This window comes from Microbacterium sp., from assembly GCF_044508325.1.
Classification (GTDB): Bacteria; Actinomycetota; Actinomycetes; order Actinomycetales; family Microbacteriaceae; genus Microbacterium.
Window position 1 is genome coordinate 168,113 of sequence record NZ_JBIQHX010000004.1, and the last position, 57,110, is coordinate 225,222.

53 protein-coding genes and 1 pseudogene are annotated in these 57,110 nt (G+C 71.4%); 20 read left to right on the forward strand and 34 right to left on the reverse strand.

Annotated elements, in window-relative coordinates; translation table 11 throughout:
- Positions 1-1,516, forward strand: a 1,516-nt coding sequence (locus tag ACIWQI_RS05190) for a DEAD/DEAH box helicase (RefSeq protein WP_396656055.1), incomplete at its 5' end; no start/stop codon positions are given.
- 39 nt (positions 1,517-1,555) lie between these two features.
- On the opposite strand, the gene ACIWQI_RS05195 is transcribed toward ACIWQI_RS05190, so the two are convergent.
- From ACIWQI_RS05195 to ACIWQI_RS05245, 11 genes and pseudogenes are all read right to left on the reverse strand, one after another.
- Complete coding sequence (locus ACIWQI_RS05195; RefSeq protein ID WP_396656056.1) at positions 1,556-2,416, reverse strand: glycosyltransferase; 861 nt, start codon at positions 2,414-2,416, stop codon at positions 1,556-1,558.
- A 169-nt stretch (positions 2,417-2,585) separates the two neighbouring features.
- Positions 2,586-2,819: pseudogene (locus ACIWQI_RS05200) on the reverse strand (glycosyltransferase); the annotation flags it as partial.
- Positions 2,820-2,873: 54 nt separating this feature from the next.
- Positions 2,874-3,944 (reverse strand): Rv2578c family radical SAM protein, encoded by a 1,071-nt coding sequence (locus ACIWQI_RS05205; protein ID WP_396656057.1) that lies wholly within the window; start codon positions 3,942-3,944, stop codon positions 2,874-2,876.
- 85 nt (positions 3,945-4,029) lie between these two features.
- Positions 4,030-5,046, reverse strand: coding sequence for an ABC transporter permease (locus ACIWQI_RS05210; RefSeq protein WP_396656058.1), 1,017 nt, complete (start codon positions 5,044-5,046; stop codon positions 4,030-4,032).
- Positions 5,043-6,716: a sugar ABC transporter ATP-binding protein gene (locus ACIWQI_RS05215; RefSeq protein WP_396656059.1), complete on the reverse strand. Its 1,674-nt coding sequence runs from the start codon at positions 6,714-6,716 to the stop codon at positions 5,043-5,045. Before ACIWQI_RS05215 ends, ACIWQI_RS05210 begins: the two co-directional genes overlap by 4 nt.
- Positions 6,704-7,858, reverse strand: coding sequence for a substrate-binding domain-containing protein (locus ACIWQI_RS05220; RefSeq protein WP_396656060.1), 1,155 nt, complete (start codon positions 7,856-7,858; stop codon positions 6,704-6,706). The genes ACIWQI_RS05215 and ACIWQI_RS05220 overlap by 13 nt, the downstream gene beginning before the upstream one ends.
- A gap of 162 nt (positions 7,859-8,020) precedes the next feature.
- A complete protein-coding gene (locus ACIWQI_RS05225) occupies positions 8,021-8,803 on the reverse strand; it encodes an SDR family NAD(P)-dependent oxidoreductase (protein ID WP_396656061.1) in 783 nt (260 codons plus the stop codon).
- On the reverse strand, positions 8,796-10,202 hold the full coding sequence (locus ACIWQI_RS05230) for an FAD-binding oxidoreductase (RefSeq protein WP_396656062.1): 1,407 nt from the start codon (positions 10,200-10,202) through the stop codon (positions 8,796-8,798). The genes ACIWQI_RS05225 and ACIWQI_RS05230 overlap by 8 nt, the downstream gene beginning before the upstream one ends.
- Before the next feature lie 76 nt (positions 10,203-10,278).
- Positions 10,279-11,415, reverse strand: coding sequence for a hypothetical protein (locus ACIWQI_RS05235; RefSeq protein WP_396656063.1), 1,137 nt, complete (start codon positions 11,413-11,415; stop codon positions 10,279-10,281).
- On the reverse strand, positions 11,412-13,058 hold the full coding sequence (locus tag ACIWQI_RS05240; RefSeq protein WP_396656064.1) for a sensor histidine kinase: 1,647 nt from the start codon (positions 13,056-13,058) through the stop codon (positions 11,412-11,414). The genes ACIWQI_RS05235 and ACIWQI_RS05240 overlap by 4 nt, the downstream gene beginning before the upstream one ends.
- Before the next feature lie 23 nt (positions 13,059-13,081).
- Complete coding sequence (locus ACIWQI_RS05245; protein WP_396656065.1) at positions 13,082-13,849, reverse strand: response regulator transcription factor; 768 nt, start codon at positions 13,847-13,849, stop codon at positions 13,082-13,084.
- 105 nt (positions 13,850-13,954) lie between these two features.
- Between ACIWQI_RS05245 and ACIWQI_RS05250 the strand changes: the two genes are divergently transcribed.
- The gene (locus tag ACIWQI_RS05250) at positions 13,955-14,350 is read left to right on the forward strand and encodes a RidA family protein (protein WP_396656066.1); all 396 of its coding nucleotides are present in this window, start codon (positions 13,955-13,957) and stop codon (positions 14,348-14,350) included.
- Between the two features lie 19 nt (positions 14,351-14,369).
- On the forward strand, positions 14,370-14,828 hold the full coding sequence (locus tag ACIWQI_RS05255) for a MarR family winged helix-turn-helix transcriptional regulator (RefSeq protein ID WP_396656067.1): 459 nt from the start codon (positions 14,370-14,372) through the stop codon (positions 14,826-14,828).
- On the opposite strand, the gene ACIWQI_RS05260 is transcribed toward ACIWQI_RS05255, so the two are convergent.
- Together ACIWQI_RS05260 and ACIWQI_RS05265 are read right to left on the reverse strand one after the other, a co-directional pair.
- Positions 14,807-16,171: an FAD-binding oxidoreductase gene (locus ACIWQI_RS05260; RefSeq protein ID WP_396656068.1), complete on the reverse strand. Its 1,365-nt coding sequence runs from the start codon at positions 16,169-16,171 to the stop codon at positions 14,807-14,809. The genes ACIWQI_RS05255 and ACIWQI_RS05260 overlap by 22 nt on opposite strands.
- 38 nt (positions 16,172-16,209) lie before the next feature.
- Entirely contained in the window at positions 16,210-16,977 is a 768-nt protein-coding gene (locus ACIWQI_RS05265; protein WP_396656069.1) for an SDR family NAD(P)-dependent oxidoreductase, read from the reverse strand.
- Positions 16,978-17,230: 253 nt separating this feature from the next.
- On the opposite strand from ACIWQI_RS05265, the gene ACIWQI_RS05270 reads away from it, so the two are divergent.
- Positions 17,231-17,674 carry an FAD-dependent oxidoreductase gene (locus ACIWQI_RS05270; protein WP_396656070.1) on the forward strand — a complete coding sequence of 148 codons (444 nt, stop codon included), beginning with the start codon at positions 17,231-17,233 and terminating at the stop codon, positions 17,672-17,674.
- Between the two features lie 6 nt (positions 17,675-17,680).
- On the opposite strand, the gene ACIWQI_RS05275 is transcribed toward ACIWQI_RS05270, so the two are convergent.
- The 4 genes from ACIWQI_RS05275 to ACIWQI_RS05290 form a co-directional block, all read right to left on the reverse strand.
- The gene (locus ACIWQI_RS05275) at positions 17,681-18,610 is read right to left on the reverse strand and encodes a LysR family transcriptional regulator (RefSeq protein ID WP_396656071.1); all 930 of its coding nucleotides are present in this window, start codon (positions 18,608-18,610) and stop codon (positions 17,681-17,683) included.
- Positions 18,611-18,665: 55 nt separating this feature from the next.
- Positions 18,666-19,628: a fumarylacetoacetate hydrolase family protein gene (locus tag ACIWQI_RS05280; RefSeq protein WP_396656072.1), complete on the reverse strand. Its 963-nt coding sequence runs from the start codon at positions 19,626-19,628 to the stop codon at positions 18,666-18,668.
- 1 nt (position 19,629) lies between these two features.
- Positions 19,630-19,923 carry a putative quinol monooxygenase gene (locus ACIWQI_RS05285; RefSeq protein ID WP_396656073.1) on the reverse strand — a complete coding sequence of 98 codons (294 nt, stop codon included), beginning with the start codon at positions 19,921-19,923 and terminating at the stop codon, positions 19,630-19,632.
- Positions 19,924-20,028: 105 nt separating this feature from the next.
- A complete protein-coding gene (locus ACIWQI_RS05290) occupies positions 20,029-21,438 on the reverse strand; it encodes an aminomethyl transferase family protein (protein ID WP_396656074.1) in 1,410 nt (469 codons plus the stop codon).
- A gap of 118 nt (positions 21,439-21,556) precedes the next feature.
- Here ACIWQI_RS05290 and ACIWQI_RS05295 point away from each other — a divergent pair, with 118 nt between their 5' ends.
- Positions 21,557-22,198 carry a TetR/AcrR family transcriptional regulator gene (locus tag ACIWQI_RS05295; RefSeq protein WP_396656075.1) on the forward strand — a complete coding sequence of 214 codons (642 nt, stop codon included), beginning with the start codon at positions 21,557-21,559 and terminating at the stop codon, positions 22,196-22,198.
- Here the strand turns inward: ACIWQI_RS05295 and ACIWQI_RS05300 are convergent, their stop codons facing one another.
- From ACIWQI_RS05300 to ACIWQI_RS05325, 6 genes are all read right to left on the reverse strand, one after another.
- Positions 22,199-23,218 (reverse strand): dihydrodipicolinate synthase family protein, encoded by a 1,020-nt coding sequence (locus ACIWQI_RS05300; RefSeq protein ID WP_396656076.1) that lies wholly within the window; start codon positions 23,216-23,218, stop codon positions 22,199-22,201. It abuts the gene before it with no gap.
- A gap of 8 nt (positions 23,219-23,226) precedes the next feature.
- The gene (locus ACIWQI_RS05305) at positions 23,227-24,234 is read right to left on the reverse strand and encodes an ornithine cyclodeaminase family protein (protein WP_396656077.1); all 1,008 of its coding nucleotides are present in this window, start codon (positions 24,232-24,234) and stop codon (positions 23,227-23,229) included.
- A complete protein-coding gene (locus tag ACIWQI_RS05310) occupies positions 24,231-24,935 on the reverse strand; it encodes a GntR family transcriptional regulator (RefSeq protein WP_396656078.1) in 705 nt (234 codons plus the stop codon). The genes ACIWQI_RS05305 and ACIWQI_RS05310 overlap by 4 nt, the downstream gene beginning before the upstream one ends.
- A 217-nt stretch (positions 24,936-25,152) precedes the next feature.
- The gene (locus ACIWQI_RS05315) at positions 25,153-26,067 is read right to left on the reverse strand and encodes an NADP-dependent oxidoreductase (protein ID WP_396656080.1); all 915 of its coding nucleotides are present in this window, start codon (positions 26,065-26,067) and stop codon (positions 25,153-25,155) included.
- A 19-nt stretch (positions 26,068-26,086) separates the two neighbouring features.
- A complete protein-coding gene (locus ACIWQI_RS05320) occupies positions 26,087-26,605 on the reverse strand; it encodes an RpiB/LacA/LacB family sugar-phosphate isomerase (protein ID WP_396656081.1) in 519 nt (172 codons plus the stop codon).
- A gap of 28 nt (positions 26,606-26,633) precedes the next feature.
- Entirely contained in the window at positions 26,634-27,569 is a 936-nt protein-coding gene (locus ACIWQI_RS05325) for a VOC family protein (protein ID WP_396656082.1), read from the reverse strand.
- Positions 27,570-27,671: 102 nt separating this feature from the next.
- Here ACIWQI_RS05325 and ACIWQI_RS05330 point away from each other — a divergent pair, with 102 nt between their 5' ends.
- The 8 genes from ACIWQI_RS05330 (at position 27,672) to ACIWQI_RS05365 (ending at position 35,181) form a co-directional block, all read left to right on the forward strand.
- Positions 27,672-28,586: a LysR family transcriptional regulator gene (locus ACIWQI_RS05330; protein ID WP_396656083.1), complete on the forward strand. Its 915-nt coding sequence runs from the start codon at positions 27,672-27,674 to the stop codon at positions 28,584-28,586.
- 54 nt (positions 28,587-28,640) lie between these two features.
- Positions 28,641-29,825, forward strand: coding sequence for an FAD-dependent oxidoreductase (locus tag ACIWQI_RS05335; RefSeq protein WP_396656126.1), 1,185 nt, complete (start codon positions 28,641-28,643; stop codon positions 29,823-29,825).
- Positions 29,822-30,421 carry a cupin domain-containing protein gene (locus tag ACIWQI_RS05340; protein WP_396656084.1) on the forward strand — a complete coding sequence of 200 codons (600 nt, stop codon included), beginning with the start codon at positions 29,822-29,824 and terminating at the stop codon, positions 30,419-30,421. The genes ACIWQI_RS05335 and ACIWQI_RS05340 overlap by 4 nt, the downstream gene beginning before the upstream one ends.
- On the forward strand, positions 30,418-30,855 hold the full coding sequence (locus ACIWQI_RS05345; protein WP_396656085.1) for a VOC family protein: 438 nt from the start codon (positions 30,418-30,420) through the stop codon (positions 30,853-30,855). Before ACIWQI_RS05340 ends, ACIWQI_RS05345 begins: the two co-directional genes overlap by 4 nt.
- Positions 30,852-31,658: an SDR family NAD(P)-dependent oxidoreductase gene (locus ACIWQI_RS05350; protein WP_396656086.1), complete on the forward strand. Its 807-nt coding sequence runs from the start codon at positions 30,852-30,854 to the stop codon at positions 31,656-31,658. The genes ACIWQI_RS05345 and ACIWQI_RS05350 overlap by 4 nt, the downstream gene beginning before the upstream one ends.
- Before the next feature lie 8 nt (positions 31,659-31,666).
- Entirely contained in the window at positions 31,667-32,845 is a 1,179-nt protein-coding gene (locus tag ACIWQI_RS05355; protein WP_396656088.1) for an alpha/beta fold hydrolase, read from the forward strand.
- Positions 32,846-32,916: 71 nt separating this feature from the next.
- Positions 32,917-33,939: a D-alanyl-D-alanine carboxypeptidase family protein gene (locus tag ACIWQI_RS05360; protein WP_396656089.1), complete on the forward strand. Its 1,023-nt coding sequence runs from the start codon at positions 32,917-32,919 to the stop codon at positions 33,937-33,939.
- 78 nt (positions 33,940-34,017) lie between these two features.
- Positions 34,018-35,181, forward strand: a complete 1,164-nt coding sequence (locus ACIWQI_RS05365) for an acyl-CoA dehydrogenase family protein (protein WP_396656090.1) — start codon at positions 34,018-34,020, stop codon at positions 35,179-35,181.
- A gap of 36 nt (positions 35,182-35,217) precedes the next feature.
- Here the strand turns inward: ACIWQI_RS05365 and ACIWQI_RS05370 are convergent, their stop codons facing one another.
- From ACIWQI_RS05370 to ACIWQI_RS05395, 6 genes are all read right to left on the reverse strand, one after another.
- On the reverse strand, positions 35,218-37,971 hold the full coding sequence (locus tag ACIWQI_RS05370) for an AAA family ATPase (protein WP_396656091.1): 2,754 nt from the start codon (positions 37,969-37,971) through the stop codon (positions 35,218-35,220).
- A gap of 55 nt (positions 37,972-38,026) precedes the next feature.
- Positions 38,027-38,869, reverse strand: coding sequence for an energy-coupling factor transporter transmembrane component T family protein (locus ACIWQI_RS05375; protein ID WP_396656092.1), 843 nt, complete (start codon positions 38,867-38,869; stop codon positions 38,027-38,029).
- Complete coding sequence (locus tag ACIWQI_RS05380; RefSeq protein ID WP_396656093.1) at positions 38,866-40,698, reverse strand: ABC transporter ATP-binding protein; 1,833 nt, start codon at positions 40,696-40,698, stop codon at positions 38,866-38,868. Before ACIWQI_RS05380 ends, ACIWQI_RS05375 begins: the two co-directional genes overlap by 4 nt.
- A 69-nt stretch (positions 40,699-40,767) precedes the next feature.
- Positions 40,768-41,331, reverse strand: a complete 564-nt coding sequence (locus ACIWQI_RS05385; RefSeq protein WP_396656094.1) for an ECF transporter S component — start codon at positions 41,329-41,331, stop codon at positions 40,768-40,770.
- A gap of 29 nt (positions 41,332-41,360) precedes the next feature.
- On the reverse strand, positions 41,361-42,350 hold the full coding sequence (locus ACIWQI_RS05390; protein ID WP_396656095.1) for a pirin family protein: 990 nt from the start codon (positions 42,348-42,350) through the stop codon (positions 41,361-41,363).
- Positions 42,347-42,667: a GNAT family N-acetyltransferase gene (locus ACIWQI_RS05395; RefSeq protein ID WP_396656096.1), complete on the reverse strand. Its 321-nt coding sequence runs from the start codon at positions 42,665-42,667 to the stop codon at positions 42,347-42,349. Before ACIWQI_RS05395 ends, ACIWQI_RS05390 begins: the two co-directional genes overlap by 4 nt.
- Before the next feature lie 5 nt (positions 42,668-42,672).
- Between ACIWQI_RS05395 and recQ the strand changes: the two genes are divergently transcribed.
- The 4 genes from recQ to ACIWQI_RS05415 all read left to right on the forward strand — a co-directional run bounded on the left by recQ (position 42,673) and on the right by ACIWQI_RS05415 (position 49,348).
- Positions 42,673-44,640, forward strand: coding sequence for a DNA helicase RecQ (gene recQ / locus ACIWQI_RS05400; RefSeq protein ID WP_396656127.1), 1,968 nt, complete (start codon positions 42,673-42,675; stop codon positions 44,638-44,640).
- 46 nt (positions 44,641-44,686) lie between these two features.
- Positions 44,687-46,381, forward strand: a complete 1,695-nt coding sequence (locus tag ACIWQI_RS05405; RefSeq protein ID WP_396656097.1) for a formate--tetrahydrofolate ligase — start codon at positions 44,687-44,689, stop codon at positions 46,379-46,381.
- A gap of 165 nt (positions 46,382-46,546) precedes the next feature.
- The gene (locus ACIWQI_RS05410; protein ID WP_396656098.1) at positions 46,547-48,652 is read left to right on the forward strand and encodes an acyl-CoA dehydrogenase; all 2,106 of its coding nucleotides are present in this window, start codon (positions 46,547-46,549) and stop codon (positions 48,650-48,652) included.
- Positions 48,653-48,772: 120 nt separating this feature from the next.
- Positions 48,773-49,348 carry a DNA-3-methyladenine glycosylase I gene (locus tag ACIWQI_RS05415; RefSeq protein WP_396656099.1) on the forward strand — a complete coding sequence of 192 codons (576 nt, stop codon included), beginning with the start codon at positions 48,773-48,775 and terminating at the stop codon, positions 49,346-49,348.
- 13 nt (positions 49,349-49,361) lie between these two features.
- Here ACIWQI_RS05415 and ACIWQI_RS05420 read toward each other — a convergent pair whose 3' ends face one another.
- Positions 49,362-50,018, reverse strand: a complete 657-nt coding sequence (locus tag ACIWQI_RS05420; protein WP_396656100.1) for a histidine phosphatase family protein — start codon at positions 50,016-50,018, stop codon at positions 49,362-49,364.
- Positions 50,019-50,077: 59 nt separating this feature from the next.
- On the opposite strand from ACIWQI_RS05420, the gene ACIWQI_RS05425 reads away from it, so the two are divergent.
- On the forward strand, positions 50,078-50,974 hold the full coding sequence (locus ACIWQI_RS05425) for an alpha/beta fold hydrolase (protein WP_396656101.1): 897 nt from the start codon (positions 50,078-50,080) through the stop codon (positions 50,972-50,974).
- Between the two features lie 6 nt (positions 50,975-50,980).
- Here the strand turns inward: ACIWQI_RS05425 and ACIWQI_RS05430 are convergent, their stop codons facing one another.
- Genes ACIWQI_RS05430 through ACIWQI_RS05445 form a run of 4 tightly spaced genes read right to left on the reverse strand, consistent with a single transcriptional unit; the run spans position 50,981 to position 55,109 of the window.
- Positions 50,981-51,754 (reverse strand): glycosyltransferase family 2 protein, encoded by a 774-nt coding sequence (locus tag ACIWQI_RS05430; RefSeq protein ID WP_396656102.1) that lies wholly within the window; start codon positions 51,752-51,754, stop codon positions 50,981-50,983.
- Between the two features lie 55 nt (positions 51,755-51,809).
- Complete coding sequence (locus ACIWQI_RS05435) at positions 51,810-52,298, reverse strand: recombinase family protein (RefSeq protein WP_396656103.1); 489 nt, start codon at positions 52,296-52,298, stop codon at positions 51,810-51,812.
- A gap of 44 nt (positions 52,299-52,342) precedes the next feature.
- On the reverse strand, positions 52,343-54,076 hold the full coding sequence (locus ACIWQI_RS05440) for a cation:proton antiporter (protein WP_396656105.1): 1,734 nt from the start codon (positions 54,074-54,076) through the stop codon (positions 52,343-52,345).
- Between the two features lie 16 nt (positions 54,077-54,092).
- The gene (locus ACIWQI_RS05445; RefSeq protein WP_396656106.1) at positions 54,093-55,109 is read right to left on the reverse strand and encodes a malate dehydrogenase; all 1,017 of its coding nucleotides are present in this window, start codon (positions 55,107-55,109) and stop codon (positions 54,093-54,095) included.
- Positions 55,110-55,249: 140 nt separating this feature from the next.
- On the opposite strand from ACIWQI_RS05445, the gene ACIWQI_RS05450 reads away from it, so the two are divergent.
- Positions 55,250-56,131 (forward strand): neutral zinc metallopeptidase, encoded by an 882-nt coding sequence (locus ACIWQI_RS05450; protein WP_396656107.1) that lies wholly within the window; start codon positions 55,250-55,252, stop codon positions 56,129-56,131.
- Positions 56,128-57,110, forward strand: a 983-nt coding sequence (gene pip / locus ACIWQI_RS05455; RefSeq protein WP_396656108.1) for a prolyl aminopeptidase, incomplete at its 3' end; no start/stop codon positions are given. The genes ACIWQI_RS05450 and pip, both read left to right, overlap by 4 nt.

Consider the following 57,110-nt stretch of genomic DNA (forward strand, 5'->3'; position numbering starts at 1 on the left):
GCGCCGCAGCTTCCAGGATCGGCCGCTCCGGGACTACGACGACCGGCCGCGCCGCAGCTTCCAGGATCGGCCGCTCCGGGACTACGACGACCGGCCGCGCCGCAGCTTCCAGGATCGGCCGCGCCGGGACTATGACGACCGGCCGCGCCGCAGCTTCGAGGATCGGCCGCGCCGGGACTACAACGACCGGCCGCGCCGCAGCTTCGAGGATCGGCCGCGCCGGGACTATGACGACCGGCCGCGCCGTTCGTTCGACGACCGGCCGCGTCGCGACCAGGCGCCGGCTCCGCACATCGACCGTGTTCACGAGAAGCTGCAGGCCGAGGCCGTGCAGGCTGAAGAGGTCGCCGATGTGACGTTCGAGAGCCTCGGGCTGGGTGACAACATCGTGCGCACGCTGGCGGGCCTGGGTGCGCAGACGCCGTTCCCGATCCAGGCGGCGACCATCCCCCCGATCCTCGCCGGCCGGGACGTCCTGGCGCGAGGACGAACGGGCTCAGGCAAGACGATCGCCTTCGGGGCCCCTCTGGTCGAGTCGATCCTGCGGGCCCAGGCCGGCCAGAAGCGCGCGTTCGGCCGCGCGCCGCGGGCACTGATCCTCGCGCCCACGCGCGAGCTCGCGCTGCAGCTGGACCGCACCGTGCAGCCCATCGCCCGCAGCGTCGGGCTCTTCACGACCCAGATCTACGGCGGTGTGCCGCAGGCGCGTCAGGTGGGCGCCCTGAAGAAGGGCGTCGACATCGTCATCGGCACGCCGGGACGGATCGAGGATCTGCACGAGCAGGGAAGGCTCGACCTCTCCGAGGTGGGCATCGTCGTCCTGGACGAGGCCGACCACATGTCGGAGCTCGGGTTCCTCGAGCCGATGCAGCGGATCCTGCGCCTGGTCTCGGAGGGCGCCCAGAAGCTCCTGTTCTCGGCGACGCTCGACCGCGAGGTCGCCGCGCTCGTCGACGAGTTCCTCGTCGACCCGGCCGTGTACGAGGTCGCCGGCGAGGACCAGGACTCCGGCACGATCGATCACCGCGTGCTGGTCATCGATCATCGCGACAAGGCCGAGATCCTGACATCCCTCGTCGCCCGCGAGGGCAAGACGCTCGTCTTCTCACGCACCCGCGCCTACGCCGAGATGCTCGCCGAGCAGTTCGACGACGCGGGCATCCGCGCCGTCGCCCTGCACGGCGACCTCAACCAGGCCAAGCGCACGCGGAATCTGCAGCGGCTCACCTCGGGCCGGGTCGATGTGCTCGTCGCGACCGATGTCGCCGCCCGCGGCATCCATGTCGACGACATCGACCTCGTGATCCAGGCGGATGCGCCGGACGAGTACAAGACCTATCTGCACCGCGCCGGCCGCACCGGCCGGGCGGGGCGCGCCGGCACCGTCGTGTCGCTCGTGACCCGCCAACGCCGTCGCCGCATGGCCGAGCTGCTCGACCGCGCCGAGATCGACGCACCGTTTCAGGAGGTCCGCCCCGGCGACGGCCTGCTCGACGATCTCCGACAGGCCCGGTAGCCGCCTGCGCAGTCCAGGTCGACGCCGCGTCGCCTGGGCTCAGACGAGAGCCTCGAGTAGTTCCGCCGCATGGGGCGCTCCGCCGAGCGATCGCAGCTGCGCGCCGATGCGGGCGGCTGCGGCGCGGTAGGACGGGTCCGCCGTCACCCGCCGATACCCGTCGAGCACGCGCGCGGCGGACGGGGTGCCGGTGCGCAGGTTCACCGCCGCTCCCGCCCAGGCGACCCGCGCGGCGATCTCGGGCTTGTCGAGGTCCCCTCCGCCGATCACGAGCGGGATGTCATGGGACAGCGCGCCGAGGGTGCCGCCCCAGCCGCCGTTGGTCACCATGACATCCACGCGCGGCAGCAGCCGCGCATGGGGGATGAAGCCTGCCACGCGGGCGTTGTCCGGCACGGGGAAGGGGAGCTCGTCGCTGCCTGCGATCCCGGTGGTGGCCACGACGAGGACGTCTTCACCCGCGAGGGCCTCCAGCGTGGTCCGGATCAGGTCCTCCGGGTCGATGTTCTGCGTCCCCTGCGTGACGTACACGACCCGCCGCCCGTCGAGATCACCCCACCACGCCGGGTCCGGCGACGGCGCCGGCGCAGCACGGGTCAGTTCGCCGACGTATCGCAGGTGCGCGGGTCGGTCTGGTCGCTCGAAGTCCAGCCGGGGGCACCCGTTCGAGAGCACCAGCTGGGGGGAGAAGACCGCCTCGTCGAAGGTCAGCGTCGAAGGCGGCAGGCCCGATGCAGCACGTGCGCGCGCGAGCGGCGCGGCGAGAGGTCGGGACAGCACCGGCACGAGCGCGCGCAGCAGGGCGTCCCGCGCCCTGGTGAGCGGATTCCTCCCGGGGACCAGTCCCAGTCCCGCCGGAGGGCCGGAGGTGCCCGCCATGTGCAGCGGGAGGACGGCCACGGTGGCCCCAGGGGCATCCCGTCTTCGCTGCGAAGAACGCGGTGCCGATCGACATCTCATCACCGGCGATCGCGTCCCACGGCTCGTCGGCATACGCCGCCTCCAGGTCCACGACCTGCGCGGGCGCGGTGCCGATCATGCAGTCCTCGAGGTTGATGAACACCTGCCGCAGGCCCTTCTTCCCCACCAGGCGCGGAAAGGTGGCCGGCAGGTTCGTCTCATCGAAGTCGGGTGCCGTCTGCCACGGGATGTGTCGCGCCCCGACGGCTTCGACCGCCGCACGGAAGGCACTGCCGGTGTAGAGCCGCACCTCGTGCCCGCGGGCGGTGAGTGCCTCCGCCACGGCGAGGAAGGGCGTCACATGTCCTGTGAAGGGCATCACCCCCAGCATGAATCGAGCCATGCCCCATCGTGGCGCAGACTCCGGGCACGGTGCCACACCGGCGACGATCGGTGCTCAGAAGAGGCGCTCGGCCGCCGCGACACCGCGCGAGGTCGTCACGACCCGTGACCGCACCCCGGCCGCCGTTTCGGCGGCCCCTGCGGCCACCGCCCGCGGCCGGTCGTCCTCCAGTCGGCCGTCGAGGCCGTACCCGCGCAGCAGCGGACGCACGCGCTTGGCCAGCCACGACCGATACGCCTTCGGCGCATAGGCCGCGGCGCCGGGATACAGCCCGAGGTACGACGAGACGAGTTCGGGATGCCTCTCCCGCAGCCACTGCATGAACCACTGCTTCGCGCCCGGGCGCAGGTGCAGGGCGCCGAACACCACGCGTGCTGCGCCGGCGGCCCGGATGCGGGCCAGTGCGTCGTCCAGCGCCGGGATCGAATCGGTCAGGTGCGGCAGGATCGGCATCAGGAACACGCTGACCGCGAAGCCCGCATCCGTGGCGGCGCGCACGGTCTCCAGCCGCGCCGCGGTCGAGGGCGTGCCCGGCTCGACGAGCTTCTGCAGCGCGTCGTCGAAGACGGCGATCGACATGGCGATCGACACGGGCACCTGCTGCTCGGCATCCCTCAGCAGCGGCAGATCCCGCCGCAGCAGCGTTCCCTTCGTCAGGACCGAGAACGGGGTGCCGGACTCGGCGAGCGCGGAGACGATGCCCGGCATGAGCCGGTAGCGGCCTTCGGCGCGCTGGTACGGGTCGGTGTTGGTGCCGAGCGCGACCGGCTCACGCCGCCACGTGCCCCGGGCCAGTTCGCGGCGCAGCACCTCCGCGACGTTGATCTTGACGACGATCTGCGAGTCGAAGTCGTGGCCGGAATCGAGGTCGAGGTACTCGTGGGTGCTGCGCGCGAAGCAGTACACGCACGAGTGACTGCATCCGCGATACGGATTGATCGTCCAGTCGAAGGGCATCGACGAGGCGCCGGGCACATGGTTCAGCGCGCTGCGCGCCATCACCTCGTGGAACGTGATCCCGGCGAACTCCGGTGTGGTCACCGAACGCACGAGACCGTCGATCCGCTCCATGCCGGGCAGGGCCGCGGCATCCGCCACGCCGAGTTCCTGCCCCTGCCACCGCATGGCGTCCAGTAGAACAAAACATCGATACTCTGTCAAGAAGGATGCCGCGGAGCACCGAACGAGCAGTCGGCGACGTGTCTGCGGCTCAGCCTTGCCGCTTGGTGCGCCCCAGGTAGGTCGACAGGGCGACGGCGGCCAGCAGCGCGGCCCCGTTGAACACGTTGGACGCCCAGCCGCTGGCACCCGAGAGGGCGAGACCGCTGACCGATACCGAGACGAAGACCGCGCCGATGATCGTTCCCCAGACGTTGAAGAAGCCGGGACGGATCGCGGTGGCGCCCAGGAACACCGCCGCGAGCGCCGGGAACAGCAGACTTCCGCCGTCGGAGGCCGCAGCGCTGCCCACGCGCGACAGCTGCAGCACGCCGGCGCCGCCGGCGATGAAGCCGGCGACGATGAAGCTCCACCAGACGTTCCTGCGCACGGGGAGGCCGACGAGCTTGGCCGCGGTCGCATTCGATCCGATCGCATAGAGCGAGCGGCCGAACGGCGTGTGCGAGAAGAAGTACCACGCGATCAGGCCGACGAGCAGCGTGATGAAGAAGACGAGCGGGATGCCGGCGATGCGGGTCGATCCGAACGTGATGAGGGCCGGGTCGATGCCGCTGACCAGCGTCGCTCCGCCCGTGAACCACGACAGCAGCCCGGCGAGCAGCATCGACATGCCGAGGGTCGTGACGAAGGGGTTCATCCCCAGTCGGGTGACGAAGAACCCGTTGGCGACGCCCACAAGCGTGCCCAGGCACAGCGCGATGACGATCGACAGCCACAGCGGCAGCCCGAACACCGACATCATCCCCGCGGTCATCACCTGGGTCATCACGGCGTTGGCGCCGAGTGAGAAGTCGAAGTAGTTGCACACGAGCGGGAAGATCGCGGCGATCGCGATCAGCGCGATGACGGCATTGCTCCCGAGGATGACATTGAGGTTGTTCATCGTCGGGAACGACGCGGCCGACAGCGGGAAGAAGCAGAAGAAGACGTAGACCAGGATCGTCAGCAGCGGCAGCGCGTAGTTCTCGAGCAGCCTCACGACCGGCGGGGTGCGCTTGACCGCGATGGAGACGGTCGACGTCGTCGGCGGGTTCTGGATGTCGGTCATGGGGTGGTCTCCGGGGCGGAATCGGGCATGGACTTCTCGCGAAGGACGAGGCTGGTGAGGGCGTCGACGTCCAGGTCGCCTGCGGCGACCTCGTCGGAGATCTTGCCGCGGCTGAGCACGAGCGTGCGATCGCAGAGCGCATGGATCTCAGCCAGGTCGCTCGAGGCGACGAGGACGGCGCATCCGTCCTCGGCGATGCGCCGGATGCTGTCGTAGATGTCGGCGCGGCTCATGACGTCCACGCCCTGGGTGGGCTCGTCCAGGAGCAGGAGTCGCGGGTGGCGCTGCATCCAGCGTGCCAGCACCACCTTCTGCTGATTGCCGCCGGACATCGACGAGTAGAGCGCGTCGGGGCCGGCCACTTTGATCCCGAACTCACCGATCAGCTCCCTCGCCGCCGCGCGCTCGCGGCTGCGCGGCATGAAGCCCGCCGTCCAGTTCTCGCTGAGGGTCGCGAACGCGAGGTTCTCGGTGACCGTCTGATCCATGAAGGATGCCTCGAGCGCCCGGTCTTCGGGCACCATCGCCACACCCGCCTCCATCGCCGCCCCGACATCGCGGGGTGCGTACGGCTCACTGTCCAGCGTCATCGTGCCGCCCGTGGGCGCATGCTCGCCGAAGAGCATCTTCAGGACGCTCGAGCGGCCGGATCCGACCAGCCCCGTCAGCCCGAGGATCTCACCGCGGTGGACGGTGAAGTCGATGCCGCGGACCGGCCCGCCCCGCAGACCCTCCACGGTGAGGACCGGGGTGCGGTCGGCGTGGGCTGCGCTCCCGGTCGGGCGCAGCGCGCGCACGGCCTTGCCGGCCATGATCTCCACGAGCTCCTCCTCGGTCGGCGAGCCGCCCACGATCTCGCCGGCGACGCGGCCGTCGCGATAGATCGTGAAATCGTCCGACACCGCGAGCACTTCGCGCAGCCGGTGGCTGACGATGAGCACCGTCTGGCCGGCGTCGGCGCGCCGCCGCACCCGCTCGAGCAGCAGCTCGGACTCATGCGCGGCCAGTCGCGCGGTCGGCTCGTCGAGGACGAGGATCTGCCGGTATCGGTCGTCGAGCCCGTCGGAGCGGCTCCGCGTCTGGTCGGATCGGTTCCCGGACTCGTCGACGGACTGGCCCTGCAGCGCACGTGCGATCGCGACCATCGTCTGGTCGGACGGTCGCAGTGCGCGCACGGGCGTGGTGGGTGCGACGTCCAGCTCGTACTCCGCGAGCAGGCTGGAGACCTTCCTGCGCAGTCCCCGCCAGTCGATGCCCGGACCGCGCCGCGGGTATCCCGAGTCCAGCGCGAAGTTCTCCTCGATCGAGAGGTCGAGGAAGAGTCCGAGATCCTGGTGGACGAAGCGGAGCCCGGCCTGCTGCGCCGTCGCGGGTGTGAAGTCCCTGAGGTTGTACGGCTCGCCGAAGATCCTGAGGTCGCCGGCGTCGGCCTGGTAGACGCCCGCGAGGATTTTGATCGTCGTCGACTTGCCAGAGCCGTTGCCGCCCAGGAGTGCATGCACGGTGCCACGGCGGACCACGAGCGACGCGTCGTTGAGCGCCCTCGTGCCGGCGAAGTCCTTGTCGAGGTGCCGGACCTCGAGTGCGATCTCGGATGTCGACGCGCCGAGAGCGGCGGAGGTGACCTCCGCCGCTCCCGCGTTCGTCCCGTCGTGGGTCACTTGCCCCACGCCGCGAGGAACTTGCTCTTCCAGTCGATCGAGCCGTCGTACGGGCCGGCCTCGGGCATGTTGTGGTCCTTGTCGACCACCTGCACCGACTGGCCGATGTATACCGGGTCCTGACCGTTCAGCACGCGGATCGCGGTGTCGATCGAGCCCCACGACTCCCAGATCATCGCCTGGCCGACGGTCGCGGTGATCCCGGGCTGGCCCTCGCGGATCATGTCGATCGCGGCGGCCGAGCCGAAGCCGCCCACCGAGACGATCTGCTCGGCAAGGCCGGCCTGTGCGATCGCGGCGGCGAGGCCGTTCACCAGGAACGCGTCGGTGGGCATGACCAGCGAGTTCACCTCGGGGTTGGCCAGCAGCGCGCTGGTGACCTTCTGGATGAAGGATCCGTCGGCCGTCTCGGGGTCGGACACGTCGACGACCTCGAGGATCTCGCCGCCGCCGAGGGCCTCGAGCTCGGCCTCGTACGCGGAGGTCACCAGACCGCCCCACGGGTTGCTCGTCATGTTCACGACGACCGCCTTGACGTCGCCGTCGTTCTTGCCGAACGTGTAGTCCGCCTGCAGCTTGCCGATCGCCTGGAACGCCGTCGGCACGGGCGGGTTCTCGAGCCAGAGGCGCTCGGCATCCCAGCCCTTGGGGTCGCAGTCGTCCACGCCGCCGCCGCCGACGATCGTGACGCCGGCCGCCTTCGCCTCGGCGAACGCGGCTGCCGCCGCCGAGCAGCTGATGCCGACGGGCACGAGCACGTCGGCCCCGCCGGCGACCGCCTGGCGGATCGCGGTGGCGAAGCCCTCGGGGCTCAGCTTGCCGTCGACGAGGTTGCCGTCCCAGCCGGCCGCCTCTGCGGCCTCGACCATGGCCGCCGCCGGAGCTGCGCAGGTGGCGGCGACCTCACCGCACGACATGACGTAGAACGTGAGACCGGCCTCGGGCTCAGCCGGCTCGAGGTCGTCGAGTGTGGAGCCGATGCCTTCGTAGGCGACGTCGAGCGCCGCCTGCGCTTCGGCGCTCAGCGCCGAGGTCTCGGTGGGCGCCGTGGTGGGGGTTCCACCGCCGTTGTCACCGGTGCTGCATGCGCTCACGGTGAGGGCGAGCGCGGCGATGGCCGCCGCCATCGCGAACTTGCGTGTGGTTTTCACGGACACTCCTGCTGTGTGTCGGGGAGGGAGGCTGCGAGGCATCCTCATCTCGGTCGGGTCTGGCAGCTTTGCCAGCAGAGCCATCACACCAGCGCGCGCGAGGTTGCGGAACGCCGCGGGGCCGATGCCAGTCATCGCGCACGGCGATACGACGCGCGGGCCTCAGTCGGCGGCGAGGGTGCCTCCGTCGATCACGATCGTCTGCCCGCTCACGAACGCGCCGCCCGGCGAGGCCAGCCAGACCACAGCGCCGGCCACCTCGTCGGGCGTGCCGAAGCGGCCGAGCGGGGTCTTGGCCAGACGCGTGCGCGCGGCATCCGGGTCCGCCGTGATCGGCGCCGCGAAGCCGGTCGCGATGACCCCGGGGGCCAGCGCGTTGGCGCGGATGCCGCGCGGACCCCACTGCACCGCGAGGTTGCGCGCGAGCTGGGCGTTCGCGGCCTTGGTGATGCCGTATCCGCCGATGACCTTGTTCCCGCGCAGCCCTGAGAGGCTCGACATCACGAGGAACAGTCCGCCGCCCCCGTCGGCCATGACCGGCAGCGCCGCGTCGGCGAGCCGCATCACGGAGCGCACGTGCAGGTCGAACATGGCGTCGAGCGCGTCGAGACCGTCGCCGCCGCCGCGATCCTCGAGTCCGACCCCGGCGTTCGCGAACACGGTGTCGATCCGGCCCCAGCGGTCGACTGCGGCGCCCACGAGGGATGCCGGTGCCGCCGCGTCGCGCAGGTCGCATTCCGTGCCCACGACGTCGTGGCCGCGCTCGCGCAGGCGGGCGGCCGCGCTCTCCGCGTCGCCGAGGCCGGCGATCAGCACGCGTGCGCCGTGCGCGGCGAGCGCCGTCGCCGACGCGAGGCCGATGCCGCTGGTCGCGCCGGTGACGACGGCGACCTGGCCGGCGAGGCTGAACAGTCCGGCGACCGGCGCGGGAACGGGCTCATCCATGAAGCTCCCAGTGGTTGACGTTGATGGTGGCCGGATCGGCGGCGAGGTGCCGGTGGAACCGTCCCTCGGGATCGCGCGCCGCGATGATGCGCTGCAGCTTCTCCCAGTTCTCCGGCGCCATGAACTTCAGCTGCCGGTTGGTCATGTCCGAGTCGCCCAGGTACTGGCCCGCGGTGACCGGCTGGGCGTGGGCGAACACCTCGTCGACCCAGGCGCGGTTGCGGGCGAAGTCGGCCGGATCCTCATAGACGGTGTAGGCGGCGACGTAGGCGTCGGTCTGCAGTGAGAAGGCCATGTCCGGGAGCGCGCGCCGCGGCGCGTTGCTCATCCAGATCGCGAAGCCGCGTTCGGTGGGGTTGGTGGTGAACAGCGGCCGGATGCCCTCGACCATCGCCGCGATGCCCTCGGGGGTGCCGTCGCCGTCGATCCAGGCGTTGTCGCAGATGTACTGCCAGTGCTCGGGATTCTGCTCCACCTGCTGTGCGCGCTGCTCGGCGAGGCCTGAGGGTGCTGCGTCCTTGACGAAGACCGCTCGGTCGATGACCGGGCACTCGTTGAAGCGGGCAAGGGATGCGCGTGCGTGATCCAGGTCGTCGCCGAACGCGAGGCCGGTCACCAGGAAGAGGCGTCGCTCGGTGCCGTCGGGCAGTTCGGCGGGCGTCGACACGCACACGATCTCGACGTTGTCGGGCACGAGGCTGTGCGTCGCGTAGAGCCAGGTCATCACCTCGGCGAAATCGGCGAGCTCATAGCCGTGCACGGTGTGGGCGATCGCGCGGGACAGCGGACGGGTCTGCAGGTGGAACCGCACGACCACGCCGGGGAACGTCGGGCCGGCGCCGCGCGCCGCCCAGTAGAGATCGGTGTTCTGCGAGGCATCCGCCCGTACGAGCTCGCCGTCCGCGGTGACGACGTCGACGGCGACGACCGACTCTGCGGCCCAGCCCCAGCCGCGCTGGTTCCAGCCCTGCCCGCCCTGCAGCAGGAAGCCGCCGATCCCGACGGTGGGGCAGTGGCCGCCGTTGAAGAACCGGCCGCGCTCCTCGAGGTAGGGCGACAGCACCTCGCCGCCCTTGACGGCCGGGCCGGCTTCGACGATGTGCGTGGTCTCGTCGTACTCGATGTCGTCGAGGGCCCCGAGGTCGATCAGCAGGCCGCCGTCGCGCACGCTCCACGCCGCCCACGCGTGTCCGCCGGAGCGGACCGCGACCGTCCAGCCTCTCTGCGCGGCCAGCCGCACCCCGCGCTGCACGTCCGCCACGCTGCCCGCGATGAGCACCGCGTCGGGCTGGCGATCGGGGCGGCGGCCGTTGAACACGCGGCCGACGCGGGCCTGCTCCCAGTCGGCGTCGGCGGGCAGCACCAGGCGGCCGTCGAAGGCTGTCGCGTCACCGGTCACATCGAGCTCCCTCGGTCTGATGAGACCAACGTAGGAGCGGGATGCCCCGCCCTGAAGGGCGTGAGGGGGATACCTGCTATCGCGGCTTCGAGCCGGTCTGCGCGACCGGTTCTGCACGATCCCAGCGGTGACCGCCCGCGGCGCGGGCGCGCTCCATCGCCGCGTGCGCGGCATCCCTCAGCGCGCCCAGCTCGTATCCGCTCGTGCGCACGTCCGTCCAGCCCACGCTCGCGGAGAACTCGACGGCGAGCGGCTGGTCGTCCGTCACGGTCGACACGCGCTCGAGCAGGTTCCGGATGCAGTCGCGCACGACGGCGTCCGGTCGTGACAGCAGCACCAGGAACCCATCGGCGCCGTCGGCTCCGATGTCGGCCTCGACGGGGAACGCGGCGTACACGTCGGCCTCGAAGCGCGCGAAGATGCTGCGGAACGCGGAGTCGCCGCCGGCGATGCGCAGCGCTTCGGGGTCGTCCAGCGAGACCGCCACGAGCGACCACCCGGTCTCGTCCGCCTCCTCCGCGCGACGGAGCCGCTCGACGGCCGTCAGCGTGAACACGTCGCGCCGCTCGGCCACGCCGACCGCCCACGGCATCCGCGCGAGCGAGAGCAGCGTCACGATCGCGCATGTGAGGTAGAGGATCTGGCCGAGCGCCTTCAGGTCGGGCAGCACCGGCGAGGCGGGGGTCATGTACCAGGTGACCGACGACACGACCAGGCTCGCGATGCCGATCGTCGGCAGCAGCGCGGAGGCGAGGGTCAGCGGCAGAAGGCGGCCGCCGCCCCGCTCGGGGCGCAGCATCAGCTCGCGCACCGAGAGCGCGGCCCAGATCGTCGAGGCGAAGTAGACGAGCGAGAAGACGAGGGAGTGGATGCCGGTGCTGTCGGTGCCGACGTACACCGCGGCCGAGATCGCCCCCTGCACGGGGCCGACCCAGGCATACGACCGGACCCCGCGATCGGCGCGCAGGCCCGACCAGACCAGCGCGGGGGCCCCCATGGCGGCGCCGGCCGCGGCGTCGCCGAGCAGGTGGATGGAGGCGGCACCGGCGATGACGGTCGCGTAGGCGGACAGTGTCACGAGCACGAACATGGACGACCAGAGGAGGGTCGCAGGTCCCGGCCGGTAGAGGAACCCGAGGCCGATCATGATCATCGACGTCAGTGTCGCGAGGGCGGACAGGACGACCGCGTCGTCGAGTGTGGAGAAGGTCATGCTGCCTCCGTGGGGATTCGTACGGTCACCGTCGTGCCCATGCCGACCTCGCTGTCGATGTCGATGGTGCCTCCGTGCGACGTCACGATGTCGTGCACGATGCGCAGGCCGAGCCCGGTTCCGGGGATTCCGCTGTCGACCACCTGCGACGAGCGGAAGGAGTGCTCGAAGATTCGGGGGAGATCGTCGGCGGGGATGCCGATGCCGGTGTCCGTGACGGCGATCTCGACGTCGGGGCCGGCGCGGCGGACCGACACGGTGACCGCGCCGCCGGCGGGCGTGTACTTGACGGCGTTGCCGATGAGGTTGTCGAGCATCTGACGCAGCCGGAACGCGTCCGCCCACGCCTGGACGGGCGGACCTGGAGCCAGCGAGATCGTGACCACGTGCTCGTGCGCGCTCGCGGCGAACGAGTCGACCGATGCCTCGGCGATGCCGCGCACCTCGGTCAGGGCGCGCGCATCGCGCTCCAGCGAGGCGGGACCGTGCTGCGGCGTCGACAGGATCGAGGTGATCAGGTGCATCATCCGCTCGCCGGCGCTCTCGATCACGCGCAGGCGATCGCGGGCGTCGTCGTCGAGGTCGTCGCGCTCGAGCAGTCGGTCGGTGTTGCCGAGGATGCCGGTGAGGGGATTGCGCAGCTCGTGCGAGACGATCGCGGCGAGGTCGTCGCGGCGCCGGTGGGCGGCGAGCACCTCGGTGATGTCCTCGACGAGCAGGACGGTGCTGGGCTCCTCGCCGCTGCGGGGCGTCTGACGGCGGCTGGTCACCGACAGCGCGTGCCACGAGCCGTCCGGGCCGAACAGCCACACCTGCTCGGCGTCGAACTCCTCGCCGCGCGCGGCCCGGGCGTACGTGCGGTCGTCGGCGCGCAGGGCGGTGCCGCGGAAGCCGTCGTACTCGACGGCGCGACCCGGGGGCGCGGAATCGAACTCGTTGAGCGCGTACAGGCTCCGGTAGGCGGAGTTCGCCGAGATCAGCGTGCCCGTGCGGCTGATGCGCGCGATCCCGATGTGCACGCCGTCGAGCGTCTCGCTGACGCGGCGCTGCTCGATCGACACCGTGTCGAGGGTGTGATGGATGCGGCGCACCTGCCGCCGCAGCAGCGTGCGGTAGGCGCGGCCCTGCCGGGCGGTCAGATGCACCGTGCTGCCGACGAAGGCGAGGGCGAGCACCGCGATGAGCACACGCAGGGCGGCTTCGACCGGCGAGTCGTTGACGACCACCTCGATCAGCGCGATGAGGCCGACCAAGCCGAGCCCGAGGACCAGCCGGCCCAGGCTGAACAGCGCCGCCAGCCAGGTGATCGGGAACACCCACAGGTGCGACAGGCGAAGATCGGTGCTGAAGGTGAGCAAGCCCACCCACACGATGTCGAGGTAGGGCAGCACCGCGACAGCATCCATCGGCATCCGCCGCCACGGCAGGGCGAGCGCGGCGATCGTCGTGGCGAAGAGCCCGATGGAGCCCGCCAGCAGCGCCGGGATCACGAGAACCTGGGGGGCGATGACCGAGGTGAACACGGTGACGATCGCGACGACCGCCGCCAGCGACAGCTGCCAGATCCAGGCGTTCCGGATGCCGCCCTCGCGCTCGCGGGGGTCGGCGAACGGCTCGCCGACGCGGATCAGTCCCGTCGACATATGCCGCGCCCCATGCCCGCAGTCTACTGAGGCGCCTCGGCGGCGGTCAGGCGATATCCGACCCCGCGGACGGTCTCGATGTAGCGGGGCGAAGCCGGGTCTTCGCCGAGCTTGCGGCGCAGTTTGGCGATGTGCGCCTCGATCGACCGCGCCTCCACGTCCGAGACTTCTTCGGAGGCATCCTGTCCGCGCTCGCCGCGCGTGATCCGGACCAGCTCCTCGCGCGTGCGCACGCGGCGGCCGGATTCAAGCAGCGCCGTGAGCAGGTCGAACTCGGTGCGCGTCAGTCCCGCGTCCACCCCGCTGATCTCCGCGGTGCGTGTCGATCGGTCGACGACGAGGTCGCCGTGGACGAGCCGGCCGTCGTCATCGGGCGGGCTGGCCGCCGACTGCACGCCGGGGATGGTGGAGTCCGCGGCGCGTCGCAGCACCGCGTCGATGCGCGCGCGGAACTCCCGTGCGCGGAAGGGCTTGGCCACGAAGTCGTCGGCACCGGCGGAGAGGGCGAGGACGGCGTCGGCTTCGTCCGTGAGCGCGGAGACCACGATGATGTGCGTGCCGCTGCGATCGCGGACGCGTCGGGTGGTCTCCAGCCCGTCGATGCCGGGCATGTTGATGTCCACCGTCGTGATCAGCGGATCGTGGGCGACGACCGCGTCGATGCCTTCCGCTCCCGACTCCGCCCCGAAGGCCCGGAAACCGGCCGATTCGAACAGGTCGACCAGCAGATTCCGCACGATCTCGTCGTCTTCGATGACGACGGCCGTCCGGGGCGCCCGCTCGTCCTGCATCGTCAACCTCCCACGTCCTGCCCGAATTGTTCCACATACCTGGCATCGGCCCACTCGATCCGGGTTCGCTGATTGGATGATGTCTCCGCTTCGAAGGGAGCCCCGATGCCGCGTCCGGTCTTCACCAACCCCGAGACCCTGCTCGCCCCGCCCGGGCCGTACTCGCAGGTCGCTCAGGTCGGCGACCTCGTGTTCGTCGCCGGGCAGGTCGGCGCCGACCGCGACGACGTCCTCGCCGGTCCCGGGGTCGCCGAGCAGTGCGACCAGGCCCTGCGCAACATCCGCACCGCCCTGGAGTCCGTCGGCCTGGGGCTTGCCAACGTCGTCAAGGTGACGATCTTCGTGCCGTATGCCGACGACCTCGACGAGCTGGTGGCGCACATGGACCGCGTCTTCCCGGACTTCTTCCCGGAAGGGTTCCCCGCCAGCACGCTGGTGCTGGTGCAGCGGCTGTTCGACCCGGCGCTGAAGATCGAGATCGAAGCAGTGGCGCACGCGTGACGACGCATAGACTGCGCACGTGATCGACGGATCGGATGCGCGCGCGGAGCTGATCACCGAGCTGGCGATCCTCATCCACTACGTGGGGCGCAAGCTCTCGCTGCACATGCCCGAGCATCCCGACATCGTCCCGCTCAGCGCACTCGAGGGCATCTTCCTCGAGCACATCAGCCGGCATCCCGGCATCCGTCCCTCCGAGCTGTCGGCCGACCTGGGAGTCAAGAGCAGCAACACCAGCACCGTGCTGCGCGCCATGGAAGACAAGGGCATGGTGCGCCGCACTGTCGACGCCGGCGACGCCCGCGGGGTGCAGGTGTTCCTGACCGCGCGGGCCGAGGCCGCGATCGCGCGGATCCACGAGGACTGGGTCCGGATACTCGCCGGACTGATCCGGGAGGACGACGGTCTGCGTGCAGCCACCCGCCTGCTCGCGGCCATCGACGACGGCTGGCCCGGTCAGAGCACCTCTCCGAGATAGCCGGCGAAGCGACCGTTCGGATCGCGGGCGGCGATGATGCGCTCGAGCCTCTCTCGCTTCTCGGGGAGGAGGAATCTGCGTGGGCTGTGCTCGAGGTCGGCCTCGCCCACGTACTGACCCACGGCGACGTCCGCCGCTTCCGCCATCGCTTCGTCGAGCCACGCGCGGAGACGATCGTGATCGGCGGGATCCTCGGAGAGCACGTAGGTGTTGACGAGCGCGTCCGACAGCGGCGAGAACGCCATGTCCGCCACAGGCCGCGTGGTCGCGGTGCTGATCCAGATCGTCCACGAGGCGGCGTCGTCCGGCCCGTCGAACAGCGGGCGCAGCGGGCGGGCGCTGTGCGCGCCGCGCGCTCCGACGTCCTCCGACAGCCAGATGTTGTCCGAGAGGTAGTGCAGGCCCGGAGGGTTCTCGTGATCCTGCATCGCGTAGTGCTCATCGAGCGACGACGCCGCGCAGTGCTGCACCGTCACCGCACGGTCGAGCACGGGGGAGGCGGCGAAGGGCGCGAGCGCCTCCTCGGCCTGCGCCCGGTCATCGGTGAAGGCGAGCGCGCTGAGCAGAAGACGCCGCACCGGGGTGGACTCGGCCGTGTCGGTGAACGATTGAACGACCAGTTCGACGGGACGCGCGATCGACCGGTGGATGGAGGTGACCCAGGCCATCAGCTCGTCGAAGACATCCATCTCGTACACGTGAAAGGTGTGTCCGAGGTGGCCGAACATCGGCTGCGTGCGCAGGTGGAAGCGGACGACGATGCCCGGAAAGCCCGGTCCGGCTCCGCGCGCGGCCCAGAAGAGGTCGGCATTCTCGTGCTGGTCGGCGCGGATCAGCTCGCCGTCCGCGGTGACGACATCCACGGCCACGACGGACTCGGCGCCCCAGCCCCATTCGCGCTGCGCCCAGCCGTGGCCGCCCTGCAGGAGGAACCCGCCCAGCCCGACGGTGGGGTGGTGGCCGCCGTTGAAGAATCGTCCGCGCGCGGCGAGGAAGGGGTACAGGTCGCGGCCGCCGAGCACGGCAGGACCGGCGGTGACGATGTGCGTCGCCTCGTCGTACTCGATGTCGTCGAGGGCGCCGAGGTCGATGAGCAGTCCTCCGTCGCGGATGCTCCACACCGGGAGGGAGTGCCCGCCGGAGCGGACCGCCACCTGCCAGCCGCGTTCCCCGGCGAGTCTGACACCGCGCTGCACGTCGGCGACGGATGCGGCGACGAGGACCGCGTCCGGCCGGCGGTCGGGGCGGCGGCCGTTGAAGACCCGCGCGTACAGCGCCTCCTCCCAGCCTGCGTCGTCGGGGAAGACCAGCCGACCGTCGAAGAGCTCCGTCACGCCGCTCACGCCCTCCAATATACCTATGTAAACATAGGTATAGCAGATCAGCCCAGGGTCGAGCCGCCGCCGTCCACGACGAGGTTGATCCCCGTGATCCATGACGCCTCGTCCGATGCGAGGAACACGGCTGCGTTGACGACGTCCTCGGGCTGCCCGATGCGGCGCAGCGGGATGCGGTTCCACGTCTCCTCGAGGGCGGGCGGCGGGTCCTCGACGAGGAAGGTCGTGGCAGCCGTCTGGATGAAGCCGGGAGAGATGCAGACGGCGCGGATGCCGTGCGGCCCGCCCTCGACGGCGAGCTGCTGCGTGAGGTTGATGACCCCGGCCTTGGCGGCACCGTGCGCGTTCTGCGGCATGAACTCGACCCCGCGGATGCCGGCGATCGATCCGATGTTGACGATCACGCCGCCGCCGCGCGCTTTGAGATGCCGCCAGACGGCGCGCACCGCATAGAAGACGATGTTCAGCTCCATGTCGATCGCGAAGTCCCAGTCCTCGACGCTGATCTCGTCGATCGCGCCGAAGCGCTGGATGGACGCGTTGTTGTAGAGGATGTCGATGCCGCCGTGCGCGGCGGCCGCCTCGTCGATCCACCGCTCCACGGCATCCGGGTCGCCGGCGTCGACAGGTGAGGTGCCCGAGATCCGACCGCCCTCGGCCTTCACGATCCGCACCGTCTCGGCGAGCCCGGCGGCATCGAGGTCGCAGCCGACGACGGTCGCCCCCTCTGCGGCGAACCGGCGGGCTGCCTCTCGCCCCATGCCGGCGCCGATGCCGGTGATCAGCGCGACCTTCTGCTCAAGACGTCCCATGGTGTGTCCTTCCGGGGAGGATGCCCGCCGCTGCGCAACGGGCGACGCTCCCTCACGCTAGGGCGTCGGGTGCCCGCTCTGAACGCCGCCCGGCGGATACGTGTCATCGGGTCGCGGAGGCGAGCGACGGTGCCGTCGATAGGTGGCATCGCCATGACGCCGTTCCGGGGGCGCGGTGCCCGGCATACGTTCGGTGGAGCACTCGGCCGACGGGAGCACTCGGCTCGACATCGAAACAGGGAGAGCAGCAGTGGTGGTCTCGTCCGTCCTCGTCGCCGGCGGCGGTGTGAGCGGCTGCGTCTCGGCGGCGACCTTGGCTCAGCGCGGGTTCGAGGTCGCATTGGTCGATCGCGCGCCGGACTGGAGCCACGAAGGCCCGACGATCACGCTGGACACCGACCCCGGGGTGCTGCTGCGGGAGCTCGGCGTCGGCGAAGCGGCGCACTCCGCCCTTGTTCCCGCCCTGGCGATGCGGCTGCAGGAGCTCGCCATCGAGGTTCGCTCGGGCACGCAGCTGCTCGGCTGCGTCGCGGTCGACCGTCACGTCGAGGCGGAGCTCTCGGACGGCAGGATCGAGAACTACGATCTCATCGTCGTCGCGGCCGGCGACCGCCGGCTGCGCCTGGTGGCCAGCGACGACATCCTGCGATCCCGCGCCGTGGATGCCATCCGCCGTACGCTCGACGCGACGAGCTGAGGGGGCTCAGTCGTCGAAGGCATCCTCGCCGGCGAACTCGACCCGCTCCGCGACGCGGACCAGGATGTCGACGAGCCAGCGAACGGCCGGGTCGTCGCTGCGCGAGGGATGCCAGAAGGCGGCCTCGACGAGCACCGGCAGCGGCACGGGGATCTTCGCGACGACCAGCCCGAGCTCCTCGGCGTACAGCTCTGCCAGGCGTGCCGGCACGAACCCGTAGCGGTCGGACTCGGCGACCGCGAACGGCACCGGAAGGAATCCCGGCACCGTGCGGGCGACATCGGGGACCACGCCCGCCGCCGAGAGCACGTCGTCGGCGTACATGACGATCCCCTCGGCGATCGCCACCTGGACGTATCGAAGGGTGCTGAGCTGCTCGAGCGAGAGCGCCCCGTCCTTGAGCGCCGGATGGTCGCGGCGCACGATGCACACCATGGAGTCGGAGAACAGCGACTGCCGCTTGCCCGGCACGCTGCGCGATGACTGCGTGACGACGATGTCGTCGCGCAGCAGGTCGACGGGGCCGATGGCGGCGAGGGGGCTGAAGTCGATGGAGACGCGCGGCGCCTCCTGCTCGAGCAGGTCGAGCAGGGGAGCCGTCATGACCGAGAGGGCATAGTCCGAGGCAGCCAGCCGGAACTGCCGATCGCTTGTCTGCGGGTCGAACATGGGGCGCACATTGAGCGTCCGCTCGACCTCGGTCATCGCGGCGCGCACGACAGGCTGCAGCTGCCGCGCCTTCTCGGTGAGCTCGGACACGCGCCCCGAGCGCACCAGCAGCGGGTCGTCGAGGATGACGCGCAGCTTCGCCATGGCGCCGCTCACCGTCGGCTGGGATGTGCCCAGCGACTCGGCGGCCCGGGTCAGATTGCGTTCGGTGAGGATCGCGTCGAGCATGACGAGGAGGTTGATGTCGACATCGCGCAGGTCGCCCACTGTCGCCCCTCTCCGGTCGATGCCAGCATACGGTCGGGAAGCAGTCGACCCGCCGTCAGAGGCGATCGGGGCCGTACGTGCGGCGTGCCGGCGGCACGCGGTGACCCGGGCTCGCGGTCTCGACGATGCGGTTCTCTATCGTGCCGAGGCCTTCGACGGTCATGGTGACCACGTCGCCGACCTGCAGCGGCGGTGGGGTGAGGCTTCCGCTGCGCGCCCAGCGCTCCGACAGAGCGCCCTGCGACGCGGTTCCCGTGGCCAGCACATCACCCGCACCGACCCAGGCGTCGCGGGAGGCATGGACGAGCATCTCCTCGAACGACCACGACATGTTGCGCAGGTTGTCTGTGCCGACCACCTCGCCGTTGACCGCCACGCTCATCTCCAGCGCGTACCGGTCGCCTTCGCGGTACCGCTCGAGCTCGTCGGGCGTGGTGATCCACGGTCCCAGGGTATTGGCGAAGTCCTTGCCCTTCGAGGGCCCCAGTCCGATCCGCATCTCGCTGCCCTGGATGTCGCGCGCGCTCCAGTCGTTGAGCAGGCAGAAGCCCGCGATGTGCTCGTGCGCCTCCTCCAGCGGGACATCGCGAACGGTGTTCTTCACGATCATCGCCACCTCGAGCTCGAAGTCGAGCTTCTGCGTGAACGGCGGCATCGGGACGTCGGCGCCGGTCGGCACCACCGACCAGGGGTTCATGAACAGGAACGCAGGCGCCTCGTACCACTGCGCGGGCACCGAGCCGTCGCCCGGCTCGTTCTTCTTCATGCCGGCGATGTGCGCCTCGAAGACGAGGAAGTCGCGCATCGCCCGCGGCTGGACCGGCACCTCGAACGTCGCCTCCTCGACGGGCCGGCGCTGCTGACGTCCGGCGGCCACCAGGACGTCGCGGCGCTGACGGTCCGGCGCCTGGAGCAGGGTCAGGATGTCGGGGTCGCCGGGAAGGCTCTGCACCAGGTCGTGGAAGACCACTCCCGTGTGCACGACGCCGTTCTCGACGTAGCGTGCATAGCGGGGCACGTCAGAAGTCCAGGGTCTGGTAGAAGTCCCGCTGCCGGGTCTCGAGGGCCGGGATCGCCTGACCCAGCGCCCACTGCTCGAAGTGGGGGTAGGTGCCGTGGGCCTTGAACGCATCCTCGTCGGTGTACACCTCGAAGATGCGGAACACGTTCGGCTCCGCCGGGTCCTGGTAGGCCTGGTAGTAGAGGTTGCCCGGCTCGGCGCGCGACGCGGGCGACAGCTTCGCGAGCGCGTCGCGCACGGTCTCGGCTTCGCCGTCCTTGGCGATCCAGGTGGCTGCACATACGAAGGCCATGGTGTTCCTCTCTCGACGACGGGTGGGGCGCATGCCCCCTGGCTTCACGGTACGTGCGGGGGATGCCGCGGGACACCGCGCGCCGACGATGCCAGGCATCGGCGGTCAGCGGCGGTAGTCCTCGCGCGCAACGCGCGCATACGGCGCGGGGCTCACCGTCGCGCGGATCTCGACGACATCGGTGGCGGGGACGACGTTCGCGCCGTAGCCTCCGCCGGCCTCGCCCCAGTGGATGACGACCTCGTCGCCGACCCGCACTGTCTCGTCGACGAGGGCGATCGACAGGATCGAGCGCTCGTTGGCGGTGTACGCGGTGTAGGCGGAGTTGCCCACCTCGCGTCCGTCGAGGGTGAGCATGTCGTAGTGCTTGTCCATCTTGTCGCACATCGCCGGAAGGTGGAGGAAGCGGACGTCGCGTCCGCCCGGGGTGAGCATCTCGGCGAACAGGGATGCCGCATCCTCGACGTTCCACTGCAGCGTGACCTTCTGCAGAGCCGGCTCCTCGCGACGGCGCTGCAGCGCATCCCTGCCGATGAACTCGTGGTCGAAGCGGATGAGCTTGCCGTAGTCGAGGTCGAACGGGGTCCGGTAGTAGTCGGCGACGTCGGCGCGCTCCTGGCTGCCGCTGAGGCGGATCATCCCCTCGCCGAGGTTCGCGGGAAGCCACTCGCGGTAGTCGCGCAGGGACTCCGAGGTGTAGATCGCGGGCACCACCGCCTGATACCAGCCGGACTCGATGGCGCCGATGAGATACGCCATGCCGCCGACCGGCTGGAGCCCGAACTCGCGACCGGCCTCGATGATGGCGTCGCGGATGGCCTCGCGATGCTCGTATGGCCCCCACACCTCCAGGCCCGGGGCGCCGGCCATGCCGTGCCGCAGGGCATGGCAGCGGTTCCCACCGATGGTCATCTCGGTCATGTGGAAGAACTTCACGTCGCCCAGAGGGCCGCCGTTGAGCTTCTCGATGAGCGCACCGGCCAGCGGCCCCTGGATCTGGTAGCGGCAGTCGGGGCGCGTGTTCGCGTGGCCGTTCGGATACACCGGGGCCTTGGTGTCGTACACCGCCTCGACGTTGTAGTCGCCGGTCTGTGCGTGGAACATGATCCAGTTCTGCACGAAGCCTGCGCCGTATGCCGAGAAGCGCTGGTCCTCGAGGTGGAAGACGATGCCGTCGCCGATGAGGTCGCCGTCGGCGTTGACACAGACGATCTGCCGGGCGGCACCCGGCCGCGACGTCGAGAAGTCGTTGATCGCGATCTCGGCCAGCAGACGCTGGGCATCCGGGCCCTCGAGGAAGACGCCGGACATGTGGTGCGTCTGGTCGAACAGGGCGACGCCTTCGCGCCAGGCCCGGGTCTCGTGCTCCCAGAGCGAGAACTCCTGCGGCAGCACCGGGATGATCTGCTGCGGCTGATACTCGGGACGCGCGTCCGCGCGGTCGTACTTGTGCGCGCGCAGCAGGGGGATCGGCCCTCCCGCTTCCTGCAGCAGCGATTCCAGGCTCTGGGTCATCTCGGGGCTCCTTCGTCCGTGGGCTCGACCGTATCGAAACAGAATCAGAATTCTGAATATCGAACGCCGATGAGTGGTATCACCGGCACCGGGCATGGTGCCTGGGACACTGGGAGACATGCTCGACACCCCGGGGTTGCGCCCGCCGCACCAGCAGCGCTCGCAGCGCACACTGGAGCGGATACTCGAGGCGACCGCGGCCGTGTTCGCCGAACGCGGGTACGAGGGGCTCACGATCGCGGAGGTCTGTCGTGTGGCCGAGACCTCGGCGGGCGCGGTCTACACGCGGTTCGAAGGCAAGGAGGCGCTCGTGCGCGCCGTGCACGAGCGCGCGATGGCATCGATGATGGCCGCAGCGGCCGAGATGTACGCCGACGGTCCGCACTGGCGCAGCCTCGCCACGCCGGCGTTCATCGAACGCGCCGTGCGTCTTCTCGTGTCGCACGTGCGTGAGCGGGCGGCGATCGTGCGTGCGATCGTGCTGCGATCGGCGGCGGATCCGGTGATGCGCGCGAGCGGGGCGCGCTCGATCGCCGAGATGGCGGATGCCTTCACCGTGCGCGTGCTCGACCGGTCGGCCGACCTCCCGCATCCTGATGCGGAGTCGGCGGTGCGGGCGGCATTCGGCATGGCGTTCGAGGCCATCTCGTGGGACGTGGCCTTCGGCGCCGAGTTCCGCGAGGCGGGGGCATTGGGTCCCCCGCCCGACGAGCGGCTGCCGGCGGTGTGCCGCCTCGTGCTTCTCACTCCGCCGGACTGATCACACCGGATTGCGTCCGACGAAGAACTCGCTGAACGGGTCCATGCTCGGCTCGAATCCGGCATCCAGCAGTCCCTTGCGCAGGGCGGCCATCTGCGGGTCGTGGATGCGCTGGGTCGGCAGCCGCAGCGGACCGCCGTTGTATCCCCGGAGCCAGCCCTGGAACTTCCACAGCTGCCGGTCGATGAAATGCCCCCCGTTGAGCAGCTGGGCCATCTGCTGCTTCACCTTGCGGGCCGGGTGCATCTTCCAGTACAGGTCGGTGACCTCGTCGTAGCGGCTCTCGCGCAGGAGCCTCATGGCGTGCGGGATCGTCGGTCCCCAGAACTCGTGGTCGCTCGTCGCCGACAGCTGGATCGGGATGACCTGACCGAGCGGCAGCAGCTCCCCCTCGATGGGACATGAGATCACGACCTCGTCCGCGAAGAGGCGGTGCGCCTCGATGATGCCCATGATCGACGGGAATCCGCCCTCGGCCTTGATGACGGCGACATTGGGGATCTCGTCGATCATGCGGCGCAGCAGGCGGGCGGGGATGTCGGACGGGTGGATGCGCGGACTGAACCCCCACAGGAACATCGGGAAGACGATCACCGCGAGGTTCGTGGCATCGCAGACCGCCTTCGTGTAGTCGAAGATCTCCTGCTCGGACTGCGGGTAGAAGTTCGGCGGGTAGCTCAGCAGCACGAGCTCTGCGCCTGCCGCCTCGGCGCCGCGCACCGCCTCGATGTTCTGCTCGAGCGTCGACCAGCTGCCGTGGTGCACGAGGACGAGGTCGTCGCCCGCCTCGTCCTTCATGATCTCCATGAACTCGAGGTACTCGGCGAGGGTGATGTTGACCTCGGACACGGCGAGCGATCCGACGAAGCCGTGCTCCATCGCCAGGCGCACGTCATGGCGGATGCCCTTCTCGTTGATCGTGGTGAGGTCGGTCGTGAACGACGGGATCGTGCAGTTCACTGCGCCGACGAGGCGCTCACGCGCCCAGTCGCGGGCTTCGGACTTGGTGTAGTTCGCCATGGGGCTCCTCACTTGGGGATGGACAGGATGCCGACCGGCAGCGGGGTGCCGAGCCCCTGCGCGACGGCGCGCTCGTAGAGCAGTTCGGCGAGCACGATGTCCTGGAAGCCGCTGCCGGTGGACTTGTAGATCGCGATGCCGTGCTCGGGCCGGGTCGCAGAACCGCCCAGAAGTGCGTGCAGCGACACCGTTGAAGCATCCGGGTCGTATCCCCCGTCGCGCGCGGCGATCATGTCGCCGCTGTCATGGAGCACCTCCTCGAGGGCGTCGGCGACGACGATCGCCGCGCGGCCGATGAGGGCAGGGTCCAGTTCGCGCTGGGATGCCGTGGTCGAGCCGACCGACACGATCGTCGCGTCCGAACCCACCCAGTCGGACTGCACCGTGGGCGTCTCGTCTCGCGACCGGGCCGCGCACAGCACGAGGTCGGCGCCCTCGACGGCGGTGCGTGCGTCGGCCACGGCGGAGATGGGGAGGCCGAGCTCGGCGCCCAGCTCGTCGGCGAACCGCTCGCGGTTGGCGGGGGTGGGACTGGTCACGCGCACAGCCTGGAGACGGGCGATGCGGGATGCCGCGCGCAGCTGCGCCCGCGCCTCGAACCCGCTGCCGACGACCGCGACGGTCAGAGGCCTCGCGGGCAGGAGCGCGGTGAGCGCCGCCGCAGCGGTGGCCGCGGTGCGGATTCCGGTGATGCGGTTGCCGTCGATGAGCGCCGCCAGCCGGGAGTCGTGCTGATCGAAGAGCGTGATGAGATAGCTCGCGATGCGGTTCGTCATCGACGCGGCGATGGTCTTCGACCCGGCGAACCGGGCGCCCGGCGGTGCCGAGGGCATGACCCGCTGCCATCCGGTCGCTGTGACGGCGACGGCGCGCTCGGGTGTGGCGCGGGGGTCTTCCGGGCGGGAGTATGCCGCGCGCAGCGCCGCGATCGCGCTGTCCCAGTCCGCCAGCTGGGCCACGTCGGCGTCGGTGAGGAAGAGCGTCGCGGGCTCGGCCAGGAAGCCGCCGTCGGTCATCGGGGGATCTCCATCTCGTTCTCGCGGAGCACGTCGACCAGAAGGCCGCCGTGGATCCGAGGGATGCCGCCGCGCATGGCGAGGTACGACTCCAGCAGGTGCCGGCGCGTCGAGCGCGCAGCGCCCTCGGCGTCGCGTCGGCGGCAGGCATCGAGGATCTCGCGGTGATGTGCTTCCGCGAGCGGCGCCGGCACGTCGAAGTGCAGGCGCATGCGGTCGGCCTCCGCTCCGAGCAGCTCGATCACCCGGCGCAGAGTCGGGCTGTCCGCGGCGGCGTACACCACCCCGTGGAACGCGCGATTGAGCTCGTTGAAGACCCCCCGCGAGAAGTCCTCGTCGTGGCGACGCGACTCCAGCTCGTCGAGGAGCTGCGTCATGCGATCGATGTCGGCCTCCGACAGGCGCGGCACCCCCAGCAGGGTGGCGCGTCCCTCGAGGTCGATGCGCAGCGCGGTGACCTCTTCGAGCCGGTTCGGGTCGACACCGGCGACCACCGTGCCGCGGTACGGCTGGCGCACGACGAGTCCGGCTGTCTCCAGCTGCAGGATCGCTTCGCGCACCGGGGTGCGGCTGATCCCGAGCTCGGCCGCGAGCAGCGAGACGTCGATGCGGGTGCCCGGCACCAGGTCTCCCTCGACGATGCGGTCACGCAGGATACGGGTGACCTGGTCGGTCATGCGGCGGGGTGAGAGCGTGGCCATGCTCAAGGAATATCCAATATCCAACACCGGGGGAATGCCCGGCGCCGCATGCCACCCATCGTGTGAAGTGATGGATGCCGCGGCGGCCCCGAAACGCAGCGCACACGAACGCCGAACCCGAGCACCGTGGTCCAGCCCGGGGGCGCAGACGTCGCGTTCGACGCGATTGCCCGGGTTCAGCGAGGAGGGATGCGGCGCAGCGGCGCGCGGCATGGGCTCAGGGCGTGATGACGATCTTTCCGGGGGCGTGGGCCGACTCGAGATCGGTGAATGCCGCGCCCACCTCGTCGAGCGGGTACGTGTTCACCACCGGCAGCACCAGCGACCCCCGCGCGATGCGATCGCCCAGGCGCTCCAGGTTCGCGGGCGTCCTCGCCGCGCGCTCGACGTTGAGGACGCCGAGCTCGTCGATCGCCGCGTAGGCGGCGATCGCGACCATGCGGTCGACCGGGACTCCCAGCTCGATGCCGGCGTCCAGCGCCTCGCGGCCATGACAGTCCATCACCGCGGTCACGGTGCCGAGCTCGCGCACGCGCGCTGCCAGCCCTTCCCCGTACGCGACCGGCTCCACGCCGATCGACCGCAGGAACCCGTGGTTGCGGGCGCTCGCGGTGCCGATCACGCGCGCCCCCGCCTCCGCCGCCAGCTGCGCGGCGATGAGGCCGACCGCGCCCGACGCCCCACCGACCAGGACGGTGTCGCCCTCGCCGACCGGCACGGTGGCCAGGCACGACACGGCGGTGAGCCCGGCGATCCAGAGCCCTCCTGCGACCTCGGCGGGCACGGCATCCACTCTCTTCGCCAGAGCGTCCGCCGACGCGATCGCACGCTCCGCGACCGCGCCCTGCCCGCGGCCGAACACCTCGTCGCCGACAGCCACAGGTGTGCCGTCCCAGTAGACGGCGCCGTCGCCGACAGCCTCGACCGTGCCGGCGAGGTCGGATCCCACGCGGCGCGGAAACGGGGCATCCGATCGCACGAACCCGGTTCGAAGCTTGGCGTCGATCGGGTTCAGTCCCGCTGCGCGGACGCGCACGGCGACCTCACCGGGGCCGGGCTCGACGTCCGCCACGGTTCCGACATAGAGGACGTCCGGGCCGCCGAGGCCGTCATAGAGGGCTGCGCGGGTCATCGGTGCTCCTTCGGTCAGGTCATTCGTGGGCGCGATGGATCTGCTCCGGCTCGAGCTGGACGGCCCATCCCTCGATGGTGCCGGAGTTCTCATACTCCTCGATCTGCAGGATCTGTCGGCCGCGCTCGACGGTCTGCTCCATCGGCGAGGTCACGAACGCGTTGACGTTCAGCCAGGCCGAGGGCTCGAACGCGATGCCGTCGAGCACGAGCACGTTGGCGTCGACCACCGCGCGGGCGCGCACCGAGCCCTGCGGCGACTCGGTGGAGACGGCACGCGCTCCGTTGACCTTGTTGGCGGCGACGACGCCCGCGACGGCGTCGTCGACCACCAGCACGCCGAAGGCGTCGACGCCGGCGTCCTGATCGGCGACGACCGCCGCGCCGACCCGGACGGCGAAGATCGGGTAGTCGTCGCCCGGGTCGAGCGCGTCGGCCCCGTGCCAGACGACGTCGTGGCCGGCGTCGGTCGCCCGCTGCTGCAGCGCGCGACCGAGCTCATAGCCGCCGTGGTCGGCGGCGAAGTGGATGCGTGTCATGTCTGGAATCTCCCGGATCAGGCGCCGATCACACCGGCGGGGCGACGAACAGGCCCTTGTCGATGTCGTTGAAGGATTCGCGGGCGATGAGCTCGCTCATCTCCTGCGCGGTGCCCCACTGGTCCTGCGTGGACAGGTGGCTGATGTCGTGGCGGTGCGGCACCCACGTGTCGTCGTCGACCATCGCCAGCTCGGTCGTGTACTCGATCGTGTTGCCCGCGGGGTCGAGGAAGTACGCGAAGGTGTTGTCGCCGGCGTTGTGGCGGCCCGGCCCCCAGATCATGCGGGCCCCGGCGCGCAGGATCTTGCCCGCGCCCCGCATCCACTCCTCGATCCCGCGCATCTCGAACGACAGGTGGTGCAGCGAGTGGTGCGGCCCCATCGCGACGGCGACGGAATGATGATTCTCGTTGCACCGCATGAAATGCATCATCTCCGCCCCGTCGGGACGCACCAGCGAGTCGGAGATCGTGAAGTCGAGGTGGTCGATGTACCACTGCGCGGTCTTGTTGAGATCGACGGAGTTGAACACCACGTGCGAGAGCTTCGCCGGGATCGGCTCGCGCTCGCGGATCTTGCGGGCCTCGCGGGTCGCGTAGCCGGTGCTGAACTCCAGCGCACGGCCGTCGCCGTCGAACACGCGGAAGCCGTACCCGCCGCTGAAGCCGGTGAGCGGCTGCGGGTCGTGGATGAACTGCACGCCCTTCTCACGGAGCCGGGCGGCCAGGGCGTCCACATCGGTCCGGTCGCGCACCCCGAAGCCGACGATGTCGATGCGCTTGTCGTCCTTGCGCAGACGCAGGATGAACGGCTCCGCAGACCCCTCGGCGGCGAGATAGCTGAGGCCGTCCTCGGCGTGGGCCTCGGTCAGGCCCCAGTGCTTCACGAAGAAGTCGCGCTCTTCGTCGAAGTTCGGGATCGCCAGAGCGGCATAGCGCAGGTGGGAAACGAGGCGCCGAGTCATCGTCGACCTTCTTTCACAGTCAGGGGACCGCAGGGATGCGTCTTCCCGAGGCTAAGACGACCGGATGCCGGGCGCCATGTGCCCGCCGGATACCATGCATCTGTGGCGCCCGTCGATGCGGATCTGAATCTCCTCCTCGCGTTGCGCGTGCTCTTGGAGGAGGCCAACGTCACCCGCGCAGGGGAGCGCATCGGGGTCGGTCAGTCCACCATGTCGGCGGCTCTCGCTCGGCTGCGCACCCTCTTCCAGGACGAGCTGCTGGTCCGGGTCGGTCGCGACTACGAGCTCACTCCGCTCGCCCACCAGATCCTGCCGCAGGTGCAGCTGACCCTGCCGCTGGTGGCTCAGGCGCTCGGTCAGGACGAGGGATTCGAGACCGAGACGACGCGGCGCACCTTCCGCATCCACGCCTCCGACTACGCGGCGGTCGAACTGCGGCCGCTGTTCGCGCGCGCCGAGGCAGCGGCCCCCGGCATCCGCTTCGACTTCCTGCGCGTGCCGCCGGACCCGATCGAGGCGGCGCGCGACCTGCTCGCCAACGACTTCGTGGTGCTCCCGCCCGGTGTCGGCATCGACGTCGAGAGCATCGACCTGTTTCGCGACGACTACGTGATCATCGCCGACCGCGACAACCCCGGCATCGTCGACGGCGAGGTCTCCCTGGAGGCCTTCCTGGAGAGCCCGCACATCCGGTGCGACTTCGGACGTGGCCAGCTCACCCAGGTGGAGCGGCGGATGCAGGAGCTCGACGTGCGTCCGCCGGTGCGCGTGACCACCTCCACACTGCTCTCGGTTCCGCTCATCGTGGCGGGGACCGACCTCATGGGCGTCGTGCCGCGGCGACTCGTCGAGCGCAACGCCGCGGTCACCGGCACCGTCGCGGTGCCGACCCCGTTCCCGCTCGTGCAGCTGACGCTGCGACTGTGGTGGCACCCGGCGCACACGCATGATCCCGCGCACACCTGGCTGCGCGAGCTGGCCGCCCGCTGCGTCGACGAAGGTCTGCTCTCGGCCTGATCCCGGCGATAGCAGGCATCGGGACCGCCGACTGGTGGCGGCCACGGGCCGGGCATAACGTCGAGCGAGACGACAGGTGCCCCAGATCGGGGTGCGCGGGATTGGGAGACGAAGATGTCGGTTCGGAACGTGCTCATCGTCGGCGGCGGATTCACCGGCCTGACGACGGCCATCGCGCTCGCCCGGCGCGACGTGAAGGTCACCCTCGTGGAGAAGGCGCAGGCGTGGGCGCGTGTCGGCCACGGCCTGACGATCCAGGGCAATGCGCTGCGCGTGTTCAAGGAGATCGGCGTGATCGACGAGGTGCTCGCCACGGGTCATCCGGAGAACGCCGTCACCCTGTTCTGGGCCGACGGCCGCGTGATGGCGAAGATGCCCACGCCCCGCACCGGTGGCGACGACCTGCCCGCGACGGTGGGGATGCTCCGCCCCGACCTGCACGAGATCCTGCTGCGCGCGGCCGAGCGGCACGGCGTCGAGATCCGCCTCGGGCTCGAGCTGGCCGACTTCGAGACCCAGGGCGACACCGCGGTCTCGGTGCTCTCGGACGGCACCCGGGAGACCTGGGATGCCATCGTCGTCGCGGACGGGATCAAGTCGCAGAACCGGCCGAAGCTGGGCATCACCGAGGATCGTGCGCCCAGCGGACTGGGAATCTGGCGCGCCGTCACCTCCCGCACACCGGAGATGATCGGAGGCATCGCCTACCCGCTGGACGACAGCGGCGCCTTCAAGGTGGGGTACACCCCGGTCAGCGAGGACCAGTGCTACATCTTCGTGCTCTGCTCGCCGGTGCGCCCCGACAACGGGCTCGAGGGGTGGCAGGAGGTGCAGCGCCTCATGGCGAACTACCACGGCGAGTTCGACCACCTGCGCGAATCGCTGGGGCCGGACACGTTCCTCAACTTCCAGGAGATCGAGTGGATCTTCGTCGAGGGCCCCTGGAACAAGGGCCGCGTCGTCGCGCTCGGCGAAGCCGTGCACGCCGTCCCGCCGCTGATCGCCCAGGGCGCCGCACAGTGCGTCGAGGACGCGCTGCTGTTCGCCGAGTACATGACGCAGGACGGCGACTTCGACGAGCAGCTCGCGGCCTTCCACGCCCGCCGCATCCCGCGCATCAAGGGAGTGGTGGATGCCTCGCTGCAGCTCGCCGAATGGGAGCTTCACCCGGGCACGCCCGACGCCGACCCCGGCCGTGTCATGGCACAGGCGCTGATGGCCCTGGTACCCGCACCGTGACCGCGCCGAGTCCCGAACGGCCCGACCGCCCGGCCTTCCGCGTTCCCCGGCGCATCGTCACCGGCCACGACATGAGCGGAGCGTCGGTCGTCGTCAGCGACGGCCCGGTGCCCGTCACCCGCGAACTGCCCGAGGACGGCGTCGCCTTCCACGAGATCTGGGTGACCTCGACGGCGCCGGCGATCATCGGGGCGGGTGCCGAGGACCCGACCGCCGATGACATCACCGTGCCGCCCCCCGCTCACGGCACCCGCATCCGCATCAACGAGTTCCTTCCGCACAGCCTCGACGAGCATGGCCTGCAGTCGCCGATGCACCGCACTCAGTCGATCGACTACGGCATCGTGCTCGAGGGCGAGATCACGCTCATCCTCGACGGCAGCGAGGTGACCGCGCGCGCGGGCGACATCATCGTCCAGCGCGGCACCGATCACGCCTGGGCCAACCGCGGCGACACCATCGCGCGCGTCGCGTTCGTGCTCGTCGGAGCCGAGTTCGGCGAGGAGGCGCTCGCGGTGCTGCCGGACGGTGCGATCGAGGGGCTCATGCATCACGGCCCGCGTGATGCGCCCGGCGCCCGAGAGGCAGTGTCGTGACCGCGCTCGACCACGTCGGACTCTCGGTCGCAGACCTCGACGCCCAGGCGGAGTGGTACTCGCGCGCCCTCGGCCTGGAGCAGCTCGAGCCCGGCGGCATCCCGGACGTCGGTCTTCGGGTCGTCTTCCTCGTCGATCCCGACCACGGGTGGGCGCTCGAGCTGCTCACCCGGCCGGGGTCGCAGCCCAGGCCGCGTGCGACCAGCGCGCCCGAGCACGTGCTCAGCCAGGGGTACGGGCACATCTGCCTGCGCGTCGCGGACGTCGATGCGACGTATGCGCGACTGGTCGCCGCGGGGGCCACGTCGATCATGGAGCCCGGGCCCTCGCCGGTGTCGGGCGTGCGCATGGCGTTCGTCGCCGACCCCGAGGGCAACTTCATCGAGATGCTCGACCGCCCAGGCCCGCCCGGCACTCCCGTGGGGGCGTCGTGACCGTCGCCCTGCCCGGCATCGCGGGAAGCCTCTTCGTCATCACCGGCGCCGCCGGCGGTCAGGGCGCCGAGGAGGCGCTGCTGCTCGCCGCCCAGGGCGCCGAGGTGGTGGCCGCCGACATCCGCGACGACGCGCCTGCGCTGCTCGAGGCCGCGGCATCCCTCTCCCCCGCCGACGGCACCCGCCCAGGATCGGTGAGCTACCGGCGGCTCGACGTCACCGACGAAGCGGAGTGGGCCGCGCTGGCCGGCTCCCTCGGCGGGCGGGCGGTCAAAGGGCTCGTGAACAACGCCGGGGTGACGCACCGCGTGCGCATCGGCAGCGTCGACCGCGCCGACTGGGATCGTGTGCTGGCGGTCAACGTCACCGGCGCGATGCTCGGCATCCAGGCGCTGCTGCCGCTCATGGGCCGCGGCTCGTCGATCGTCAACATCGGCTCCGCGGCCGGGCTCACCGGCCACTACACGGCCGCCTACACGACCAGCAAGTGGGCGCTCCGAGGCCTCACGCACACGTGCGTGACCGAGCTCGGGCCTCGCGGCATCCGCGTGAACATCGTCCATCCCGGATACATCCGCACCGAGATGACCGCGAGCGCGCCGTCCGCCTTCCTCGACGCGAACGTGCGGGTCGCCCCGCTGCAGCGCGGCGGCGAGCCCGAAGAGGTCGCGAACCTCGTGGCCTTCCTGCTGTCGGATGCCGCGTCGTACATCACCGGCGCCGAGATCGGCGTCGACGGCGGCCAGTTCCTCTCCGGCGTCGCCACCTTCCTCTCCGACGCCGTCCGTCCCGAGACCTCATAGGAGTCACCATGTACATGTACTTCCCCACGAACTACGTCTGGAGCATGTCGGTCGTCGCCACGCTCAACAACGGCGGCCTCATCGACGACGTCGACAAGGCCTGCCGGCCGGTGCTGGAGGCCTCGACGCAGGGTGACGACGTGGGCACCGAGCTGCTCTACGCGTCGTGGCAGGCCGTGGCCGACCGTCTGCTGGCCTCGGCGCAGGAGGACGAGGCGCGCGGCTGGAACCTCGGCGCCGCGGAGAAGTACTACCGCGCCATGCTCTACACCTCGCAGGCCGAGCGCCTGCAGTCGCCGCTCTGGGAGGGCCGCAGGGCCGCGTACCAGAAGTCGATCGACCTGCTGCTCAAGCACGTCGAGCTGGCGGGCGTGCCGGTGACCACCGTCGACATCCCGTACACCGGCGACGACGCCCCGGAGGGCGCGCAGCTTCCGGGGTACTTCTACCGCGCGCCCGGCGACGGGCCGCACCCGCTCGTCGTGCTGTGGAACGGCCTGGACTCCACCAAGGAGATGATGTACTCCTCGGGCTTCCCGCAGCAGCTGGCCGAGCGGGGCATCTCGACGCTCATGATGGACCCGCCCGGCTCGGGTGAGGCGCTGCGGATGCGCGACCTGCGCGCCCGCTACGACACCGAGGTGTGGGCGGCGTCGACCCTCGACTGGATCGAGGACAATGCCGTCGATCTGGGCGTCGACACCGCGCGGATCGGCCTGGTCGGCTGGTCTCTCGGCGGGTACTACGTGCCGCGCGCCGCGGCGTTCGAGAAGCGCTTCGCGCTCGCCGTCGCGTGGGGTGCCAACTACGACTGGGCCGCGGTGCAGGAGGCCCGCCGGCGCCGCGAGGGCGAGAACCCCGTGCCGCACTACTGGGACCACGTGCACTGGGTCTTCGGTGCCAGTGACATGGACGACTTCATCGAGAAGACGAAGAACATGCACCTGCGCGGCGTCGTCGAGCAGATCACGGTGCCGTTCCTGGTCACCCACGGAGAGGGCGACCGGCAGATCCCCGTCGATTACGCCTACAAGGAGTACGAGGCGGCAGTGAACTCGCCCAAGCGCGAGCTGCGCATCTTCACGCAGGAGGAGGGCGGCGCCGAGCACATCGGCCTGGACAACATGCCGTACGTGAGCCAGTTCACCGCGGACTGGATCGCGGAGACCTTCGCCGAACTCGCCTGATCTCGATCCCGAAACCCACGCGCACGGTGTGACGCGCGCCGGCTCTCAGCGTCGCCGGGGACAATGGGCGCGTGAGACTCCCGGGGCCGCGCCACGCGCCCGGCGCGCGGCATCGCGCGCGGGAGACGGTGGATGCCGCTCCCGCGGCGCACCCTGCTGCGCACCACGCGGCGCCCACGCGCCGCCCCGGCGCCCTGGCCGCGGGCGCCGGCGCGCTCGGAGTCGCCGTCCTGCTCGCCGGTGCCGCGGCGGCGCTCACCGCGGCGACGATCGGTGCGCCGCCCGACGTCGACCGGGCCGCCGCGGCCAGGCTGGCCGCCGCGTCCCGCCCCTCCCCGCCGCCGCTCGTGTCGAGCCCGACCCCGGCGGTCGCGGCGTGCGAGCTGCCAGGCGTCGTCGAGGCGCTCTCCGCCGGCGACGACGAGGCGGCACTGATCGCGATGGGCGGTGCGGCCGCTGTGCGCGAGGCGGTCATCACCGGCGGCGCGCCGTGCATCGACCTCGCCGACCCCACGCGCCTGTGGGTCGTCGTCGACAAGCTGCGCCCCTACGAACCGCTCGGGCACGAGCCGGCGGACCTGACCCGGGTCGACGGCGTGCGCGTGTTCAACGAGGGGCTCCTGCGGGCCGAGGCCGCCGCCGCCTTCGCCGAGCTCGTCGCGGCCGCACAGGAGGCCGGCGCCGGACAGATCGCCATCACGAGCGGCTATCGCTCGTTCGACGACCAGGCGACGCAGCACGCCCGGTGGGTCGCCGCCGAAGGAGCAGACAGCGCCGACGAGGTGAGCGCTCGCCCCGGCTACAGCGAGCATCAGTCCGGGCTCGCCGTCGACGTGGTCGCCTGCGACGGAGCGTGCGGCGACATCGCGCGATTCGCGTCGACGCGGCAGGGACGGTGGCTCGCCGAGAACTCGTGGCGCCACGGCTTCATCGTGCGGTACGAGCAGGGTCAGGCCGGAACCACCGGCTACAGCCCCGAGCCGTGGCACATCCGCTACCTCGGGGTCGTGCTGGCGGCCGCCTACCACGGGGGCGGTTTCCACACTCTCGAAGACTTCTGGGGGCTGCCGGCCGCCCCCGATTATGGGGACTGAACAACGCACTCGGGCGCCGCGCTGAGACTCGGTATCCTGCTTCGTGGCATGCAGTCCCAAAAGGAGAGGACCTTCGCGATGGAACGCGACATCTACGACGAGGACCACGAGGCCTTCCGCGAGGTGGTCAAGGAGTTCATCAAGCGCTACGCGAACGAGGACAAGCGCAAGCAGTGGGATGCCGCGGGCGAGATCGACCGCGCCACGATGCTCGCCGCCGGCGAGGCCGGCATCATCGGGCTCTCCGTCCCTGAGGAGTTCGGCGGCGCCGGGATGCTGCAGGACTACCGGTTCCGCGCGATCGTCCTCGAGGAGACCATCGGCGCGGGCCTCGGCTCGCTCGCGGGGGCCCTCGGCATCCAGGACGACCTCGCCGTTCCGTACCTGGCCCACATGGGCACGCAGGAGCAGAAGGAGAAGTGGCTTCCCCGGATGGCCACCGGTGAGGTGCTCGGCGCGCTCGCGATGACCGAGCCCGGCGCCGGCTCCGACCTGCGCGGCATCACGACGACCGCGAAGAAGGTCGACGGCGGCTATCTGGTCAACGGCGCGAAGACCTTCATCTCGTCGGGTGTCACCGCCGACATGGTCGTCACATTCGTCAAGACCGGTGAGGGCAACCGCCCCGACGCGTTCTCGCTGCTCATCCTCGAGGACGGCATGGAGGGCTTCGAGCACGGGAAGAAGCTCGAGAAGATGGGCTTCCACGGCTGGGACACCGCCGAGATGTCCTTCACCGACGTGTTCGTCCCGGAGGAGAACCTGATCGGCGGCAAGGAGGGGCTCGGCTTCATCCAGCTCATGATGAACCTCCCGCTCGAGCGGCTGTCGATCGGCGTCGCCGCCGCGGCGGCCGGTGAGGCGGCGTTCGTCTGGACGCGCGACTACACCCTCAGCCGCGAGGCGTTCGGGCAGCCGATCGCCGACTTCCAGAACACGCGCTTCCAGCTCGCCGACATGGCCACCACCGTCGACGTGATGTGGGCCTACATCGACCGCGCGATGCGCCTCTACCAGGACAAGAAGCTCACCGCCGAAGAGGCGGCGAAGGTCAAGTACTGGGCGACCGAGCGCGAGTGGGAGCTGCTCGACATCGGCGTGCAGCTGCACGGCGGCTACGGCTACATCACCGAGTACCCGATCGCCCGCGCGTTCCTGGACGCGCGCGTGCACCGCATCTACGGCGGCACGAACGAGATCATGCGCGACATCGTCTCGCGCGACATCGTCGGAAAGCGCTGAGGGCGCAGGGCCTGAGCCGGCACCCTGCCGGCGGCGCTACTCCAGCGCGGCGGGCAGAGCTGCCGCCATCTGCACGCGGCTGCGCACACCGAGCTTGGCGTAGATGCGTGACAGGTGGTGCTCGACGGTCTTGACACTGACGTAGAGCTCCTCGGCGACCTGACGATTCGTGCGGCCCTCCGCGACGAGACGGGCGACCATCCGCTCCTGGGGGGTGAGCTCGACAGCAGTCCCGTGTCGTGACCGTCGCCGGGGGTTCATGCCGCAGGCGGCGAGCTCGCGCTCGCACCGCTCCAGCCACAGGCGCGCACCCGCGCGGCGCAGACGCTGGGCGGCCGACTGCAGCTGCTCGGCGGCGGCGGCGCGCTGCCCGGCCCTGCGCAGTTGACTGCCGGCGGCGAGCTCGAGCCGGGCACGGGGCAGGGGCCGCGCCGAGGCGGCATCGATGGTGAGAGCCTGCTGCCAGGCCGCCAGAGCGGAGTCCACGTCGCCGTGCGCGACGGACAGGATGCCGCGAACCCGCCCGGCCTCGGTCGCGATCGATGCGTCGAAGAACTCGTCGAGGTGGCGATCGAGTTCGTCGATGAGCTCCTCCGCGTCGGTGAGCCGGCCGACGCCGGTCAGGGCCTCGGCATACGGCGCGCGCCACGGGTTGACGCCCTCGGCCACCGCCCGCAGCCCGCGCTGGGTCATCCGATCGCCGACGGCGACCGCCTCGGCGGCATCCTGCCGTGCGTCCGCGAGCTGCAGCCACGCGGCATCCGACCAGCTCATCGCCGGGATGCTGCCGCTCGCCTGCGCGGACTCGGCCGCGATCGCGGCGTGGCGGCCCGCCTCGTCCAGGTCGCCGGCGGCGGTGTGGATGTACGCGGCGATGCTGTGCGGCAGAGGGGTGAGCCAGACGGCGTGGGCATCGTCGAGGAGGCGGATCGCGTCATCCACCGTGTCGGCCGCCGCACCGAGGCGACCGGCGCGCAGCTGCACGTCGGCCAGATGCGCCCGAGCGCTCAGAGTCTGCATGAGCGAGCGGTCGACCTCGGCGCTGAGCAGCCCGGACAGATCTCGCTGCGCCTCGTCAAGCCGGTTGGACCAGGCGCCGACGATGCCGCGTGCCAGCTGCGCGTCGGCGAGGTGGAACCGGCTGGGTCCGGGTTCGCTCACCACGTCGTCGGCGAGGCGATAGGCGGCGTCGAACTCGTTCCGCATCGCCAGGCCGTGGCAGATCATCGTCGTCGACATCGCCGCGGCCCCGACCTCGGCGATCTTCTCGCCCCAGTGCACGACGGCATCGGCATCGAGGTGGCTCAGCGCGATCACTGCGAGGTTCTCGGCGATGACGCCGGCGATCTCCGCCTGTGCGCCGCCCCGGTGCGTCTGGTCGAGTCCGGCCCAGGCTTGTTCGAGCACGGCGCGAGCCTGGTCGAACCGCCCCGCAGCCATGTGCGCGCGACCCAGGACCGACCCGCGCAGGGGACTGTCCGGAAACGCCGCGACCTCGTCGAGCCGCGCGGCGAACGGCCGCCCCGCCGCGATGAGATGGTCGGCCGCGCGAAGGACGAGCTCGGGGTACTCCTCGGGCGCCGCGAGCGCCGCCGCCGTGAGGAGTCTCTCGGCGGCGAGGTGCCGTGCACCGCGGTCCGCGTCGGCGCGCGCGCGATCGACCAGCTCGGCTGCGAGCACGGGGTCGGGGCCGGTCGCGGCGGCCACCCGGTGTCGCAGCGCCCCGGGCGCGGGGACCAGTTCGGCGGCGTGACGGTGCAGCTCCACGCGTCGCCCAGGGGTGATGTCGTCGTAGACCGCGGACTGCATGAGCCGGTGTCGCAGCGCGAGAGTCGCCGTGGCGGCCGGGATGGGCTCGGAGACCTCCACGAGGCCCGCCGACGCGAGCTCCTCGGCGGCGGAGCGCGGATCGTCGAGGGCAGCGAGCCCACCCGCCACGCGCAGGTCGCAAGGCGCATCGAGGACGGCGAGCGCGTCGAGCAGCCGACGTGCGTCGTCGGAGCAGCGCACCAGCCGGCTGACCAGAAGCCCCCGCAATGTGGGGTCGATGGTCACCGCGCGCAGATCGCGCACATCGTCGTCGACGTGCTCGAGCAGCAGACGGGTGTGCAGGGGATGTCCGCCGGTGTGACGGTGCACGAGGCGCGCGGTCCTGGACGTGAGCGACGGACGCACCACCCGCGCGAGCGCATGCACGTCCTGCTCGGTGAAGCCACTGAGCGTCTCGACGCCGCCGCGATCCTGCGCGATGCGCAGCAGACCCTCCGGGATGTCACGGACCCCCTCGGGCCGGGTGGCGATGATCAGTGCGGTGCGCTCCGCGCGGAGACGCCGCGCGGCGAAGCTGAGGGCCTGCAGCGACGGGCCGTCGGCCGAGTGCGCGTCGTCGACGACGAGGAGAAGGCGTTCGTCGCCGTCGAGATCGTCGCTGAGCTGAACCAGATGCGCGCCGACCTCGAGGGCGCCGTCCGCGGGATCGGGGAGGTGGCGTGCGGCGGCCTGAGCGCCGCTGCCGCGCAGGAGCTGATCGACGAGACCGAAGTCGACGTTCGACTCGTCGTCCGATCCCGCGGCCCGCAGCACGGTGTGCGGCCGCTCGGCCGTGACGCGCGCCACGAGCTCGCGCACGAGCGAGGACTTGCCGATCCCCGGCTCACCCACGACGACGACGGTCGCCGTCAGCTCGTCCGCGTCGGTGGCCGACAGCAGCCCCGAGAGCCGGGCGAGCTCGTCGTCGCGCCCGACGAACACCGGCGGAGTCGCGAGCAGGCCGATGCCGAGGGTGGACACGCCCCCAACCTACTTGGCTTGCATCGCCACCGGCGGAGCGCGGGGATGGTCCGGCTCAGGCCGGCGACCAGGGGAACCACAGCGCGAACAGCACCGCCGAGACGAGCCAGAGCATCCCGATGAAGACCGCGTCGCGGCCGCGGAACGGCACCGGATACCGTTCGGTCCGGGTCGGATAGGCGCCGAAGGCACGGGCGTCCATGGCGAGCGCCACCCGCTCGGCGTGGCGGATCGCCCCCGCCAGCAGCGGCACCACATACCCGAAGCCGCGCGCCAGCACGGCGAACGGTCCCCGGCCGCCGTGCGCCCCGCGCACCCGGTGCGCCGCGCGGATCACGTCGAGCTCGTGCCGGAACCGCGGCACGAACCGGAACGCCGCCATCGCGGTGTACCCGATGCGGTACGGCACCCGCAGCTGCTGGATGAGCGATCGCACCAGGTCCGGCCCCGTGGTGGTGAGCCCCGGGATCAGCGACAGCGCGAGGATCGCCGCCAGGCGCAGCGCGGTGCCGAATCCGACGGCGAGCGCCTGGCCGTACAGCACCCAGTCGCCCGCCTGCAGCACGACGACGGAGTGGTCGACGCGCGAGGCGTCCGTCCACAGCGAGAGACTGAATCCCAGCACGGCGACCGCGAGCGGGATGCCGAGGAACAGCAGCGCCGCGGTGCGCCACGTCAGCCGCGCGCCGACCAGCAGCAGCACGTAGGCGAGCGCGAGGAAGGCGACCGGGGTGGCGAGGTCGCGCACGAACACGAGCAGCACCATCGCCGGCAGCGGACCGGCGAGCTTGGCGAGCGGGTTGAGCCGATAGAGGAAGTGCACCGCCGCGGTCTGCGGTGCCGGCGCGTACGGATCGAAGGCCGCGCGCTGGGGTGTGGCGAGGGTCTCGGTGGTCACGCGGCGCCTCCGGGCAGATCGCGCAGCCGCACGATCCCCTCGAGCTCGGGATGGGAGGGGATGCCGGCGAACGCCGCCGCGAGGGCGGGCACCCGCAGCCCCGCCGATTCGATCAGGGCGCGGTCGGCGAAGACATCCGCCGTCCGTCCGTGCGTCTTCAGCCGGCCCCCCGACAGGACCGCCACGTGGGTGGCGTGCTCGGCCACCAGCTGCATGTCGTGGGTGACCACGATGACCGTCCGGCCCTCCCGGTTCAGGCCGTCGAGGATGCCGAGCAGCTCGTCGGCGCGCGCCCGATCCTGGCCGAACGTCGGCTCGTCGAGGGCGAGCACCGGGGGCCCGGCGATCAGCGCGGTGCCGACCGACAGCCGGCGCTTCTGACCGCCGGAGAGCAGGAACGGATGCGTCTGGGCCTTTGCGGCCAGCCCGAACCGCTCGAGCATGTCGTCGACGCGCGAGCGCACCTCGTCCTCCGGCACGTGACGCAGCCGGAGCGCATGCGCGAGCTCGTCGTGGACGGTGTGCGCGACGAACTGGTGCTCGGGATTCTGGAACACGAAGCCGACGTGGCGCACGAGCTCGCGCGCCGAGGCGCGGCCGGGGTCGACGCCGTCCACGAGCACGTGCCCGCGCGGCGGCGGCACGACACCGGCGATCGCCTGCACGAGCGTGGTCTTGCCCGCGCCGTTCTCGCCCACGACGGCGAGGAAGTCGCCGGGCGAGATCTCGAGGTCGATGCCGTGCAGCACCTCGCGCCGCCCTCGCCTGATGCGCAGGTCGCGCACCGTGATGAGCGGCGCGGCGCCTCCGCGGCTCACAGAGTCCGCAGATTCGCGCGACGTCCGCAGCGGATCGGTGGATGCCTGCGAGTTCGGCGTGGAACTGCGAAGTCTGTGAGGCGTGGGCGCCGCGGTCGGCGCGCGCGGCGCGGGCTCCGCCTCCAGCGCGGCGCGCAGCTCCGCCGGGGTCAGCGGCAGGGGGTCGAGCGCGTAGCCGGCGCGGCGCAGCCGCAGCGCGGCGAGGGTGGCCGCCGGCAGCCACACGCCGAGCCCGTGCAGCTGCGCCGCGTGCTCGCGCAGCACCGACGCGGCCGGGCCGTCGTGCACGAGGCATCCCTCGCCGTCCATGACGACGACACGGTCGACGAACCCGATCGCGGCGCCGAGATTGTGCTCGATGAGGACGATCCCGCGGTCTCCTGCGGCGACGAGGTCGCCGAGGGCCGCGTACACGTCTTCGATGCCGACCGGGTCGAGGTTGGCGGTGGGCTCGTCGAGCACGAGCAGGGGCGAGCCCATCGCGAGGGCGCAGGCGATGGCCAGCCGCTGCCGGGCGCCGCCGGAGAGCCGGTCGGGATTCTCGGCGCGCCGCTCCCACAGCCCCACGCGCCGCAGCGCGTCTTCGGCGCGGCGCATGACCTCGTCCGGGGGCAGGCACAGGTTCTCGACGCCGAAGGCGACCTCGTCCAGAAGGGTGCCGGTGATGAGCTGGGCGTCCGGGTCCTGGAACACCATGCCCACCCGCGTGCTCAGCTGCGCGACGGTGGCCCCGGAGGCGACGAGCCCTGCGGCGACCACCTCGCCCTCCACCCGCGCGGGGATCGCCTGCGGGATCAGGCCGTTCAGCGCCAGCGCGAGCGTGGACTTCCCGGATCCGCTGGGCCCGAGGACGAGCACCACCTCGCCCGGCGCGACGGTGAAGGTCATCGAGCGCGGGGTCGCGGCATCCGCCCCCTCGTGCGTGATCGCGAGGTCGCGCACCGCGAGCAGGGTCCCGGGGGACGGCGGCGGCGCGGGCACGGCGGCGGGATCGCTGTCGACGGTCGTCACGGGCTTCTCTCCGAGCAGGCGAGCTTAGCCTGCCCTAACCCAAGAGTACCGGGCGACCCCGTGGATCCGTCAGGGTCCGCCCACTCCGCGGGCGACGCCGGCACGGCGCAGGCCCGCCCCGATGGCGAGGGCGATGCCCGTCCAGGCGATCGGGCCGAGGAACAGCACCACCACGAACGCGACCTGCGCCCACGGCTCGAAGCGCTGCAGGTCGAACACGAAGCCCATGATGACCGCGATGACGACACCCACGATCACGCCCGAGATCATGAAGCGCCACCATTGCCAGACCCGGTAGCGGGTGAGCGCCGCGATGCCCTCCTGCAGGCCGCCGATGAGGATCGCCATGCCCAGGTAGCGGGCGATCCACTGCGGCGAGAACGCCGTCGCGACCAGCGCGGCGATCACGTGCGAGATCAGCGCGACCCACGGCAGCCGCAGCAGCTCCTGGGCGAGGATGCCGGGGACCACATGCACGCCCAGCACGAGGCCGTAGAGCACCGCGAGCGGGTAGACGGCCCACACCGGCACGCTGATCCATCCCGCGAACGCGGTGAGAAGTCCCGTCGCGACGCCGACCGCGGCGCACACGAGGAGCACGCGCGTCGACAGGACTGTGCGGGCGGGGGTCACGGATCAAGCGTAATGCCGGGAAGGGATGCTCACAGTCGCCGCCGCCGCGAGGTGAGACGCACTCCGGGCATGGGCGGTGCGGGGATGCGAACGTCGCCGTGCCCGGCGACCGAGCCGAAGCGCGGCGAGTGCGCCTCCCACTCCTCGCGGGCCTCGACGATCTCCTCGTGGGTGCGGGCGACGAAGTTCCACCACATGACGACGTCGTCCTCGAAGGGCTCGCCGCCGAGGAGGAACAACGTGGCGCCCTCGGTGGAGGACACGTCGACGCCGTCGCGACCCACCCCGAGGTAGAGCAGCTGATACGGCGCGACGGCGATCGCTTCGGCGTCGGGCGAGGCGACGGCATCCACGTCACCGTCGATCCCGACGATCGCGTGCTCCCACTCCGGCCGCAGCGGCAGCCGCACGTGCGCCCCGGCAGGCAGGCGGACCTCGGCGCCGACGATGGGCGTGAACACGGATGCCGGCGAGCTCACCCCCGCGAGCTCGCCCAGCACCACGACGGCTGCTGCGCCGCCGGGCAGCTCGATCACGGGGAGGTCTTCGTGCCGCTCGAACGCCGGCGGCCCGTGCCGACGCGAGTCGGGCAGCGCGACCCACAGCTGCAGGGCATCCAGCGGCACCTCGTCGTCGCCGACGGAGTACTCGGAGTGCGAGATGCCGGCTCCGCTGGTCATGAGGTTGAGCGCGCCGCTGCGGACGACCACGTCGCTGCCGATCGAGTCGCGGTGGCGCACCTCGCCGATGAAGGGCCAGGTCACCGTCTGCAGGCCGATGTGCGGGTGCGGCTCGACGCGCATCCGGGCCCGCTGCGGGCCGAACCGGTCGAGGAAGCACCACGCTCCCACCAGCGGCAGGTCGCGCTGCGGCAGGGTGCGGTGCACCGCCATGGCGCGGATGCCGCCCAGCGGCACTTCGCGCGAGCTCAGCAGCACCGCCCGCGGACCGCTCCCGTCGTGCTCTCGGGGCGGGCTGGGGGCGACCATCTCGGTGGCGTCGGAGTCGAGCCTGGTCATCCCGACGCTCCACGCTGCGATGCGGCCGACCAGTCGACGTCCAGACCGGGCACGTCGTTCTCCTTGAGGTGGCGGCGCACGAACGGGCACAGCGGCACGACGCGCTCGCCGCGACGGGCGACATCGGCCATCGCACCGGCGATGAGGGTGGAGGCCAGACCCTTTCCGCGGAAGGCCGGATCGACCACCGTGTGCGGGAAGATCAGCTCGCCGTTCGGCTCGATCTGGAACTCCGTGTAGCCGCCGAGCACGTCGCCGACGTGGATCTCGTAGCGGCCGGCCTCGTCGTTCCGGGTGACGGTGAGCGTGTCGTCCATGCGGGATCCCTTCTTCGCTGAGTCCAACGTACGGGCGCACGGAATCTTCCGCCACGCCGCCGCGCTCGGCGTCGGGTGCAGCGCGTAGGGTCGGAGAAGTGACTGATCCGCACGCCGGCCCGACGGGGGACGCCGACCCCGTCGCCGTGCTGCGCGAAGTCTTCGGCTACGACGAGTTCCGGGGCGATCAGGCCGCCGTGATCGAGCACGTCGTCGCCGGCGGCGACGCCGTCGTGCTCATGCCCACGGGCGGCGGAAAGAGCATCACCTACCAGGTGCCCGCGCTCGTGCGCGCGGGCACGGGCCTGGTGATCTCGCCGCTGATCGCCCTCATGCACGACCAGGTCGATGCGCTGGTCGCCAACGGCGTGCGCGCTGCCTACCTCAACTCCACGCAGCTGCCGCACGAGCGCCAGGCCGTGGAGCAGGCGTTCCTCGCCGGGCGGCTCGACCTGCTCTACGTCGCGCCCGAGCGCCTGTCCGCCCCGCAGACGACGCAGCTGCTGCAGCGCGGCCGGCTGAGCGTCATCGCGATCGACGAGGCCCACTGCGTCTCGCAGTGGGGGCACGACTTCCGCCCCGACTACCTGGCCCTCGGAGACCTGGCCGAGCGGTTCCCGGGCGTGCCGCGCATGGCGCTCACGGCGACGGCGACGCGTGAGACCCATCGCGAGCTGACCGAGCGGCTGCGCCTGCCCGAGGCGCGGCACTTCGTCGCCAGCTTCGACCGCCCCAACATCCAGTACCGGATCGAGGCGAAGACCGACCCGCGCCGGCAGCTGGTGGCGTTCATCCGCAGCCAGCCTGCCGGCGCCGCCGGCATCGTGTACGCCCTCAGCCGCAAGAGCGTCGAGCAGACCGCCGAGCACCTGCGCGCCCAGGGCATCGACGCGCTGCCGTACCACGCGGGGCTGCCCGCCGAGGTGCGCGCCGCGAACCAGGCGCGGTTCCTGCGCGAGGACGGCGTGGTCATGGTGGCGACCATCGCGTTCGGCATGGGCATCGACAAGCCCGACGTGCGCTTCGTCGCCCACATCGATCTGCCGAAATCGGTCGAAGGCTACTACCAGGAGACCGGGCGCGCGGGGCGCGACGGCGAGCCCGCCGTCGCCTGGATGGTCTATGGCCTGGGCGACGTCGTCCAGCAGCGGCGCCTCATCGACGCCTCCGAGGGCGACCGGACGTTCAAGATGCGGCTGGGTCAGCACCTCGACGCGATGCTCGCGCTGTGCGAGACGGTGGGATGCCGCCGGCAGAACCTCCTCGCCTACTTCGGCCAGGACTCCGACCCCTGCGGCAACTGCGACACCTGCCTCGAGCCGCCGGAGACCTGGGACGGCACGGTGCCGGCGCAGAAGCTCATGTCGACGATCGTGCGCCTGCAGCGCGAGCGTGGGCAGGCGTTCGGCGCCGGGCATCTCATCGACATCCTGCGCGGCGCGGGCACCGAGCGCATCCGGCAGCAGCGGCACGACGAGCTGGCCACCTACGGCATCGGTGCCGACCTCGCCGATCAGGACTGGCGCGGCGTCGTGCGCCAGCTGCTGGCGGGCGGGCTGCTCGTCCCGCGCGGCGAGTACGGCACGCTCGCCCTCGGCGAGGGCGCGGCCGAGGTCCTGCGCGGGGAGCGCGCCGTGCCCCTGCGCCGCGACGTCCTGCGCTCGTCCGGGCGCTCCCGGCAGCGCCGCGCCGCCCCGCCCGAGCAGCTCACCGACCCGGTCGCGCGCGAGCTGTTCGAGGCCCTGCGCGCCTGGCGGGCCGGCGTCGCGAAGGAGCAGGGCGTGCCCGCCTACGTCGTCTTCGCGGATGCCACGCTGCGCGCGCTGGCGACTGCACGACCGGCGTCGCCGGACGAGCTCGACGGGATCACCGGCATCGGCGCGAAGAAGCGCGAGACCTACGGCGCAGCGGTGATCGAGGTGATCGCGGCACGCGCTCCCGTGGAGGCGCCCGTCGGTCCCGCCGCCCCGTAAGCTGTCCGGAGCCGCCCACGAGACGACGAAGCCAGGGGGTTCGACGATGAGCCTGAGCAACATCGAGATCGCGCAGGACGCGCGCATGCTGCCGATCGAGGAGGTGGCAGCGCGCCTGGGCATCCCGTCCGACGAGCTGCAGCCCTACGGCCGGTACAAGGCGAAGGTGTCGCTGCCGTATCTCGCGTCGCTGCGGGACCGTCCGCAGGGAAGGCTCGTGCTCATGACGGCGATCTCGCCGACGCCCGCCGGCGAGGGCAAGACCACGACCACGGTGGGGCTCGGCGACGCCCTCACCCGCATCGGCGAGAAGGCGATGATCTGCCTGCGCGAGCCCGCGCTCGGGCCGGTGTTCGGCATGAAGGGCGGTGCGGCCGGCGGCGGGTACGCGCAGGTGGTGCCCATGGAGGACATCAATCTGCACTTCACCGGCGACTTCTCCGCGATCGCCGTGGCGACCAACCTCCTGGCCGCCATGATCGACAACCACATCCACCACGGCAACGCCCTGGGCATCGACGTGCGGCGCATCACGTGGCGGCGGGTGCTCGATGTCAACGACCGCGCACTGCGCGACACGGTGATCGGCCTCGGGGGCCCGGGCAACGGATACCCTCGCGAGTCGGGCTTCGACATCGTCGTCGCGTCCGAGGTGATGGCGATCTTCTGCCTGGCCACGAGCATCGCCGACCTCAAAGAGCGGCTCGGCGAGATCGTGGTCGGATACACGCGCGAGAGGATGCCGGTGCGCGCCCGCGACCTCGACGCCCACGGCGCCATGACCGCCGTGCTGCGCGACGCACTCTCGCCCAACCTCGTCCAGACGCTCGAGCACACCCCGGCCTTCGTGCACGGCGGACCGTTCGCGAACATCGCGCACGGGTGCAACTCGGTGATCGCGACGAGCTCGGCTCTGCATCTGGCCGACTACGTGGTCACCGAGGCCGGCTTCGGCGCCGACCTCGGCGCCGAGAAGTTCGTCGACATCCTGTGCCGGTCCACCGGGCTGCGCCCGGCGGCGGCGGTGATCGTGGCGACGGTGCGGGCCCTGAAGTTCCACGGCGGCGTCGAGGTCGCCGACCTGCCCACAGAAGACGTGGCCGCCGTGGAGCGCGGCATGGTGAACCTCGAACGGCACCTGCGCACGGTGCGCGACACCTGGGGCCTGCCCGCGGTCGTCGCGATCAACCATCGCGCCGAAGACACCGACGCCGAGGTCGCGGCCGTCGTCGCCGGGGTGGCCGCGCTGGGTGCCGAGGCGGTGGTCTCGAAGCACTTCGCCTCGGGCGGCGCCGGCGCCGAAGACCTCGCGCGCGCTGTCGTCCGGCTCGCCCCTCGAGAGGGCCTGGGACCGGAACCGGGAGCGGGACTGACGTTCACCTACCCGGACGAGGCGTCGCTGTGGGAGAAGATGAAGGCGATCGCGACGCGGATCTACGGGGCATCCGACATCACCGCCTCCTCCGCCGTGCGCGCGCAGATCCGCCGGCTGCAGGACGAGGGGTACGGCGACTACCCGGTGTGCGTCGCCAAGACGCAGTACTCGTTCTCGACCGACCCCAAGCTGCGCGGTGCGCCGACCGGTCACGTCGTCGACATCCGCGAGGTGCGGCTGGCCGCGGGCGCGCGGTTCGTCGTCATGATCTGCGGCGACATCATGACGATGCCGGGACTTCCCAAGGTCCCGGCGGCGAACACGATCGACGTCGACGAGGACGGTCGCATCGTCGGGCTCTTCTGACGTCGCGAGGGGAGCCGGGCGGATGTCGGGAAGCCACAACGCGCCACGCGGGCGCCGCCGCCGCGGGCTGTACGGCATCCACAATCCGTTTTCCCTGCTGTTGGAGGAGTCCTACGGTCGACTGTGACCGTCCCCCCCCGCACACCCGTCATCGAAAGGCGATCCATGGCCGACGCCGTCGTCCGTCCGAAAAAGCCCGCCACGAAGAAGCGCACGCCCGCCGGCGGCGCCCCCACCGCCGCGCACACCGCCGCCGAGGCGGATGAGGCCCGCATCGACCTCGCGCTGGTGGCCGACCGCCTCCTGGGCACCTGGGCCGACACCCGCCGCGAAGCGCGCGAGCTGATCAAGGACCCCGTCTTCCACAAGGTGGAGGGGATGCCGATGGCCGAGCACCGCGAGCGCGCGCTGAGCCAGCTGCACCTCCTCGCGCAGCAGGGTGCCTCCCGGCGCGCATTCCCGCGCGAGTACGGCGGGCTCGAGGACAACGGCGCCAACCTCGCCGGGTTCGAGGAGCTCGTGCTCGCCGACCCCAGCATGCAGATCAAGGGCGGCGTGCAGTGGGGTCTGTTCGGCTCGGCCATCCACCAGCTCGGCACGAAGAAGCACTGGGACAAGTGGCTTCCCGGCGTGATCGACCTGAGCCTTCCCGGCGCGTTCGCGATGACCGAGATCGGGCACGGGTCGGATGTCGCGGCCCTCGGCACCACGGCGACCTACGATCCCGACACCCAGGAGTTCGTCATCCACACGCCGTTCCGCGCGGCGACCAAGGAGTACCTGGGCAACGCGGCGCTGCACGGGCGCGCCGCCACGGTGTTCGCCCAGCTCATCACCGGCGGCGTCAACTACGGCGTGCACTGCTTCTTCGTGCCGATCCGCGACGACGAGGGCGCGATGCTGCCGGGCATCACCAGCGAGGACGACGGCGTCAAGGGCGGCCTCAACGGCATCGACAACGGCCGGCTCGCGTTCGACCACGTCCGCGTCCCGCGCGAGAACCTGCTCAACCGCTACGGCGATGTGGATGCCGACGGCACCTACCGGTCCGACATCCCCTCTCCCGGTCGCCGCTTCTTCACGATGCTCGGCGCGCTCGTGCAGGGGCGGGTGTCGCTGGACGGAGCGGCCACCGTGGGCACCGCGCTGGCCGAGCACATCGCGATCACCTACGGCAACCAGCGCCGCCAGTTCGACTCCGGTGCCGGCACCGAGGAGGTCGTGCTGCTGGACTACGGGAAGCACCAGCGCCGGCTGCTGCCGCGCCTCGCGCAGACGTACGCCCAGTTCTTCGCGCACGACGAGCTGCTGCGCAAGTACGACGGGGTCTTCTCGGGCCGCACCGACACCCCCGACGAGCGGGAGGATCTCGAGACCCTCGCCGCGGCGCTCAAGCCCCTGAGCACCTGGAACGCGCTCGACACGATCCAGGAGTGCCGCGAGGCGTGCGGCGGCGCAGGCTTCATGGCCGAGAACCGGCTGGTCGGCCTGCACCACGACCTCGACGTCTATGTGACGTTCGAGGGCGACAACAACGTGCTCCTGCAGCTGGTCGGCAAGCGTCTGCTCAGCGACTACGCCAAGCAGTTCGCGGGGGCCGACGCCGCCTCGCTCGCGCGGTTCGCCGTCGGCCAGACCGCGGGCCGGATCTTCCACGGCGCGGGCCTGCGGCAGCTGGGCCAGACCGTCGCCGACTTCGGCTCCACCGCCCGGTCGGTGGAGCTGGGGCTGCGCGCAGATCAGCAGCACGAGCTGCTCGCCGGCCGCGTCCAGCAGATGGTCGCCGATCTCGCCGCGGCGCTGCGTCCGGCGGCGAAGCTGTCGCAGGCCGAAGCCGCGGCCCTGTTCAACAGCCACCAGACCGAGCTCATCGAGGCCGCCCGCGCCCACGGCGAGCTGCTCCAGTGGGAGGCCTTCACCGACGGCGTCGCCGCCATCGACGACGAGGCCACCGGGCAGGTGCTGGGCTGGCTGCGCGACCTGTTCGGCCTGTGGCTCATCGAGAAGCACCTCGCCTGGCACCTCATCAACGGGCGCCTCTCCGGCCAGCGCGCGGCCTCGGTCTCGCGCTACATCGACCGGCTCTGCGCGCGGCTGCGCCCGCACGCTCAGGACCTCGTCGACGCCTTCGGATTCGCGCCCGAGCACGTGCGCGCGCCCATCGCCCTGGGTGGCGAGCGGGAGCGGCAGGACGAGGCCCGCGCGTACTACGCGGCGCTGAAGGCCTCCGGCCAGGCGCCCGTATCCGAGAAGAGCCTCCGGAAGAAGTGACGCCTCGGGTCAGGGCTGCGTGCCGAGATCAGGGGAAGTGACCGAGGGCATGACGGATGCCGCGGCCGAGGCCTGTGGCCGGTGACATCCCCTGTCCCCGGCACGCCGTAGGCTGACCGGGTGAGCCCGGACATCCTCGTCGCCGACGGCGTCGTGCGATGTGCGTGGGCCGGCGCCGACGTCGAGTACCGCCGCTATCACGACGAGGAATGGGGGCGTCCGCTGCACGGCGACCGGGCGCTCTTCGAGAAGCTGAGCCTGGAGGGCTTCCAGGCGGGGCTCAGCTGGATCACGATCCTCCGCAAGCGCCCGGCCTTCCGGGAGGCGTTCGCCGGCTTCGAGCCCGGCGACGTCGCCGCCTTCGGCGACGAGGACGTCGCACGGCTCATGGCCGACGCCGGCATCGTGCGCAACCGCGCCAAGATCGAGGCGACGATCGCGAACGCCCGGCTGGTGGCGGAGATGGATGCCGGAGAGCTCGACGGGCTGCTGTGGTCGTTCGCGCCGACGGCCCCGCGCCCGCGGCCGGAGTCGTTCGCCGAGGTTCCCGCCACCACACCCGAATCCGCAGCGCTCAGCCGAGCGCTGCGGCGCCGCGGGTTCCGGTTCGTGGGGCCGACGACGATGTACGCCCTCATGCAGTCGGCGGGCATGGTCGACGACCATGTGGTCGGGTGCTGGCGCGCGACGGACTGACGTCCGTCCGCGGTCAGGACTTCGCCGGCTCCTGCGGCAGCTCGGGCCCGTGGTTCCAGGCGAGGATCGCGGGCTGCTCGCGGTCGTAGGCGAGCACCGACACCGATCCGGCGTCGAGGGTGATCAGCGCGCCGAACCGGGGCGCCTGGCGCAGGAACACCGCCGCCAGGATGCGCAGGCAGTGCCCGTGCCCGATGAGCGCGACATCCCCCTCCACCATCGCGGGGAGCACCCGGGTGAGCACCCGCGACGCGCGGCCGGCGACCTCCTCGACGGTCTCGCCGGGGGTGGCGCCCCGGATCACGCCGTGCGTGAACGCCGACCAGTTGTAGCCGAGCTCGGCGCGGATCTCGCGGGTGGTGCGACCTTCGTAGCCGCCGTAGTCCCACTCGACCAGGAGCGGGTCGACCTCCGCGTCCAGGCCCGCGAGCTCGGCCGTGCGCCGTGCCCGCTGCAGGGGAGAGGACAGCACGAGCCGGAAGTCGTAGCCGCGCACGAGCTCGCCGGCCGCACGCGCGAGCTCTTCGCCGCGCGGCGTGAGCGGGATGTCGGTGCGCCCGGTGTGCCGGCCGGCCCGCGACCACTCGGTCTCGCCATGCCGCAGCAGGACGAGCTTGCCCGGGGGATTGTCGGGAGCCGGCCGATCGGGCAGCGGGTCGAAGTCGTCCACGACGCCACCGTACCCGCCTCGGTTCGAAGCCGCGCGCTCCCGCTCACTAGGATGCCGACGTGGACACCGCCCCCGACGACCAGGCGGCACGGCTCGATGCGGAGCTGACGCCGATCGACTGGACAGTGCTGCCGCCGGGCTCCGAGCGCGACACGGTCGCCGTGCCCAGCGGCTCGCTCGCGCGCGTCTCCCTCGGCCCCGCCGAGGGGGAGCGCGTGGTCCTCGTGCCCGGCATGACGGGGTCGAAGGAGGACTTCACCCTCATGCTGCCGCTGTTCGCCGAGGCCGGGTACCGGGCCGAGGCCTTCGACATGGCCGGGCAGTACGAGTCGGCGGCGGCCGGGCCCGAGCACCTCGACCCCCCGCGGCGCCGGTACACGCTCGACCTGTTCGTCGACGATCTCATCGCCATCCTCGATGGGGGGCGGACTCCCGCGCACGTGCTCGGGTACTCGTTTGCGGGGACCGTCGCCGGCGCGGCGGCGGTGCGGCAGCCCGAGCTGTTCTCCACTCTCACCCTGCTGTCAGCGCCGCCGCTTCCCGGGCAGGCCCTGCGCGGCTTCAAAGTGCTCGGGCCCCTCAGTCACGCGGTGCCCGGGCGTGCGCTCGGGCCGCTGTTCATCTCGGCGCTGCGGCGCAACGTGCACCGCGCGCCGCGGGATCGCGCGCAGTTCGTCACCGCCCGGTTCGCACACACCCGGGCTTCGAGTGTGGGCGACATCATGGCCCTGATGAAGCGCACCCCCGACCTCGCGCCCGCGCTGCGTGCCACCGGCATCCCGCTGCTCGTCGTCACCGGCACCGGCGATGTCTGGCCGGCCGAGGTGCACCGCGAGTTCGCCGAGCGGCTGGGTGCGCGTGCCCTCGTGCTGCCCACCGGGCACAGCCCGTGCGAGACCGCGCCGCACCAGCTCACGCAGGCGATGCTCGCCCTGATGCGCAACGGCAGCGGGTGAGGCGCTTCAGAAGCGCCTGATGCCGAGGGCCCGCTGCGCGCGCCGGCGCCTGCGCCGCCCCTGCGCGTTCGTGACGACCCGGCGCGGCCAGCTGCGCTCGCGGAAGTTGACGCCCACGATGTGGAACGCCCACAGGGCGCGCCGCTTGAAGCCGGCGAAGGAGTCGAAGGGGCGGGCCGAGACCCCCACCTCGAGCCGCCGGTCGAAGTCGACGCCCATGCCCGGATCGAGGACGAGACTGATGTCGAGGTCGTCGTGGGCGCGTGGGTCGTCGAGGTGGACGCGGTCGCGCAGCTGCGCCCACGCCTCCCGCCGGATGGCGAAGTTCGAGCCGAACAGCGGCACCCGGGCGACCACGCCCTGGAACACCCAGAAGTAGCCGCCGAGGTACAGGTACCGGCCGACGAAGCGCCAGAACCGGCCGCGACCGTAGAACGTGCCGGTGCCGGTGAGTCCGGCGAGGGTGGGGTCGGCGTCGAATCGCTCTTCGATCCGCGCCGCCCAGCCGGGAGCCGGCCGCGAATCCGCATCGAGTCGCCCGATGATGTCGCCGGTGGCGGCGTCGAAGCCGGCGGCGGTGGCCCGCAGCACGCCGCGGACCGGCTCGTGGACGACGCGCGCACCGGCCGCCCGCGCCACCTCGGCGGTGTCGTCGTCGGAGCCGTTGTCGACGACGATGACCTCGTCGGGCGCCCGGGTCTGCGCAGCGAGGGCTTCGAGGCAGTGCTTCAGCATGTGCGCATCGTTCAGCGAGGGGATCACGACGCTGACGGTGCTCATCGCAGAAAGCCTAGGGGGTCGGCGCGCCCGTCCCCGGCATCACCGGGCGAGCGTGTCAGCGACCGGTGTCGAACAGGTGCCGGCCGCTGTGGTCGAGCACCTTGACGGTGATCCCCCGCTCGCGCAGCGCGGCGACGGTGCGCGTCTCCTCGTCAAGGGTCCGGCCCAGGGCGTGCACGTTGGCGACCACCACGACATCGCCTTCGTGCAGCGTGCCGAACAGGCGCACGAGACGCTCCTCCCAGGTCTCCATCGTCTCCGGAGCGGGATGCCGGAACCCTTCGATGGGCACGCCGAAACGCGTCAGGTCCTCGCGCTGCTGGACGACCGACGGCATCCCGGGGCGCGCGACGACCACGCCCACCAGCCGTGCGCCGTGGGGACGGGCCTGCCACCAGTCGCGGTCGCGCTGCAGCTCGCGGAAGCACTTCGGGCACTCGGCCGCCGCGTGCGGCAGGTGGAGCGGGCTGGTGTCGGCGAGGTCGGATGCCTCGTGGCCGGCGTGACGGGTCGCGGCATCCGCGGCGGCGCTCGCGTCGGTCATGGCTTCTCCCTGGGGCTCCCCTCCATTCTGGCCCCTCGGGCCCGTCACGGTTCCTCGCCCAGCCGCAGCGCCAGGCTCAGCTCCTCGGCGTCGAGCTCGGCGAGGGCCTGCTTCAGCACCGCCGAGCTGAACCTGCCGTCCGAGCCCAGCTCGATGAGCCGCCGCCGCTGCACCTGGATGAGGGCGAGGCGCAGCTCCGCGATGACCCGCCCCTCGGCGGTGCTCTCGTCGTCGGGCGCCACCTCCAGCCGGGCGCGGGCCCGCTCGATCACCTCGGGCGGGAACGGTGCCCCGGAGCGGGTCGTGAGGGTCGGGTCGGTGAGCGCCGCGCGGCCCGCCTGTGCGAGCTCGTCGTCGATGCGCTCCCGCTCGTCGTCGCCGTCTCCGGCGGCAGGGCGGGGGAAGCGCAGCAGCCGCACGACCCAGGGGAGCGTGAAGCCCTGGAGCATGAGGCTGATGAGGGCGACGAGGAAGGCGATGAACACCAGCAGCGCCCGCTGGTCGTCGGTGTCTTCGACGGTGAGGGTCTGCGCCGCGGCCAGGGTCACGACCCCTCGCATCCCGGCCCACACGATCACCGTCCCGTGCTTCCATCCCACCGGCGAGGCCTGGTAGTAGTCCAGGTCGGTCAGCAGTCGCTGCACGCGGGCCCGCATGGCGCCCAGGCGTCGCTCCCGCATCTTCGGTCCGCCCAGCGGGTGCCCCCCGCGGCTGTCGGGGGGCGCGCCGGATGCCAGGGTCTCGATGCGGGCGCCGAACGCCTCCAGTCGGGCGCGGTCGATCCGCCGGGCGCGGCGCCCCTGCGCCCACACGAGCAGCGACACGTACGCTGCGCGCACGACGAGGATGATCCCCAGCGCAGACAGTGCCAGCCAGAACGGGAACCACAGGCCCTCGTGGGCGCGGAGGTTGTCGGTGACGATGTCCTTGAGCTCGAGGCCCATGAGCAGGAACACAGCGCCCTCGAGCACCAGCTCGATCGTGCGCCAGTTCATCGCCTCCGACAGGCGCTGCTCGGGGGTGAGCCGGCGGACGGACTGCTGCCCGGTGACGATGCCGGCGACCACGGCGGCGACCAGACCCGAACCGCCGAGGTGCTCGGTCGGCAGGTAGGCGAGGAAGGGCGCCGTGAAGCTGAGGGCGGTGTTGGACGCCGAGCTGCCGACCCAGGCGCGCACCCGCACGATCAGCATGCCGACGACCGCCCCGACGACGGCGGCGATGAGCACGGCCCACGCGAAGGCGCCGATCGCGCCCCACAGCGAGAAGCTGCCGGCGATCGCGGCGATCGCCGTGCGCAGCAGCACCAGGGCGGTCGCGTCGTTGAGCAGGCTCTCGCCCTCGAGCATCGTCACCACCCGCGGCGCGATGCCCAGGCGCTTGGCGATCGAGGTCGCCACGGCGTCGGTCGGGCTGAGGATCGCGCCCAGCGCGACGCCGAGCGGCAGGCTCACCCCCGGGATCACGAGCCAGAAGAACACGCCCAGCACGATCGCGCTGATCACCACGAGCAGGACGGCCAGTCCCGCGATCGGCCGGAAGTCGCGGCGGAACTCGAGCGCGGGCAGATTGACCGCCGCGGAGTACAGCAGCGGCGGGAGCACCCCCACGAGGATCCACTCCGGATCGATCTCGGGGATGTGCACGAAGGGCATCAGACTGACCACGATCCCGAGTGCCACCAGCAGCAGCGGGCCGGCGACTCCGAGCCGCTGCGCGAGCGTGGTGACCACGACGATCGCGACGACTGCGATCACGATGACCAGCGACAGCTCCATGCGCGTCCGCCCGGCATCACAGGAGGCCGAGCGCCTCCACGGTCTCGCGCTCGGCGACGAGCTCGGCGACCGACCTGTCGATGCGGGCCCGGGCCCGGGGTTCGAGCTCCAGCCCCTCGACGACCCGGTACGCCTGGCCGTCCGAGGTGACCGGGAACGACGAGACCAGCCCCTCGGGAACCCCGTACTCGCCGTGCGAGACGACGGCCGCCGAGGTCCAGCCGTGGTCGGGGTGCGTGCCGCGCACCCAGTCGCGCACGTGGTCGATGGTGGCGCTGGCCGCCGAGGCGGCCGACGACGACCCGCGCACCTCGATGATCTCCGCCCCGCGACGGGCGACGCCCGGAACGAAGACGTCGTCGAGCCAGCGGGCCGCGGCATCCTCTCCGCCCATGCGCTCGGCCAGCAGCGCCGTCACCGGCACGCCGTCGACGGTGGCGTGGGAGACGTCGGGGAACTGCGTCGCCGAATGGTTGCCCCACACCGTCACATCGCGGATCGCGTCGGGCCGCACCCCCAACGCCTCGCTGAGCCGCCCCAGCGCCCGGTTGTGGTCGAGCCGCGTGAGCGCGGTGAACCGGTCCGAGGGGATGCCGGGGGCCGCGGCCCGGGCGATGAGGGCGTTCGTGTTGGCGGGGTTGCCGACCGCGACGACTCGTATGTCGCTCGCGGCATGTGCGGAGATCGCGGCCCCCTGGGGTCCGAAGATGCCGGCGTTGGCCTGCAGGAGCTCGGCGCGCTCCATGCCGGGGCCGCGGGGGCGCGACCCGACCAGCAGCGCGACGCTGCTGCCGTCGAACGCGCGGTTCGCGTCGTCGGTGAGGTCGACCGAATCCAGCAGCGGGAACGCGCAGTCCTGCAGCTCGAGGGCCGCCCCCTCCGCCGCGCGCATGCCCTGAGGGACCTCCAGCAGGTGCAATCGCACCGGCCGATCCGGTCCGAGCAGGTCGCCGCCCGCGATCCGGAAGAGCAGCGCGTATCCGATCTGGCCGCCGGCGCCGGTCACGGTCACGGTCGTGGGTGCGTGGGCCATGCGCTTCACCCTATTCCCGCGCCTGTGGCCGCGGCATCCTCGCCGTGGGGCATCCCGGGCAGAATACAGCGATCGACGGCGGATGAACAGGGATGCCGGTCCTTGTCGTCGCAGGACACCCGGCGCGCTACCGTGAACCCATGACCTTCAACGACAACGCGAACGTCGGGGGGAGCAACGCGCGACGCCGCGGCCGCACGGCCGCTGTCGCCGGTGGCGGCGTCGCGGGCCTCGGGGGCATCGCGGTGCTGATCTTCGCGTTGCTGACAGGTGGCTCGTTCGACCTCTCCTCCCTGCTGGGCGGCGGTGCCGGCACGGCACCGCAGGGCTCCGGCGATCAGGCCATCACCGACTGCGAGACCGGGGCGCAGGCCAACGCCGACGACACCTGCCGGCTGGTGGCGACCTCCGTCGTGCTCGACGACTACTGGACCGCCACCGTCGACGGCTACCGCGAGCCGCAGCTGATCATCGTCGACCAGCAGGCCGGCTCGCCGTGCGGCACGGCATCCAATGCCACCGGTCCCTTCTACTGCCCGGCGGATGAGACCGTGTACATCGACCCCACGTTCTTCGGCCTGCTGCGCTCGCAGTTCGACACCTCGGCGGGCAGCCTCGCGCAGATGTACGTGCTCGCCCACGAGTACGGACACCATGTGCAGCACCTCATCGGCGTCATGGACCAGTACCCGAACAGCGGGAGCGGGCCGACGAGCAACGGCGTGCGCACCGAGCTGCAGGCCGACTGCTTCGCCGGCGCGTTCATCGCCGACATGGCCACCCTCACCGACGAAGACGGAAACCGCTACCTGCAGACGCCGACCGAGGCGCAGATCCGCGACGCGCTCGACGCCGCCGCGACGGTGGGCGACGACCACATCCAGCAGCAGTCCGGCGGATTCGTGAACCCGGAGAGCTGGACCCACGGCTCCAGCGAGCAGCGCCAGCGCTGGTTCGCGACCGGCTATCAGGACGGGCCGGGCTCGTGCGACACGTTCGCCGTGAGTGGGGGGCAGCTGTGAGCGTCGCCGAGCTCGACGACATCCTCTACCCGCCCATCGAGCCCTACGACAGCGGACTGCTCCTCGTCGGCGACGGACACCGGGTCTATTGGGAGCAGAGCGGCAACCCCGACGGCAAGCCGGTCGTGTTCCTCCACGGCGGGCCGGGCGGGGGCACCTCACCGTGGCATCGCCGCTTCTTCGACCCTGAGCGGTATCGCATCGTCCTGCTCGACCAGCGCGGGTCGGGGCACAGCACGCCACACGCGAGCGAGCCGGATGCCGACCTGCGCCACAACACGACCTGGCACCTGGTGGCCGACCTCGAGCTGCTGCGCAAGAACCTCGGCATCTCGCGGTGGCAGGTGTTCGGGGGGTCGTGGGGCAGTGCACTGGCGCTCGCCTACGCGCAATGCCACCCCGAGGCGGTCACCGAGCTGGTGCTGCGCGGGATCTTCACGCTGCGGCGGCACGAGATCGAGTGGTTCTACGAGGGCGGTGCATCGGCGATCTTCCCCGACCTGTGGGAGGAGTTCATCGCACCCATTCCGGTGCTGGAGCGCACCCGGCTCGTCGAGGCGTACCACCGCAGGCTCAGCGACCCCGATCCGGCCGTGCACGTTCCGGCGGCGATCGCGTGGTCGCGCTGGGAGGCGGCGACCATCAGCCTGCGCCGCGACCCCGAGACGGTCGAGCGGATGTCGGAGCCCGCCGCCGCGACCGCGTTCGCGCGGATCGAGAACCACTACTTCATGCACGACGGCTGGTTCCGGCGGGAGCAACTGATCGAGGATGCCTCCGCCCTGCGCGGGATCCCCGGTGTCATCGTGCAGGGGCGGTACGACGTGTGCACGCCGATGATGACGGCGTGGGACCTGCACCGGGCGTGGCCCGAAGCCCAGTTCGTGGTCGTCGACGACGCGGGCCATGCGGCATCGGAGCCCGGGATCGCCCGGGCGCTGCGTGCGGCGACCGACCGCTTCGCGGATGCGGGCGACTC

What these genes read in the sequence shown, in the direction of transcription:
- ACIWQI_RS05325 (WP_396656082.1), bottom strand. Translation starts at nt 27,569, where the DNA reads ATGACTCGGCGCCTCGTTTCCCACCTGCGCTATGCCGCTCTGGCGATC.
- ACIWQI_RS05210 (WP_396656058.1), bottom strand. Translation starts at nt 5,046, where the DNA reads ATGACCGACATCCAGAACCCGCCGACGACGTCGACCGTCTCCATCGCG.
- ACIWQI_RS05245 (WP_396656065.1), bottom strand. Translation starts at nt 13,849, where the DNA reads ATGCAGGACGAGCGGGCGCCCCGGACGGCCGTCGTCATCGAAGACGAC.
- ACIWQI_RS05310 (WP_396656078.1), bottom strand. Translation starts at nt 24,935, where the DNA reads ATGGCCACGCTCTCACCCCGCCGCATGACCGACCAGGTCACCCGTATC.
- ACIWQI_RS05450 (WP_396656107.1), top strand. Translation starts at nt 55,250, where the DNA reads ATGACCTTCAACGACAACGCGAACGTCGGGGGGAGCAACGCGCGACGC.
- ACIWQI_RS05320 (WP_396656081.1), bottom strand. Translation starts at nt 26,605, where the DNA reads ATGACACGCATCCACTTCGCCGCCGACCACGGCGGCTATGAGCTCGGT.
- ACIWQI_RS05365 (WP_396656090.1), top strand. Translation starts at nt 34,018, where the DNA reads ATGGAACGCGACATCTACGACGAGGACCACGAGGCCTTCCGCGAGGTG.
- ACIWQI_RS05300 (WP_396656076.1), bottom strand. Translation starts at nt 23,218, where the DNA reads ATGGCGAACTACACCAAGTCCGAAGCCCGCGACTGGGCGCGTGAGCGC.
- ACIWQI_RS05315 (WP_396656080.1), bottom strand. Translation starts at nt 26,067, where the DNA reads ATGACCCGCGCAGCCCTCTATGACGGCCTCGGCGGCCCGGACGTCCTC.
- ACIWQI_RS05235 (WP_396656063.1), bottom strand. Translation starts at nt 11,415, where the DNA reads ATGACCTTCTCCACACTCGACGACGCGGTCGTCCTGTCCGCCCTCGCG.
- ACIWQI_RS05355 (WP_396656088.1), top strand. Translation starts at nt 31,667, where the DNA reads ATGTACATGTACTTCCCCACGAACTACGTCTGGAGCATGTCGGTCGTC.
- ACIWQI_RS05265 (WP_396656069.1), bottom strand. Translation starts at nt 16,977, where the DNA reads ATGGGACGTCTTGAGCAGAAGGTCGCGCTGATCACCGGCATCGGCGCC.
- ACIWQI_RS05435 (WP_396656103.1), bottom strand. Translation starts at nt 52,298, where the DNA reads ATGACCGACGCGAGCGCCGCCGCGGATGCCGCGACCCGTCACGCCGGC.
- ACIWQI_RS05240 (WP_396656064.1), bottom strand. Translation starts at nt 13,058, where the DNA reads ATGTCGACGGGACTGATCCGCGTCGGCGAGCCGTTCGCCGACCCCCGC.
- ACIWQI_RS05430 (WP_396656102.1), bottom strand. Translation starts at nt 51,754, where the DNA reads ATGAGCACCGTCAGCGTCGTGATCCCCTCGCTGAACGATGCGCACATG.
- ACIWQI_RS05205 (WP_396656057.1), bottom strand. Translation starts at nt 3,944, where the DNA reads ATGCGGTGGCAGGGGCAGGAACTCGGCGTGGCGGATGCCGCGGCCCTG.
- ACIWQI_RS05285 (WP_396656073.1), bottom strand. Translation starts at nt 19,923, where the DNA reads ATGGCCTTCGTATGTGCAGCCACCTGGATCGCCAAGGACGGCGAAGCC.
- ACIWQI_RS05445 (WP_396656106.1), bottom strand. Translation starts at nt 55,109, where the DNA reads ATGGCCCACGCACCCACGACCGTGACCGTGACCGGCGCCGGCGGCCAG.
- ACIWQI_RS05225 (WP_396656061.1), bottom strand. Translation starts at nt 8,803, where the DNA reads ATGGATGAGCCCGTTCCCGCGCCGGTCGCCGGACTGTTCAGCCTCGCC.
- ACIWQI_RS05395 (WP_396656096.1), bottom strand. Translation starts at nt 42,667, where the DNA reads ATGGACGACACGCTCACCGTCACCCGGAACGACGAGGCCGGCCGCTAC.
- ACIWQI_RS05390 (WP_396656095.1), bottom strand. Translation starts at nt 42,350, where the DNA reads ATGACCAGGCTCGACTCCGACGCCACCGAGATGGTCGCCCCCAGCCCG.
- ACIWQI_RS05440 (WP_396656105.1), bottom strand. Translation starts at nt 54,076, where the DNA reads ATGGAGCTGTCGCTGGTCATCGTGATCGCAGTCGTCGCGATCGTCGTG.
- ACIWQI_RS05250 (WP_396656066.1), top strand. Translation starts at nt 13,955, where the DNA reads ATGCCGCGTCCGGTCTTCACCAACCCCGAGACCCTGCTCGCCCCGCCC.
- ACIWQI_RS05295 (WP_396656075.1), top strand. Translation starts at nt 21,557, where the DNA reads ATGCTCGACACCCCGGGGTTGCGCCCGCCGCACCAGCAGCGCTCGCAG.
- ACIWQI_RS05305 (WP_396656077.1), bottom strand. Translation starts at nt 24,234, where the DNA reads ATGACCGACGGCGGCTTCCTGGCCGAGCCCGCGACGCTCTTCCTCACC.
- ACIWQI_RS05290 (WP_396656074.1), bottom strand. Translation starts at nt 21,438, where the DNA reads ATGACCCAGAGCCTGGAATCGCTGCTGCAGGAAGCGGGAGGGCCGATC.
- ACIWQI_RS05405 (WP_396656097.1), top strand. Translation starts at nt 44,687, where the DNA reads ATGAGCCTGAGCAACATCGAGATCGCGCAGGACGCGCGCATGCTGCCG.
- ACIWQI_RS05410 (WP_396656098.1), top strand. Translation starts at nt 46,547, where the DNA reads ATGGCCGACGCCGTCGTCCGTCCGAAAAAGCCCGCCACGAAGAAGCGC.